Here is a 56,692-nt window from a genome sequence, read left to right on the forward strand (position 1 = left end):
GCTCTCACCGGGCGGCGCGAATCTCCGTCAGCGCACCCAAAAACTGCCTTACTTCATCGGGTGAGTTGTAGTGGCACATCGAGACGCGGAGGCAGTCGTCGATGCCCAGGGCGCCGAGGATGTGGCCGGAGTAACCGTCCGAGACGCGAGCGTGCACACGGATGCCGCGCTGGGCGAATTGCTGTACGAGATCGGGCGAGGTCATGCCGTCGAGGTTGAACGACACGATCCCCTCGCGGCCCTTGAGTGTGAGCGGGCCGATGATCTTGACGTCGCCGAAGGATTTGAGCCCCGGGGTCTTGGCATCGCCGTTGATAAGGAGGTCGATCAAGCCGGCTTCGTGGCGTTCCATCGCACCCGTGCCGGCCCGCATTGCAGCGTTACGGTCGGTGTCGTTGGTGAAGTGGCTGCCGAGCCAACAAAAGTAATCCACCACCTTAGACTGGGCCAAATAGAACGCCGGATCGCGCGACCCAAGCTCCCAGTCAGCGTTGGATTTGCCGAGCATATGCTCGTGCGGCACTTGGTGAATGCGGTCGTTGATCCAGGCAAAGCCGAGCGACAGGCGCGAGAACGCCTTGTAGGGCGAGAACACGTAGGCGTCCGCACCATAGGTCGCGACATCCATGGTGCCGTGGGGCGCGTGTTGAATCCCATCGACCACGATGTAGCAATCGGGCGCGACCGCGCGAATAGCCTTGGACACCGCCGCGAGATCGACGGTGAAGCCGGTCAGCATGCTGGTGTGGATGACGGTCGCGATGCGCGTGTCGGGCGTTACCGCCGCGGCGTAATCCGCGGCGCTGACCGTACCGCTAACGGGATCGAAGGGCACCTCGATCCACTCGCGGCCGGTGTTCTTGGCCCATTGTTGCGCCGAGTCGAGGCTCGCCGGGTGTTCCAACGTGCTGGAAATCACAGGGCCCGGCGGTGCTGCCATGGCGATGGAGCGAATCAGGCGGTACAGGAGGCGCGTTCCAGTCTCGCCGGAGATCACCTGCCCGCGGCCGTCGCCGAGCGCGGCCGACCCGAACATCAGATGCAGATCCTCGCGGCCGGCTTCGAGGATTTCGCTCAGGTACGCCGAGGCCGGGTTCTTGCGGCCCTCCTGATCGGGCAAGGCCTCGATCTCGGCATTGGCGGAAATTGCCTCCTTGAGTTTGAGCGAACCGCCGCCGTTCTCGAAAAACACCCGGGGCGCCTTGACGATTGGGCAGTAGTCCGTGTGGTGGAACTTGCTGCGTATCTCCTGCATCAACTCTGGTGAGAACAGTTCGGGGCGTGCGCCCATGGTCCCTCTCCGTGCGGCGGTTGTGGCCTTCGGGGTCGGATCATATATCATCGCCGCGCGAGCGATACGCGATAACGAGGAAACCGACCCGATGGCCGAACGGTCGTTCAAGAAGGAAGTCGAAGCACTTCGCCTGGGCGCCGGCGACACCTTCCACGGCGAGGGCATCTTGGCGGTGACCAAGGCCCTGCTTGAGGCTGGCGTGTCATACGTCGGCGGCTATCAGGGCGCACCGGTTTCGCACATGATGGATGTGCTGGAGGACGCTCAACCGATCCTCGACGAACTCGGCGTGCACTACGAGGGCAATGCCAGCGAGGCTGCGGCCGCCGCGATGCTGGGCGCGTCGATCAATTATCCAATGCGCGGCGCGGTAACGTGGAAATCGACCGTCGGCACAAACGTTGCTTCGGATGCGCTGTCGAACCTCGCATCGGCGGGAGTCAAGGGCGGCGCGTTGATCATCCTCGGCGAGGACTACGGCGACGGTGCTAGCATCATCCAAGAACGCACCCATGCGTTCGCGATGAAGTCGCAAATGTGGCTGCTCGACCCGCGCCCCAACCTGCCGACCATCACGCGCATGGTCGAAAAGGGATTCGAACTGAGCGAAGCCAGCAGTACGCCGGTGATGTTGGAACTGCGCATCCGCGCGTGCCATGTCCACGGCAGTTTCGAAACCCGAGACAACGTCTCGCCTGCGATCTCGCGCAAACAACTGCTGCAAAGCGCCGACTTCGATTTCGACCGCATCTGCCTGCCCCCGTCGACCTACATCCAGGAACGCCTGAAGATCGACGTGCGAATGCCGGCGGCAATCGACTACATCCGCGATCAACGCCTGAACGAAGTCTTTGAAGGCGATCTCGAAGACCTCGGGATCGTCATGCAGGGCGGAATGTACAATTCGGTTATGCGCTCGCTCGCGCAACTCGGACTTGCCGACGCCTTCGGCGCGTCGCGCATTCCGCTCTACGTCCTCAACGTCACCTACCCCTTGGTGCCGGACGAAGTGTCGCACTTTTGCGCGGGAAAACGGGCCATCCTGGTGGTCGAGGAAGGCCAACCGGACTATCTGGAACAAGCGATTCACGCTGTCCTGCGCCGCGCCGACGTGAACACAAAACTACACGGCAAAGACGTTTTGCCGATGGCAGGCGAATACACCGGCGAGGTGATGCTGCGCGGCATCGCCAAGTTCACCGAAGTGGTCGGCCATGCAACCGCGGCGTTCGACGCCGCCGCGCCAACCATCGACCGACTGGATCAAACAAAGCGCCGCGCCCGCGAAATTCTCGGCCAACCCGTGCCTGCGCGGCCACCCGGTTTCTGTGTCGGTTGTCCAGAGCGGCCGGTGTTCTCGGCGATGAAGCTCGCGAAGAAGGAACTTGGCGAGTTCCACGTCGCCTCGGACATCGGCTGTCATACTTTTTCAACCCTGGCACCGTTCAACATCGGCAACACGGTCTTGGGCTACGGCCTGTCGCTCGCGTCCTCGACTGCGCTCGGCCCCAACTTCGACAAGCGGGTGGTCAGCGTCATGGGCGACGGCGGCCTTTGGCACAACGGCTTGACCTCAGGGGTCGCCGAAGCCGTTTTCAACAAAAGCGACGGCGTGTTGATCGTGATGGACAACGGCTACACCTCGGCCACCGGAGCCCAGCACATTCCGTCAAGCCGGGCGGCCGAACGTGATACCGGCCACGACCGGGTATCGATCGAAGACACGCTCCGCGGCTTCGGCGTCAAATGGGTGCGCACCGTGCGGACCTACGGTGTCGAGAAGATGATGGACACGCTGAAAGAGGCAATCACGACGAAAGAAAAAGGCCTCAAGGTAATCGTCGCGGCGGGCGAGTGCATGTTGGCCGTGCAGCGCCGCCTGCGTCCGGTGAACCGCGACAAGATCGAACGCGGCGACCGAGTCGTACAGCCGCGCTTCGGCGTCGACGACGAGGTCTGCACCGGCGACCACTCCTGCATCCGGCTGTCCGGGTGCCCCTCCCTCACGATCAAACCCAATCCCGATCCGCTGCGCGACGACCCGGTAGCCCATGTCGACAACAACTGCGTCGGCTGCGGGGTCTGCGGCGAGGTCGCCCATGCTGCGGTGCTGTGCCCGTCGTTTTACAAAGCCGAGATCGTCCATAACCCGACCTTCCTCGATCGTACGTTGTTCGCCGTCCGCGGCGCGGTCATCGGGGCATTGCAGCGCATCGGCGCCGAGCGGTCGGCGCCGGCGCCCGCGGAATAGCGCGTGGGCACGCAAGACCTCCGTCCCCTTTGCCTGCTGATCGGCGCCCTTGGCGGCGAAGGCGGCGGCGTGCTGGCCGACTGGCTGACAGAGGCAGCGACCGCCGAAGACTATCCGGTGCAGCGAACATCCGTACCGGGTGTGGCCCAGCGCACAGGCGCGACCACCTACTACCTCGAAATTCTGCCCACGAAGCGCGGCGACCTTGGCGACCGGCAACCGGTATTCGCGCTGTTTCCAAATCCCGGTACCTTGGACCTCGTCGTCGCGACCGAAATTCTGGAGGCCGGACGGGCGATGGAGCGCGGTTTCGTGACGCCCGAGCGCACGACGTTAATCGCCTCGACCCATCGCATATTCGCTATTGCCGAGAAGAGCGTCCCCGCCGACGGGCGCTACGATTCGGACCGCATTGCCGCCGCCGCGAAGGAACTGGCCAAGCAACCGATCCTGTTCGATATCGCCGCGCTGAGCCGCGAAAAGCGGGTGTCGCTCAACGCGGTCCTACTCGGCACGATCGCGGGCGCAGGTGTGTTGCCGTTCGACGATGACGTTTACCGGCACGCGGTGCGCGCAGCCGGCAAGGCTGTCACGGAGAACCTCAAGGGGTTCGATATCGGGCTAGCTGCCGTGCGCAAACCGCCTCCCGCCGCGACACCCTCCCTGAAGCGGGGAACGACCCAGGTCTCCCCGCTGACCGCTCGTGCGCAGGACACGCTGCCCGCGGAACTCCATGAAATCGCGCGCGAGGCATTGCCTCGATTGACCCGGTTTCAAAACAAGGCCTATGCCCTTCGCTGGGTCGACCGTACTCGCGATCTTGCCGCCGCCGAACAACGGGTTGGAATTGCACCGGGCACCGTGTCCTCCGATGCGGCAAAGCAACTCGCGGTGTGGATGAGCTTTGAGGACATCGTTCGGGTAGCCGAGGTCAAGTCGCGCGGCGCACGGCGCGGCCAACTGATGCGGGACATCGGCGCGGCGCCCGGCCAGGTCGTACGTGTCACCGAATTTCTGAAACCGGGGATCCCCGAGTGGGCCGACATGATGCCGCCGGGACTTGGCAAGCGCGTGCGGGGCTGGGCGGCGCGGCGCGGCAGTACAATGAACATCGGATTGCGCATTCGCTCGGACACCGTCCTTGGCTACCTCGCGCTCTTTTTTCTCGCCCGGCTACGCTGGTGGCGACCGCACACGCTACGTTTTGCCGAAGAGAACGCGGACATTGCGACGTGGCTCACCGCGATCGAAAACGCGCTAACAAAGGACGTCGCGCTGGCACGCGAGATCGCCGAGCTGCCGCGCCTGCGCAAGGGCTACGGCGAGACTCGCGAACGCGGTGTCGGCAAGTATCTTCGCGTCATGGAGGAAATCGTAGCGCCCTGGCTTGCCGGGACGCCCCCCAACGGCGCCGCCGCCGTCCTCAAGTCACTTCGTCTACAAGCGATGGCCGATGCCGACGACGGGAAATTCGCGACGTTGTTCCAAAAGACCCTCGACGAGACAAACGACAACCTAAAGGCTGCGGCGGAGTAGTGACGGTCGTTCTATTCGACCTCGGGAATGTGCTGATCGAGGTTGCCGGCTACCGCGTACTCGGCGAGTGGCTTGGCGAGCCCGACCATGAGAAGGTCGTCGAACACTGGCTTGCCTCACCCGCAGTGCAACTATTCGAGCGCGGCGCCTGTACGCCAGAAGCGTTCGCTGCGGCGATCATCGCCGCCTACCGCCTCGACCTGACAGCCGATGCGTTCCTCCACGTCTTCGCCAGTTGGCCGCAGGGACTATCGCCCGGCGCAGCCGACCTCGTCGATGCCGTAAGCCGCCGCGCCACCACGGCCTGCCTTAGCAACTCCAACGTCATTCATTGGAACGGGCAAAGGGATCACGACCGTATCCGTGGCCTGTTCGCCTACGCGTTCTCCTCCCACGAGATCGGCCATGTGAAGCCAGACCGCGCGGCTTTCGCACACGTGATCGACGCGCTGGGCGTGCCGCCCGACGAGGTCGTTTTCCTCGACGATGCGGCCTCGAACGTTGCTGCAGCAAGCTCTATGGGCATGCGCGCCCATCGTGTGGTTGGGGTAGACCAAGCTCGTTCGGTATTGACGGCGCTGGGTTTGGTTTCCCCAACATTATCCCAGTCGGCGCGGCGCTAGGCCGCCAGAGAAAGACGAGCCGACCCTAAGTGCGAAAGGTTCGTGCTGGTCGACCGACATCTAGGCACGAAGCCGTGATATGGTGTCGGCGCAGCATTCATCGAAACTAACCTTTTGGCGATTTGGCCCGAAACGACATGGCCCAGAACAGAGACCTCACTCACCAACGGCTCGCCGATGAGGCTTTTCATACCGACTTCGGTAAAGGAATGGCCTACGGCGACTATCTCGACCTCGGACGTTTGCTTGCAGCACAGAACCTACGCTCGACCGCGCACGACGAAATGCTGTTCATCGTCATGCACCAATGCAGCGAATTGTGGATGAAGTTGATGATCCACGAACTCGGCGCGGCGGTCGCGCACCTACGCAACGATTCGCTGCGACCGGCATTCAAAATGACGGCGCGCGTCAGCCAAATTCAAGAACAGCTTACCCAGTCGTGGGGCATCCTCGCGACGATGACGCCGACCGATTATTTGACCTTCCGCGATACGTTGGGCGCAGCGTCGGGGTTCCAGTCGTTTCAGTACAGGACGCTAGAATTCATGATGGGCAACAAGGATCGCAAATACCTCGCGCCCCATAAGGACCGGCCCGAATGGCACGATGCACTCAAGGCCGTCCTGGAAGCGCCGAGCCTCTACGACGAAACCATCGGCCTCCTGGCCCGCAAGGGCTTTGCGATCGACCCGAGCGAAGTGAACCGCGACTGGAGCGAACCGCGCGACTCAAACGATAGCGTGCGCGCGGCCTGGGTCGAAATCTACAGCAACGCCGAAAAACACTGGGACCTATACGAATGGGCCGAAGAATTGGTCGATCTCGAAGATGCATTCCAGACTTGGCGGTTCCGGCACCGCACCACCGTCGAGCGCATCATCGGCCACAAGCGAGGCACCGGCGGGACCAGCGGCGTGGGATACCTCAAACGCGCGCTCGAGATACGCTTCTTTCCTGAACTGTGGGACGCACGGACCGACCTATGAGTGTGGCAACCCTCGACGACTGCGCCGCGCGCGACGCGGCCGACCCCCTCGCCCGCCACCGCGACGCCTTCGTGTTGCCAGAAGAGGTGATCTATCTCGACGGCAATTCGCTTGGCGCCCTCCCCAAAACCGTTGCTGCCCGTCTCCAAAGTGCCGTTACCGAAGATTGGGGTCAGGGTTTGGTGCGAAGTTGGAACGATGCTGCCTGGATCGACCTGCCGGCAAAACTCGGCGCCAAGATCGCGCCGCTGATCGGTGCGGCGGCCAAGGATGTGATCGTCGCCGACAGCACCTCGGTCAACCTGTTCAAACTGCTGGTCGCCGCGCTGCGGCTGCGACCCGATCGCCGGACGATCCTGATGGAAGCGCGCGACTTTCCGACCGATCTGTACATTGCCCAGGGCGTAGCGGCGCTGATGGGCGACGGCTATAACTGCCGCATCGTACCGACTAAAGAACTCGCAGCGGCGATTGACGGGACGATTGCAGTAGTGGCGCTCACCCACGTCAACTTCAAGACTGGTGCGGTGCACGACATGGCAGGGTTGACCGCTCGCTCCCACCGGGCCGGCGCCCTGACGATCTGGGACCTGTGCCATACCGCCGGCGCACTGCCGGTCGACCTCGCGGGTGCGGACGTCGATTTCGCACTGGGATGTACCTATAAATACCTCAATGGCGGACCCGGTGCGCCGGCCTTCGTCTATGTACCTAAATCCCTTCAAGCCGAGTTCCATCAGCCGCTTACCGGATGGATGGGCCATGCCGATCCGTTTTCATTCGTTGACGACTACGCACCGGCCGACGGTATACGCCGTGCCTTGTCTGGAACGCCGACCATTCTGTCGATGGTCGCGCTCGATGCCGCGCTCGATGTGTGGGCCGATGTCGACATGACGGCGCTCCGCGCCAAGAGCGTCGCGCTGGGCGATCTGTTCATCCAACTGGTCGAAGCACGGTGCGCAGGGCAAGGATTCACACTTGCAAGCCCGCGTGACGGCACCCGCCGCGGCTCGCAGGTATCGTTTCGCCATCCTCACGGATATGCCGTGATGCAAGCGTTGATCGCGCGTGGCGTAATCGGCGATTTTCGTGCACCCGATATCGTGCGCTTCGGCTTTGCCCCGCTCTATATCGGTTACGTCGATGTGTGGCAGGCCGCCGACGCCCTGTTCGACATCATGGAAACGCGCGCCTGGGACACGCCCCGGTTCAAAACCAGGGCAGCGGTGACATAACCTATCGAAATGACGCTCTGCACCGTGAAGACCAAAGACCGCGACCGATGAGCCACTCCGCCAAATTTTGGAACCGCATGGCGGCTGGCTACGCGCGCCGCCCCGTTGCAGACGAAGCGAGCTATCAGAAGAAGCTCGCGATCACGCGCAGCTATCTGAAACCCGGCATGGCGGTTCTGGAGTTTGGCTGCGGGACCGGGTCGACGGCGATTACCCATGCGCCACACGTCGCGCACATCCATGCCATCGACATCTCGACGAACATGATCGAGATCGCGCGCCGCAAGGCCGCCGACGCCGGCGTTCGCAACGTCACATTCGAGTGCGCCACTTTGGACTCCTTTATGGCCCCCGCCGAGGCGTTCGATGTGGTTCTGGGCCTGAGCATCCTGCATTTGTTGCCCGACCGCCGCGGCACTATCGCCAAGGTTTACACAATGCTGAAGCCAGGCGGGATCTTCGTCAGCAGTACCATCTGCTTGGGCGATTCGATGAAATGGCTGCGGCCAATCGTGCCGGCAATCGCGTGGCTCTTCGGTTTAGTTCTGCGCTTTTTCACGTCGACCGAACTTCTGCACGAGATGAAGGATGCAGGTTTCAACATCGACCACGAATGGCGACCGGGCCCCAACAAGGCCGTGTTCATCATCGCGAAAAAGCCGGTTGCCTGAAACGCGTCGCGCCGCTCAGCGCGGCAGAATGGCGGTGGCCTCGATCTCGACTTTCGCGCCGGGTTCAACCAATTCGCTTACCGCGACGACCGCCATGACCGGAAAGATCTTGCCCAGCACCTCGCGGTAGACCGCGCCCACGTCGGCAACGCGAGACCGGTAGTCCGCGATATCGGTGACATACCAGGTTAGCCGCACCAGCGTTTCCGGACCGACGCCGGCGGTCGCCAGCACCGCGCGGATGTTGAGCAGCGCCTGGCGCAATTGATCCACGAAGTCAGGGCCGACCAACCGTTGGTCCGCGTCCCAACCGATTTGTCCTGCCACGACCAAGAACCGACCTTCGGCGACGATACCGTTGCTATAGCCGCGCGGTCGCGCCCACCCGTCGGGTTGTATGATTTCCACGGCGCTCTCGATTGCCAGCCTAGATAAACTATTTTAGGCTTAAAATAGTAACCGAGGAAAGGCGCTTGGCGTGAGCAAACCTTTGAGCGGCCAGCATGCGCTCGTAACCGGCGCCAGTCGTGGGATCGGTGCCGCGGTTGCCGCCGCGCTTGCGGATGCCGGCGCAACTCTATCGCTGACCGCCCGGGACGGCGACGCAGTACGCACGGTCGCGACCGACCTCTCCGCCGCCCATGGTGTCGCGGCGTACGGCTACGGCGCGGACGCGACCGACGAAAAACAAATCGCCGACATGCTCGCCTCGGCGACGGCGGAGCTCGGGGCACCGACGATCCTTGTGAACAACGCCGGCGGCGCCGAAAGCGCCCGCCTGCTCGACGAGAGCCGCGCGCAATGGGATCGGACGATTTTACTGAACCTGACTAGCACGTTCATTGCGATGCAGGCCGTTCTGCCGTCGATGCTCGCGGCAGGATACGGGCGGATCGTCAATATGGCATCGACCGCCGGGCTCAAGGGATACGCCTACGTTCCCTCCTATTGCGCGGCCAAACACGGCGTCATCGGGCTTACCCGTGCGGTCGCCCTCGACACCGCGCGCAAGGGCGTCACGGTCAACGCCGTTTGCCCGGGCTATACCGACACGCCGATGGTAGCAGATGCAATCGATCAAGCGGCGGCGGCATCCGGTCGGACCCGCGAAGAAACCGTCGCTGCGTTCACCGCCGCCAACCCGCAGCGACGCCTGATCGACCCGGCCGAGGTCGCCGCGACCGTTCTGTGGCTTGTGCTGCCCACATCGTCGTCCATTACCGGCCAATCCATCGCGGTTGCCGGCGGCGAGGTGATGTGAATATCGGCTTACCGCCCCAGGACTACGAGGCCGCTGCGGCGCAGGACGACACTCTGGATCTGCGGGTGTGGCTACGATTGCTTTCGTGCGCCAACATGATCGAAGCGGAAATCCGCCGCCGGTTACGGCGCGAATTCGGTGTGACCCTGCCGTGGTTCGACGCCGTGGCGCAGCTCTACCGCGAGGCCGACGGCCTTACGATGTCGGCCCTGTCGCGCCGCTTGATGGTGACCAACGGGAACGCCACAAGTTTGGTCGATCGGCTGGTCGCACAGGGTCACGCTACGCGCAAACCCGACCCCCAGGATCAGCGAGTCCAGCGCGTCCGCCTCACCCGCAAAGGCCGGGCCGCATTCGAGCGGATGCACCCGGCCCACAGACACTGGATTAGCGAGCTGATGGGTGGCACCGGTCAATCCGACCTCGGTCGCTTGCATGGCCTTCTCGCGACTCTCAAAGGGTCGATTGCACAATCGCTCGAGTCCGTTTCTTCCAACGCCGAAAGTCGCCCGACATGAACAGCTTCGATGCCGCTACCTTCCGCCCGCAGCACTTCGACTGGAATCTCGATGGCCAAGTTGCCACGATCACGTTGAACAGGCCCGAACGAAAGAACCCGCTCACCTTCGACAGCTACGCCGAGTTGCGCGATACCTTCCGTGCGCTGTCCGACAGCGAGGGCGTCCGTACCGTGGTCGTTACCGGCGCGGGCGGTAATTTTTCATCCGGCGGCGACGTGCACGAAATCATCGGCCCCCTAACCAAGATGGACATGCCGGCGCTGATGCGCTTCACCCGCATGACCGGCGACTTGGTCAAAGCAATGCGCGCCTGCCCGCAAGTGATCGTAGCCGCTGTCGACGGGATTTGCGCCGGTGCCGGCGCTTGCGTGACGATGGCGGCAGACCTGCGCTACGGCACCGAGCGCAGCAAGGTTGGCTTCCTTTTCGCGCGGGTGGGGTTGGCGGGGTGCGACATGGGCGCCTGCGCCATGCTACCGCGCATAATCGGTCACGGACGGGCGGCCGAACTGTTCTATTCGGGCCGGATGATGGCGGGCCAGCAGGCCCACGATTGGGGCTTCTTCAACGACCTTGTCGCCCCCGATGCCGTGCTTGGCTATGCCCAGGACAAAGCGCGCGAGATTGCCGAGGGTCCGTTCTTCGCCCATTCGATGACCAAGCGGATGATGGACCAGGAATGGTCGATGCCGCTCGGCGAGGCCATCGAACACGAAGCACAAGCCCAGGCCATCTGTATGCAGACGAACGACTTTACCCGCGCCTTCGAAGCCTTCGCCGCGAAACAATCCCCGGTGTTCGAGGGCAATTGATGGCCGACCGTACCTTTCTTACCTGGCCGTTCTTTGAGAACCGGCACCGTGACCTTGCCGATGCGCTCGAGCAGTGGGCTGGAGTGACGCTGACGGCCTTCGAGGAACGGGCTCACGTCGAAGCGACGGTGGCCGATGCTACGCGCGATCTCGTTACGGTGTTGGGCAAAGGCGGCTGGTTACGCTATGCCGTCCCTGCCCCTTACGGTGCGCTGGACGGACTCGACGTGCGCAGTTTGTGCCTCGTCCGCGAAACGCTGGCCCGCCACCTCGGGCTTGCCGACTTCGCGTTTGCCATGCAGGGGCTTGGGGCCGCGCCGGTCTCGTTGTTCGGCACATCGGACCAACAGGGCGACCTGCTGCCGGGGATCGCCGATGGAACCCGCATCGGTGCCTTCGCCCTGTCCGAACCGGAAGCCGGGTCGAACCCGGGCGACATGACCACCCAAGCGCAGCGCGAGGGCGACCATTACGTTCTTAACGGCGAAAAGACCTGGATTTCGAACGGTGGGATCGCGACGCAATATACCGTCTTCGCCCGCACTGGCGCGGCGGGGCCAAAAGGACTCTCCGCCTTCGTGGTGCCGGCCGACGCGCCGGGTCTGCGCCTCGCTGAAACGATTGCGATAATCGCGCCCCACCCGCTCGGCCGCCTCATCTTCGAAGACTGCCGCATCCCGGTCGAAAACCTGATCGGTAGCGAAGGCGACGGCTTCAAGATCGCGATGGCCACGCTGGACACCTTCCGCTCGACCGTGGGTGCCGCGGCGCTCGGGTTCGCACGGCGCGCCTTGGATGAAACCCTGACACGCGTAAAGGCGCGGCACATCGGGAACGTCGCGCTCGCCGACCACCAAATGACCCAGAGTCGGATCGCCGACATGGCCTTGGGTATCGATACCGCAGCGCTGTTGATCTACCGCGCAGCATGGACCAAGGATACGCAAGGTACGCGGATATCGCGCGAAGCCGCGATGGCAAAGCTGCACGCAACCGAAATCGCCCAGCAAGTGATCGACAGCGCGGTGCAGCTTCACGGCGGCCTTGGCGTGGTCAGCGGATCGCCCGTCGAAGTCCTCTACCGCGAAATCCGATCGCTACGGATCTACGAGGGCACCAGCGAGATACAGAAGTTGATTATCGCCCAACAGACGTTGCGCAACCATGAAGGCGCGGCGGCATGAAGATCGCGTGCATTGGCGGCGGCCCGGCCTCGCTTTACTTCTCCATCTTGATGAAGAAGGCGCGGCCTGACGCCGAAATCACCATCTACGAGCAGAACCCCGCCGACGTAACCTGGGGTTTCGGGGTCGTATTTTCGGATTCGACCATGGCCGGCTTCGGCGATGCGGACGATGAAACGCTGCACGACATCACCCAACAGTTTACCCATTGGGACGATATCGACATCCACTTCAAGGGCGAAGTCGTGCGTTCGACCGGACACGGGTTCGCGGGGCTCGCCCGCTTGAAGCTGTTGCAGATTCTCGCACAACGCGCGCGGCGCCTAGGGATAGACATTCGTTTCGACACCCGGGTCGAGTCCCTCGACGACCTCGGACCACTCGATTTGATCGTCGCCGGCGACGGTGTCAACAGCGCCATCCGCACCAAATATGCCGACGACTTTCAACCCGAAATCGCGATGCGGCCCAACAAGTTCATTTGGTTGGGCGCGAACAAACGGTTCGATGCGTTCAACTTTTACTTCAAGCGCAACGACCACGGCCTTTGGCGGGCGCATTGCTATCAATACGACCAGGGCACTTATGCCAACGGCAACGCCACCATCATTGTCGAGACGACGGAAGACACGTGGCGACGGGCCGGCCTTGAACACGTCGGCGAAGAAGAAAGCGTCGCCTTTTGCGAACACCTGTTCGAACGCGAACTCGATGGGGCATCCCTCATCAGCAACCGGTCGGAGTGGCGAACGTTCCCCGAACTGAGCAACAGGCACTGGTCGCGCGGCAATATCGTTCTGCTCGGCGATGCCCTCCATACCGCGCACTTCTCGATCGGTTCAGGCACCAAACTCGCAATGGAGGATGCGATCGCTTTGTCACAGGCGTTGACGCGGGCGGAGTCGGTAGCGTCGGGCTTGGCCGCGTTCGAAACCGGACGCCGTCCCGATGTCATCAGTCTTCAACGCGCAGCACGCGTCAGCATGAAATGGTTCGAGGAAACCGAACGCTATTACGACCGACTCGACCCGCCGCAATTCGCTTTCAGCCTGTTGACCCGATCCTTGCGCATCAACCACGAGAATCTGCGCAAACGCGACGCCAATTTCGTACGCAGTATCGATCACTGGTTCGCCGACCGCGCGGCACAGCAAAGCGGCGTCAATCTCGATACCGCGAAGCACATACCGCCAGCCTTTACCCCGTTCAAACTGCGCGACCTTGTTATTTCCAACCGGATCGCGGTCTCGCCGATGTGCATGTATTCAGCCATCGACGGCACCGTAAACGATTGGCACCTCGTCCATTTAGGCAGCCGCGCGGTAGGTGGCGCCGGATTGGTCATCGCCGAAATGACCGACGTCAGCCCGCAAGGACGCATCTCGCCGGGCTGTGCCGGGATGTACAAGGAAGAGCATGTCGGCGCCTGGCTCAAGGTGACCGACTTTGTCCACAGCCACAGCGCCTCGGCGATCGCGCTCCAACTCGGCCATGCCGGCCGTAAGGGCTCGACCAAATTGATTTGGGAGGGCGACACCGAGCCTTTAGATCGCGGCAACTGGGACCTCTTGTCACCATCGGCAATTCCCTATAGCGGCGCGAACCAGATCCCGCACGAAATGACCCCGGACGACATGACGACAGTCAGGAGCGATTTCGTTCGCGCGACTGAAATGGCCGACGCCGCCGGGTTCGACATGATCGAGCTGCACATGGCGCACGGCTATTTGCTGTCGAGCTTTCTGTCGCCGTTGGTCAACCAGCGCACAGACGCCTATGGCGGCTCGCTCGAAAACCGAATGCGCTATCCGCTGGAGGTCTTCATGGCGATCCGCGCGGTGTGGCCCGCCCACAAACCGATGTCCGTTCGGGTCTCCGGAACCGATTGGGCTCCTGGCGGAGCCACCCCAGACGATGCGGTCGAACTTGCCGCAGCGCTGAAGCGGATGGGCTGCGACATCGTCGACGTTTCCAGCGGCCAGGTCGTTGCCGACCAGCAACCGGAGTACGGCCGCCTCTACCAAACGCCGTTTGCGGACCGCATCCGCCTCGACGTGGACATGCCGACCATGACGGTCGGCAATATCCAGTCTTACGGCGACATCAACGCGATCCTCGCCGGGGGCAGGGCGGACATCTGCGTGCTGGCGCGGGCCCATCTGTTCGACCCCTACTACGCCCGGCACGCGGCGGCGGCGATGGGCTACGCCCTACCCCAGCCGCCGCAATACCGCTCCATCGAAGGCTGGACGCCGCGCCTCGGCGACTGACCCAGAACACCTAAGACGCCACGTGTTCCGCGCTGCGTCGCCGGCGCCACGGCACGAGGTCGACCCCCCGGAACAGCAACCACAAACAGAATGCGCTCTCGGCCACTAGCGGCACGACGTAGACTGGCGCAAAAGCGGGCGACGCGTCGGGCAGGAGAAATCTGATCGTACTGCCAACAAGATAGACGATACCCGCGGCTGCCATCAGGACGCCAAGACGGCGCGGTACGCCGCCTGCTACGAACAGCAGATATCCGACGAGAAGGCTATTGATGCCAAAGAACAAGAGCCCGAGATCGTACCCGTGGCTGTGTACGTTCAACAAATATAATGCCATCGCATTGAGCTGATCCGCTTCGAAGGCAACCAGCGTGTTCCCGCCATCCAAGATCATCAACGCCGCATAATGGTTCAACAGGTTGACGCCCAGTATCGAGGTCTGGATCAATCGGAACACCATCGCCAACAGCGCTAACGGTTGGCTGACAGGCCTGAGCAAAAGGTAGAGAAGCACGGCAAGCGCGACATCGCACAGGGCCATCACCGCATCGGCGGCGAAGCCGAGGCGAAAAAGGCCCGGCGCGGCAAGGATGTTCGCTGCAGTCGTGGCCGCATCGCCCGGCACGACAAGTGCGGCCCGGACAACACCTTCGCTGAAAACCCCGAAGACGATAATCGCCAGGTATAGGGCACCTGCCGTTCTGGTTTGCCCTTTGGGGAAGCGTGCTGGGAGACGGTTGGACATGGGGTCACTCCTCGTGTTGGTGGACGAGGACCTTCATACCCATGCACTCTTGTCAGGGTAATTGACTAAATCTGTACATTTGATATGCGTTTTCGTATGGATTGGCGATCGGTCAAATTCGATTGGAACCGGGCCCGGGCATTTCTCGTCACGGCCGAAGAGGGATCGTTGTCCGCGGCGGCGCGGGCTTTGGGCATGACTCAGCCGACGCTCGGCCGCCAGGTCGATGCCCTCGAACAGGAATTGGGAGTGGTCCTCTTTCAGCGAGCGGGCCGCGGCCTAGTGTTGACGCCTATCGGGCTCGACCTCCTGGAGCATGTCCGGTCGATGGGCGACGCCGCCGGCCGCTTGTCACTCACGGCGTCAGGACAGGCGCAATCCATCGAGGGGAGCGTCTGCATTACCGCCAGCGAAGCGATCGCTGCCTTCTCGCTCCCACCGATCGTCGAACGCCTGAGACGCGACGCGCCGGGAATCGAAATCGAACTGGTGGCCTCTAACACGCCAAGCGACTTGCGGCGCCGGGAGGCTGATATCGCCATTCGCAACTTCCGGCCAACGCAGCCGGACCTCGTCGCAAAAAAAGTGAGGGACGATGCGGTTAGGCTGTATGCGTCGCCCCTCTACATCGAGCGAGTAGGAGAACCGAAAACCGCTGACGACCTCGCCGCCGCGGATTTCATCGGATTCGACAGCACATCGGCGTTGCTCGATGCGCTCAACGCTCTTGGCCTCACCCTCCGACCGCGCAACTTCCCGGTCATCGCCGGCAGTCATTTGGTTCTGTGGGAACTCGTAAAACGGGGTGTGGGGATCGGCGTCATGCCAGAGGATATCGGCGATGCCGAACCTGCGGTGCGGCGGGTGTTGCCGTCACTTGATCCAATCGTTGTACCTATGTGGATTACCGCCCACCGCGAACTGAATACAAGCCGGCGCATTCGTATGGTATTCGATCTCCTGGCAGCCGAACTTGCTCGGCCCGCGATCGACCGCTTTACCCAATGAAATAGAGAGGCCGCATGAGCGATCCCGTGGTTACCTACCGTCGCGACGGCGCTATCGGCGTCATCACCGCCGACAATCCCCCGGTGAACGCGCTCGGTCATACGGTACGCGAAGGGTTGATGGCGGCGTTTGCGGAGGCCGAGGCCGATCCAGGGGCGAAGGCCCTCGTCATCGCCTGTGCCGGGCGGACATTTTTCGCCGGCGCCGATATTTCAGAATTCGGTAAGCCGTCCGTCCGTCCGGTCCTGGGCGAGGTCATCGACCGGCTGGAAAACTGCCCCAAGCCGGTCGTTGCGGCGCTGCACGGCACCGCTTTGGGAGGCGGTTTCGAGATCGCCCTGGGCTGCCACTACCGAGTTGCGGTGCAGAGCGCACAGGTCGGTCTACCTGAGGTCGGTCTCGGTATCATTCCCGGCGCCGGCGGAACCCAGCGCCTACCGCGGTTGATTGGCGTGCCTGCGGCCTTGGAGGTCATCATAGGCGGCAAACGGCTCCGCGCCGAGGCGGCCAGGGAGTTGGGCATCGTCGACGCGGTTGTCGCCGAACCGCTGACGGCGGCTGCGGTCGCCTTTGCAACCGACTTGGTGGCATCGAATAAGGGGCCGCGCCCGACGCGAGATGCGCCGGTAGCTGGCACCTCCGACGACATCGCAGCCGCGCGCAAACAACACACGCGGCGCTACCGCGGCTTCAATGCGCCCTTCCGCGCCATCGATGCGGTGGAAGCGAGCCTATCCCTGCCCTTCGATGAAGGGCTGAAAAAAGAACGCGCACTGTTCGAAGCGTGCAACGCCACGGTCGAAGCAAGAGCCTTGCAGTACGCCTTCTTCGCCGAACGTCAGGCCGCCAAGGTAAAGGACCTGCCAAAGGAAACACCGACGCGCGCAATCGGTCGCGCCGCCGTCGTGGGTGGCGGGACGATGGGCCGCGGCATTGCGATGGTGTTCGCCGACGCAGGTATTCCGGTGTCGCTGCTGGAAGTAACGCCCGACGCGCGCGACGCAGCTCTCGCCGCGATTGCCAAATCCTATGACGGCATGGTGGCACGCCACCGATTGTCGCGCGACGACGCCGACGCCCGGCTGGCGCGCCTGAACGGCACCACGGATTTTACCGACCTCGCCAACGCCGACCTCGTCGTCGAAGCGGTTTTCGAGGAAATGGCCGTCAAGAAGGACGTCCTCGCCAAACTCGATGCCGTTGTCGCGGACGACGCGATCTTAGCAACTAATACCTCCTACCTCGACGTGAACGAGATCGCGGCTGCTTCCAAAAACCCCGATCGGGTGCTGGGGATGCACTTCTTCAGTCCGGCCAACGTGATGAAGTTGCTGGAGGTGGTTCGCGGGGACAAGACTTCGCTTGGGGCGCTGGCCACGGCGATGCCGCTGGCCAAACGGCTTGGCAAGATTCCTGTGGTGTCCGGGGTGTGCCACGGTTTCATCGGCAATCGGATGCTCCAGGTTTATCAACGCGAAGCGAACCGCCTGCTGCAAGAGGGCGCAACAATCAGCCAAATCGACCGGGCGATCTTCGATTTCGGCTTACCGATGGGACCGTTCGCGGTGCGCGACCTGGCGGGGATCGATGTTGGGTGGCGGATGCGCAAGGCCTTTGGCATCGGCCGCGCGCAAGACTCTCGCTACTCCCGGGTGCCGGACCTGCTTTGCGAACATGGCCAGTTCGGACAAAAGACCGGCGTCGGATTCTACGTCTACGGCGACGAGCGCAAGGCCTCGGGCGAAAACCCGCTGGTCGCCGAGTTGGTGGCAGCGGAGGCGGACGAACTTGGCATCGCGCCGCGCGATATTGGCGACGACGAAATCGTCGAACGGTGTATCTTCGCGATGATCAACGAAGGCGCCAACCTGCTCGACGAAGGGATCGCCCAACGCCCCAGCGACATCGATATCGTGTGGCTCAATGGGTATGGCTTCCCTGCCTATCGTGGCGGCCCGATGTTCTATGCCGATACCGTCGGCGTCCCGGCGTTGGTCGAGGCGCTGGTTCGCTTGCAAGGCGCGCACGGCGAAGTATGGACGCCAGCGCCACTCCTCGCGCGCATCGCCGCCGAACGCGGGCGGCTCGCCGACCTCAACCGCTAGACGGCCCGCCGTCGAATCGCCTAGAAACGTGCACCGAAATTCACAATCAGGAGCGACCGATGAAACTTTATTTCACCCAACGCTCGCCGTTCGCGCGCAAGATTCGCATGCTTGCGCGGCTTACCGGACAAATCGGTGATATCTCGGAAATAGAAACGACCGTGCGCGATCCGAACGCGCCCGTTCTGGCCCACAACCCAACCGGCAAGGTGCCAACATTGGTGCTGGATGACGGCGCGGTCCTGTCCGAATCGCTGTTGATCACGACCTACCTGGAAGAACGTGCCGGCCCGCGCGCGCTCAACGGCACCGGTGCTGCGCGGTGGCAGGCATTTGGGTTCGATGGATTCGTCACCGCGACTGCGGATAACATCGCCTGGCTTTTTCGCGAGTTGTCTTTCAAGGAGGCCGGCAAACAATCGCCGACGTTCCTTGCCCTGGAACGCGGACGCGCGCAGCGCAACTTCGATGCCCTGGAGGCCGCGGTCGAAACCGATCTTGCCGCGCCCTTGCAAACCGGACACCTAACGGCCGCCACGATGTTTTCTTTCGTCGACCTGTTTTTGAAAGACGAAGAGGACTGGCGCACAAACCGCCCCAGCCTCAAAGCATGGTACGAACGTATGCAAGACCTTCCCGCATTCCAGGAAACCGCACCAGTCGCGTCCTAACCCCGCAGGATGGTACCCACCTCGCCCGCCAGCAATCCTTCGGCCTGACCGAGCGCGCCGATCGCGGCGAAGCGGCCGCCGCCGCTGACGAATCCGATCGCTGCGCCGACCTTCGGGCCCATCGCGCCGTCAGCCAACGCGAGGGGCGCCATCGCCTCCACTGTGGTTTCGTGTAGGAGCGCCTTGCGGGCCGGCCAATCGGCATAGACCCCAGGGACATCGGTGAGCAAGAGCAGCGCGTCGGCACCGAGTTGCAGCGCGAGCAGCGCCGAGGCGATGTCCTTGTCGATTACGGCGTCGATCCCATGCAATAGCCCCTTCTCGTCACGGACGACGGGAATGCCGCCACCGCCGACGCACACAACGATCGCGCCGGAGCGCACGAGAAAACCGATTTCCTCCGCCTCGATCACCTCGAGCGGGTGGGGCGACGGCACAACCCGACGAAAGCCGCCCCTGTCGGGCACGAACGGCCAGCCATGGGCGTCGCCCAGTGCCTTGGCCTCGTCCGCTCCGACGACCGGGCCTACCGGTTTGGACGGGTGCGCGAACGCCGGATCATCAGCGGCCACGACAACCCGGGTCAACACACCCAGCGTCGTGCGCCCGGGCAAACGATTGGTCAGTCCTTGTTCAATCGCATAGCCGAGCCAACCTTCGCTTTCTGCGCCCAGTACATCGAGCGGTGCCTTCGGCGCGTTCTCCGCGAGATACCCGATCTGGGGACCATTGCCGTGGGTGACAATCAGATCGTGCGTGCCGACGATCGGTGCCAGGGCATCCGCGGCGGCGGCGATCGATGCCGCCATATCGTCGGCGTCGAAGGGTTTGTCGGGGGGCGAGAGCGCATTGCCACCCAGCGCGGCGACAACCAGCGGACGGGCTTCGCTCACCCCAGGGCCCGGTCGCGCAGGAAGGCGTCCACGGCGTCGCCGAGCCCCGGCGAGTCGAGATCAGCGAAATCGTAGTGCGCCCGGACGACCGGTATCGACAGGTTCAAGTCCCGCGCTAGGTCGATCGGCGTTCCCGCGGCCACGACATCGGCTCCACTTCGATTGATTGTTTCCACCAAATCACGCACCTGGCCCGGACCATACCCCATCGCGGGCAGTACGTTTGCCAAATGTGGATTTGCATCGAACACCGCGCGCAACGATGCGGCGGCGTTGGTCCGTGGATCGACAATTTCGGCGGCACCGCCCGCCGTCGCGGCGACATATCCGGCGCCAAAGGGCATCCCGCCGTGGGTCAGTGTCGGACCGTCGTCGACGACCACGACCCGCTTGCCCCGCACGCCCTCTGGGTCCGACAGGCGGACCGGCGAACCGCCCCGGTAAAGCGGAACGCCGGGACGCAGCCGCAGGACGGCTTCCGATATGGCGGTCACGTCCGCAGGTGTCGCGGTATCGGCTTTGGCGAGAATCACCGCATCGGCGAGGTGCAGGTTGACCTCGCCCGGATAGTAGGCGGTCTCGTGGCCGGGGCGCAGCGCGTCGGTCAACACGATATGGAAATCCGGTCGGTAGAACGGGGTGTCGTTGTTGCCGCCGTCCCACAAAATAACGTCGCTCTCCTCTTCGGCGAGGGCAAGGATCGCGGCGTAGTCGACACCGGCGAATACCGTCATGCCACGCTCGACATAGGGTTCGTATTCCTCGCGCTCCTCGAGCGTACAGTCCGCGGAGTCCATGTCGGCGGCGCTGGCAAAGCGTTGAACCGCTTGTTTGGCGAGATCGCCGTAGGGCATGGGATGGCGTATTGCGGCCACTCGAATTCCCCGCGCGGCCAAACGTGCTGCAAGCCAGCGACTAACCTGGGATTTACCGCAACCGGTACGTACGGCGGTCACTGCGATCACCGGAACACGCGCGCGCAGCATCGTCGCCGTCGCGCTCGGCAGGACGAAGTTGGCCCCCATGCTCTGGCTGCGCGCGGCGGCATGCATGACGGTGGCATACGGAACGTCGCTGTAGGCAAAGACGACGTCGGTCACGTCATGCTCGCGGCAAATCGATTCAAGAGCGGATTCGGCTCGAATCGGAATGCCCGTCGGGTAGCGCGGACCTGCCAGCGCCGCCGGGTACACACGCTCCGCGATACCCGGAATCTGTGTCGCGGTGAACGCGATGACGGTGACGGTCGGGTCGGCGCGGAACAGCGTATTGAAGTTGTGAAAGTCGCGCCCGGCGGCGCCCATGATGACGATTCTGCGCTCTTGGCCCACGCCGACCGCTACAGAGTTGTCGCTGCGTTGATCATGACGGCAAGGATCAACGCGGGTGCCACCAAGCGCAACAGCCAGAGCCACACGACGTTGATCCACGCCCCGTCGATTTGCGCTTCGGGGACGACCCGCGGCCACAACCAACGCCACCCCACAAACACCGCGACCGCAACGCCGCCCAGGGGCAATAGGATATTCGACGCCACGAAGTCCATCGAATCGAGGATCCCCCGACCTTGCCAGGATATCTCCTCCCATACGCCGAACCCGAGCGAGGCGGGGACGCCGACGACAAACATCGCCGCGCCGATCGACGGGGCCGCTATTGTGCGCCGAATCCCGAGACGCCGTACAACGAAGGCGACCGGGACTTCGAGGATCGAGACCATCGAGGTGATCGCGCCTGCGACCAGAAGGGCAAAGAAGATCGGCGCCAATACCTTACCGATGGGAATACTGAGGAAAAGCTGAGGCAGGGTGATGAACGCGAGTTCCGGCCCGGCGGCGGGGTCGTGGCCAAAGGCGAAGACCGTCGTGAAAATGGCGACACCGGCAAAGACGGCAATCGCCGTGTCGCCGGCAACCACCGTCGCGGCCCCCCGGCCCAGATTCTCGCGCCGGCCCAGGTAACTGCCGTAGGTAATGAAAATCGACATGCCGATACCGAGCGAGAAGAACGCCTGCCCCATTGCGGCGAGATAGACCTCGGACCGCATCAGCGCGCTCCAGTCCGGGGTAAACAAAAATGCAAGACCAGCGCGGGATCCGGGCTGAAAGACGCCCCAGACCGCGAGCACGATTATCAGGAGCGCCAGAAGGGGCATCAGGATCTTGTTCGCGAGTTCGATGCCGCCGCGCACGCCGCGCATCACGATGACCACCGTCACCGCGACCATAGTGGCTTGCCATGCGATCGGCTCAAAGGTGCCGGCAATAAACTGCGCGAAGAAACCGCCGTAGCCCTGCGCCGCAGCCGTCCACAGGGAACCGTCCACCGATCCGACGAAATATTTGAGGGCCCAGCCCGCGACCACCGCGTAATAGGCGAGGATCAGAAAGGCTGCGACGACGCCGACGACACCAACCAGATGCCAGTGGCCCTTGGGTACGAGGATTGAAAAGGCCCCCACTGCGTCGCGCCGTGCCGCACGGCCGATCGCCAGTTCCGCCATGACGAGTGGCAGGCCGACCAAGATGACGGCTGCAAAATAGACGACCAAGAATGCGCCGCCGCCGTTCTCTCCCGCGACATACGAGAAACGCCAAATATTCCCGATGCCCGCCGCCGATCCGATGGTGGCAAGAATAAAGCCGAGACGGCTCCCCCACTCCTCGTGGGGCACGGAACGTGGCGGTTCGGGAGCTTGAGTCGACATACTGACCTTATTCTAGCAAACCGCGCATACCCGTCCTTGAGCCCGCGCAACGCGCAGACAAACGACGGCTAGCGGTTTTTGTCGCGTCGTAGCGCTAGCCTGGAGCTACCTGCGCCGCGCATAGCGTCGCGATCGCCGCGTCGTATTCCCGGGCGAAGTCCTCCACGATCTCGGCAACGGTCTTGACCGACTCAATCGCGCCCACCCCTTGCCCTGCCGACCAGACGTGCTTCCACGCTTTGTTTTCGGTGCCCTTGTAGGTGTAGTTGGGTGTGCCGCCCTCAGCCAGGTCGTCCGGATCGAAACCAGCGTCGCGCACGCTGGCACGGAGCATGCTGGCGAGCGCCCCGGTCAACGCACTGGTGAGGACCAGATCGTCGATCCCGGCATCGACCACCATTTGCCGATAGGCATCGGGCGCCATGCTTTCGGCGCTGGCGATGAAGCGCGTACCGGCATAGCCGAAGTCCGCGCCCAACGCCCGGGCGGCCGCGACGGCGCGCCCGTCGGTCATCGCCCCGGACACGATAATCATACCGTCGAAAAAACGACGCACGGCAGGGACGAACGCAAACGGCGCGATCCGCCCGGTGTGCCCGCCCGCCCCCGCGCAGACCAATACCAGCCCGTCGACACCCGCGGCGGCGGCCTTGCGTGCATGTTCCAAGCCGTTGACATCGGCAAAGACGATCCCGCCGTAACTGTGCACATCGTCGACAATCGCACGCGGACTGCCCAGCGCTGTGATGACGATGGGCGGCTTATATTTTTTGACCAGTGCCACATCCTCGGCCAGTCGGGGGTTCGTCCGGTGCACGATCAGGTTGGCAGCCCACAAATTGGTGGAACGATCGGCGCCTGTTCCGAAACCGGCGGTCTCATCGACGATACGGGCCATCCAGGCATCGAGATCGCCTACGGTTCGGCAATTGGGGGTGGGAAACGACCCGACGATCCCGGCACGGGCCGCCGCGATCACCAGATCGGGGCCCGAGACAAGAAACATCGGTGCCGCGAACAGCGGAAGGCGCAGTTGCGCCCGAAGGATATCGGGAACGTTCATATCGGGACCTTGGGGATCGTCGTTAGGTTGGCTGGCTGGCCCATGGGGCCGCACCCAGTGTATCGTGCTTTTGCAACGCCGCCAGGGCGCACGACCTGAACAATCCAGTGGGGGCTCGATGTACGACCTTCTTATCAAGGGCGGGACCGTCGTTGACGGGACGGGCACCGATGCGCGGACTGCCGACGTGGCGGTAACCGACGGGAAGATCGCTGAGGTCGGCAAGATTTCGGGCACAGCCAAACGGACCGTCGACGCCGACGGCCTGCTGGTAACCCCGGGGTGGGTCGACATCCATACCCACTACGACGGACAGGTCACGTGGGATCCGCTACTGACCCCGTCGTTTTGGCAAGGGGTCACGACCGCCGTCATGGGAAACTGCGGCGTCGGCTTCGCCCCGGCACGGCCCGACGGCCATGATTGGCTGATCGGCCTGATGGAGGGCGTCGAAGATATCCCCGGTGCCGCGCTGGCCGCTGGGGTGAAATGGGACTGGGAGACGTTTCCGGAATACCTCGACGCCGTCGAGCGCCACCCCCATGCGATCGACGTCGGATGCCAGATCGCCCACGGGCCGCTGCGCGCCTACGTCATGGGCGAACGCGGCGCACGCAACGAACCAGCAACACCGGCCGACATCGAGGAAATGGCACGGGTTGTTACCGACGCCCTTCATGCCGGGGCCCTCGGCTTCACGACCTCCAGGACACTGCTGCATCTTGCCGTCGATGGCGAGCCGGTGCCGGGCACCTGGGCACGCGAGGAGGAGTTGATGGCGATGGGCCATGCGATCGCCGCCGCCGGACACGGCATATTCGAACTAGCCCCCGCAGGTATTTCCGGTGACGACCTGATTGCCCCCGCCAAGGAAATGGCTTGGATGCGCAAAGTAGCGGCGGAAACCGGCGTGCCGGTGACTTTCTTGTTCGGCCAAAACAACAAGGCGCCCGACGCCTGGCGTGAGATGTTGAAGGAGTGCGAAGCGGCTGCCGCCGCCGGGGCCCGGGTTTATCCGCAAGTCTTCGGCCGTCCGACAACGCTGCTGTTCAGCTTCCAAGGGCCCAACCAGTTCATTCGCTTTCCGACCTACGCCGCCCTCAATACCCTGCCGCCTGCCGAGAAACTCGCCCGCCTACGCGATCCCGAAATTCGCGCGAAGATCCTGGGCGAAGCGGATCCGGTCGACGACGCCCTCGCCGACATGATTCAAGATGCCTGGGCCGAGACCTATGTGATGGGCGATGATTTCGATTTCGAACCGCCGACATCGCAAACCGTCTTGGCCATCGCCAAGCGCGAGGGCAGCGATCCGCGCGCGGTCGCCTACGACGAGATGCTGCGCAACGACGGGACCAACTACCTGATGTTTTGCGGCCTAAATTACAGCCAGGGCAGCCTCGACGCGCTGCACGAACAGCTCACCCACCCGTTGTCGATTATTGGCGGTGGCGACGGTGGCGCTCACGTCAGCTACATCTGCGATGCGAACGTCCCGACATTCCTGATGACTCACTGGGCGCGGGACCGTTCTCGGGGTCCGCGCATCCCGCTCGAAACAGTGGTCAAGAAACTGACATCCGAGACAGCAACGCTGTATGGTTTGCATGACCGTGGGGTCCTCGCGACGGGCATGAAGGCCGACATCAATTTGATCGACTTTGACAGGCTCCATGCGTCCAAGCCGTTCATGGTCAACGACCTGCCGACGGGGGCCCAACGCCTGATGGCAACCGCCGAAGGATACGTTAAAACCTTCGTGTCCGGTCGTGTCGTTCAGGAGAACGGTGCAGAAACCGGCGCACGCCCGGGTAAACTCGTTCGCGGCAAAGCCGCGGCCTGATTCCAATGCCCCAACAGAAGGACCCTCGATGAGCGGTACGACACTCTTCGAAAAGATCTGGAACGACCACGCGGTGCTCACCACCGAGGACGGTTACACCCTTCTCTACATTGGCCGTCACCTGGCCCATGACGGGTCGGGACACGCCTTCGGCTTTTTGGAGAAGCGCGGCCTCAAGGTGCGGCGGCCGGAGCTGACCTTCGCGACGCCCGACCACGGGGTGCCGACGACGAGCCATCGGCTTGAAGACATCACCGACCCGGTGCAGCGGCGCGCAGTGGAGACGTTGACCAAGAACGCCGCCAACCACAACGTCACGCTTTTCGATCTCGGCGATTCGCGCCAGGGCATCGTCCACGTCGTCGGACCCGAACAGGGTATCACCTTGCCCGGCCTGGTCATGGTCTGTGGCGATTCGCATACCTCGACCCACGGCGCGCTGGGGGCACTGGCCTTTGGTATCGGTGCGTCCGACGTCTTCCATGTACTGGCCACGCAAACGACGTGGCAGCGCAAACCCGACGCGATGCGTGTCACCGTCGAGGGCAAACGCCCCTTCGGCGTGACGGCCAAGGACATCATTCTGTCTATCATCGCTGAGATCGGAGCCAACGGCGCCGCGCGACATGTCGTGGAATATGCCGGCGAGGCGATCCGCGCACTGACCGTCGAGGAACGCTTGACGGTCTGCAACATGTCGATCGAAGCCGGCGCACGTGCCGGCATCGTTGCGCCCGACGAAACGACGTTCGCCTATTTGGAGGGACGCCCGTTCGCGCCGAAAGGGAAAGACTGGGAGAAGGCGCTGGATCAGTGGCGGGCGCTACCCTCCGACCCCGACGCCACGTTCGGTCGCGAAGTAACGATGGATGCGAGTACGTTCGCACCGATGCTGACCTGGGGCACAAGCCCCGAAGACGCGCTCCCCATAACCGGTACCGTCCCCGACCCTGATGCCGAGTCCAATCCCGAGCGGCGCATGGCGCTGCGCGCGACATTGGACTACATCGGACTGAAACCCGGAACCAAACTCGAAGACGTGCCGGTCGACCGAGTGTTCATCGGATCGTGCACCAATTCGAGGATCGAGGACTTGCGGGCTGCGGCGGCCGTCGCGCGTCAGGGCAAGGCCAAGGTCCCGGCAATGATCTCGCCAGGCTCGACATTGGTGAAGCTGCAAGCGGAGAAAGAAGGACTAGACGACGTCTTCCGCAAAGCCGGTTTCGAATGGCGCGAATCCGGGTGCTCAATGTGCGTCGGGATGAACGGCGACTTGGTCGCGGCGGGGGAACGCTGTGCCTCTACCTCCAACCGCAATTTCCCCGGTCGCCAAGGAAAGGGTGCACGCACCCACTTGATGAGCCCGGCGATGGCGGCGGCGGCGGCGCTGACGGGGCGCTTTACCGACGTGCGTACCTTTGCCGAGAAAGGCTGAGCGATGGAAAAGTTCACCACCTTGACTGCCGTTGCAGCGCCGATGGACCGGCCCAACATAGATACAGACCAACTTCTGCCGGCACGCTTCCTGCGCCGCCCCCGCGCGGAAGGGTTCGGCGACGTCCTCTTCATCGATCAACGTCTGAAAGACGACGGGACTCCTAATCCCGATTTCGTGCTGAACCAACCGGCCTACAAGGACGCACATATCATTGTGGCCGACCGCAATTTCGGCGGCGGGTCGAGCCGCGAAGGCGCGCCGTGGGCCCTGCTGGACTACGGCATCCGCTGCGTCGTCGCGTCGAGCTTCGGCGACATTTTCTACAACAACTCGCTTAAGAACGGGTTGTTGCCGGTGCGCCTGCCCGAAGACGCTGTGAAGGCAATCCGCCGCCAGCTCCATGACCAACCGGGCGCGACCGTCTCGGTGGATCTCGCGAAACAGACGGTGACCGCACCCGACGGCGTCGTGCATTCCTTCGACATCGAACCGTTCCGCAAGCAATCCTTACTCAAAGGGCTGGACGACATCGGGATGACCATGGAACACGAGGCGCAGATCGACGCATTCGAGGCGGGCTTTCGCGATCGTCACCCCTGGCTGTTTCGTCACGCCTAGAAAGGAATCCCCATGAGCGGCATAAGCGAAAAGAGCGCGCGCCTCGCCGGCGCCGTTCGCGGCGGCGAATTCGTCGTGGCGCCCGGCGTCTACGACATGATTTCGGCACGTTTGGCCGACCGGCTTGGCTTTCAGGCGCTATATATGACGGGCTACGGCACCGTCGCGTCGCACCTGGGCTTGGCCGACGCCGGCCTTGCGACCTATACCGACATGGTCGGCCGGGTGCGCCAAATCGCAAGCGGCACGGCAACGCCGTTGATCGCCGACGCCGATACCGGGTACGGCGGCTTGCTGAACGTCGCCCATACCGTGCGCGGCTATGAGGAGGCCGGTGCATCGGGTATCCAAATCGAAGACCAGGTCTCACCCAAGAAATGCGGTCACACGTTGGGCCGCGACGTCATCCCCGTCGAGGAAATGGTCCTCAAGATCCAGGTTGCCCTTGAGGCGCGCCGTAGCCCCGACACGTTGATCGTTGCCCGCACGGACGCCCGCACCCACCTTGGCCTGGACGAGGCGATCCGCCGCGGCGGCGCTTATGCCGACGCGGGCGCGGATCTGATCTTCGTCGAAAGCCCCGAAAGCCACGACGAGATTCGCAAGATCGCCGCCGCCCTATCGAAGAAGACGCGGCTGTTCATGAACGTCGTCCAGGGCGGGCGTACGCCGGAAATGCCAGCGCCGGAACTCGAGGCGCTCGGCTTCGCCGTGGCGATCTATCCCGGTGCCGCGCACAAGGTCGCCGCCGCCGCGATCGATTCGTCCTACCGGCATTTGAAAGCGCACAAATCGATGATCGACAACCCAACCCCGATCTACGCCGACATGCACGGCCTGATGGGATTTCCCGAGGTATGGGATTTTGACAAGCGCTGGGCGCGGACAAAGACCGACGAGGCGGCGGAGTAACTATGTCTGCAACCAAACCCGAAGCGAAAGGCGCTGCGGCCGGACACAAGGAAAAACCCACCGCGAAGAAAGACATGGCCGACGCGCCAACGAAGACCGACAAAGCCGACAAGCCTGCTCCTGACAAAGGCGATAAGCCTGCGACCGAAAAGAGCGACAGGGCCGCCGAAGCAGGCGCCGCAACGACTGACAAAGCCACGGAGGCGGCGGATCCCGCCGTCGGCTTTAGCCGCGGCGAAGGCCAAAAGCCCGTCTCACCGCGCTATCGCAACAACTGGGATCGGGTGTTCGGAAAAAAGAAGAAGAAGGGCTAGCGGCGATCACGCCGCAACTGCTCCGGTCCTTCCCGCCTGACCGTAGCGGCCCTGGGAATATACTTGGGATGAAACTGAGGCAGGGCACGGGACACCCACAAGTCTCATAGGTGTTCGCGTCACACCTAGGTCAACTCGGGTGTGCATCTGTTCGATGCGTGATCTCCGTCACTGGGAACGTGCGGTCGGATCGCCATATCCTCGACAGGACGGATTGGTGTTGGGGGTAGACGTGAAGAACGACACGACGTTGGGGGCGTTTTGGGTTCAGGCCGCAGACTACGGGCAGCGACCGGTTCCGCATTCCCATGTGCGCCGCCGGCGCTGGTTGCCCGGAGTTCGACTCGTTGTCGCGCACCATAGTTGCGACCTTGCCATTCGCCTGCCGACCGCGCGGCCTAGAACGGTGATGATCCCCCTCCTCGCCACCGAGGAACGCGACTAAGCCAACCGGACCGCCACATTCGCCTAGGCAGGCGGATCGCGCGCAAGGAGCGGCGGGGATTATGCGGTCGCGACCGGAACCCTGGCCCTTCTGCGCACGAGGTCGAGGAAGAGGCCGAAGGGACGGCTGAGGATCGTCATGCCCACGACGGCCGTGCCGGCTGCCGCGATCATCTGGGTGGCCGTCGTGCCAACAACGGCGAGCGTGATGAGATACACCGGTATTTGGAATGTAGTGAACGCGACGATGTCGATCAGCGTCCGCGTGGCGCGGCGTTGGGGCCGGAACCGTGCAAAGACCCAGTCCCGCCAGACCCCGTAGGGCCGCCCCGTGGCGATCATCACCGGCACCATGATGAGTCGGGCAACTAGAACCTGCTGCGGGTCCATCCCGGCGACCGCGAGTTCGGCGACTGCCGCAACAACCGTGAAGAAAACAACGGTGGCCACCGTATCGACGAGGAACGCTTTCATACCTTGCGCACTACAGGCATAGCCGGCCATTGTCGAGTCAGGACGGCGGACGCCGCGGGCCGTCGCTCCCTCAAATCAGTCGCTGAGCCAACCCAACGCCTTGAGGTCGGCGGCATAGCTGCGGCTCACCGGCACGCGCATCCCGTTGACGAGGTGGAGTGTGACGCGGCGACCGGTTTTTTCGGCGCGTTCGATTGCCGCGTGGGCCACCCAATAGGACCGGTGCACCCGTAAACCGTCGTATCCGTCCAACTCCTCGACGGCATCGGTCAAACGCATGAGCAACAGGTCGTTGCCCGCCGCCGTGTAAAGTCGCAGATAATGATCCTCGGCCTTGATCGCGAGGAGATCCTTCCCCAGTTTGGCCGGTAGCCGCGCGAAGAACGCAGGCCGCGCCGTGCCCGGCCGAGACGCCTGAGCTGGCGTAACATGTAGCGCCGTGCGCCAGTTCGCCCAGGTCATCCCGGCGGTCACTGGCACCCCGATCGTCGCAACGTAGAGATAGAATTCGAGAATGCCCGGCAGGGCCAGTTCCGGGCGCAGCACGGATTCGATTCCGAACACCGCCAACGCGAGCGGCAGTGCACCAAAGGCACCAACGAGTGCCCCCGCCGCAACCGGTGCGATTCCCCATCCGACCAGCCTGGGCAGGACAATCAGGATCGATGCCACGGTAATCGCCCAGCCAACGCCGAAGGCACCCAACCAATAGACTAACCGCGCGCCCAGCGATAAATCGTAGAACGTACCGAAGGGCCCCGAGACGGCGGCAACCAACGCAATACCCAGCGTCGCCAACGCGTTGACCGCAATGTCTCGCGGGTTGCGGGGCCACCCTAGGCCGGCGTTTTCACGCTTCGCGACCGGGCGATCTACCATTTGCCGAACAATCCTGACCGTTCGCGAAACGCGCCTGGACGAAGGCCACGCCGCGCCCAACGTTGGCGGGGCGCATCCCTGCCCCACGATCTAGGAGAGCGATAGAATGAGCATTCGATACGGTGCTGCATTGGCAGCGGCCTTTATCACGGCGCCCGCAATCGCGGCCGACTTGGAAATAACCGTTCGAGGACTGGAACAGCCGGCAGGCTACGCGATGATCGCGGTCTATGCCAGCCAGGCCGCAATGGACGACGGGGTCGGCAGCGCCAACCTGAAAATCGCGGTGGGCGAAACGGGGACGGTTCGAGCCATCGTCGACCTACCTGCCGGACGATACGCCGTTGCCGTTTTCCATGACGAGAACGCCAACGGGAAACTCGACACGAACATCGTCAAATTTCCGGTCGAGCCGACCGGGTTCGGCAACAACGCCCGCGGATCCTTCGGTCCCGCCACGTTCGATGACGCGGCGGTTGACCTCACCGACGCCGGCGCCCGCGCCGACATCGTGGTGCGATGATGACAATTTCCCGCCGCCGTTTTCTCCTGACCGGGGCCACGCTTGTCGCCGCCAGTCCGTTGGCACGGATCGCCGCGGCCACTGAACCCGACCCCGCCTGGCTGATCGGCTTTCGCAACCCGCCCGCTCCCGAACTGACCGCCGAGGCCGTCGTGGAAGGGCGAATCCCGACCGGTTTGGCCGGCACCCTGTACCGGATCGGTCCGGCGCAGCACGAACGCGGCGGCGTGCGTTACCGGCATTGGTTCGACGGCGACGGCATGGTCCAGGATTGGCGGATTGAGAACGGCCGCGTCCGCCACCGCGCCAAAATGGTGATGACACCGAAGTTTCGCGCCGAGGAAGCCGCCGGCCGGTTCCTCTACCCGGCCTTCGGCACCCACCTCAAAGGGATGCGCCCCGTCGACTCGTCGAACGCGATGAATGCCGCCAACATCAATGTCGTCAATCATGGCGGCAAGCTGCTGGCGTTGTGGGAAGGTGGTGAGCCGACCGCGCTCGACCCCACCGATCTTTCGACGCAAGGATTCCATACCTGGGCCGAAGAAACGGCGGGCGCCCCCTTTAGCGCCCATCCCCGGATCGACGCCGACGGCACCCTGTGGAACTTCGGGGCCGCGCCGTGGATTGGCAAGATGATCCTGTACCGCGTCGACGCGGGCGGACAAGCGGTGAAGACCGGTCTGATCGACATGCCGACGCCCTCTATGGTCCACGACTTCATCGCGACAGCGCGGCACATCGTCGTCGTGTTGCCGCCCTTCGTCCTTACCGGCACAGCCGGGAGTTTCTTGGACCGCCACCGCTACGAACCGGCGCAGCCGATGATCGCGTTGGTCGTCGACAAGGAGAGTTTCGAGGTCGTGCGCCGCTACGATCTGCCGTCTGGATTCGTCTTTCACTACGGCAACGCGTGGGAGGAAGACGATGGCACCATCCGCTTCGACGCCTGTCTGTACCGCGACGCACGACCGATCCTGGGTGCCTTGGGTCAAGTGATGGACGGATTGAATACCGATATCGAGGCGGCCCGCCTGACCTTGTTCGCTTTGCACCCGGACGGCCGCGCGGAACTGCAACATGTGTCGGTCGCCATGGAGTTTCCGCGCATCGATCCGCGGGTCGCAGGGCGGCGCCATGGGACCCTATTCGGTCTCGCGCGTGGGACGGCCGGGCCCAAACACCCGCTATTCGCGGCCATCCAACGCTACGATCTCGATCGCGATCGGCGCATGGTCTACGACTACGGCCCCTCGCGGATAGCCGAGGAGCATCTATTCGTGCCCCGCTCCGGCGCGACCGCCGAAGCCGACGGCTGGCTGGTCGGCACCACCCTCGATACCGATACCAAGCAAACCCAGTTGAACATTTTCGATGCCCGCGATCTGACGGGCGGACCGGTCGCGGTGGCGACGCTTCCCTACCCACTACCGCTCGGTCTGCATGGCAATTTCAAACCGGCCTAGGGGGTTGTCCGGATCGTCTCCAGGCGCTGCAGGGCGGGCCCTAAAGGTCGAAGAGCTTACACGTGGGATCGCGTGCAAAGTTACGCAACCTTAAACCATCACTTTAGAAGTGACCGCATAAGTCATTGAAATTATTGGTGAGCCCGGCAGGAATCGAACCTGCGACCCACTGATTAAAAGTCAGTTGCTCTACCAACTGAGCTACGGGCTCACGTGTCGAGTTTCGTAGGGGCTTCGCGCCTCCAAGTCAACGCCGGTGGAGACAGGAAATGCGGCCCCCGACCGGCGGGCCGCCCCGTTTTCCACGGGTCCAGCCCCTCGCCCCGGCGGGCCGGTCGTGTATAGTATCGCCCGCGTCCAATAACTCTCAGGGAGGAAGCTCGCCAATGGGCTCGTTCAAAAAACTTCTGGTCGGCGCAGCCGCTGCGGGGGCCCTTTTTGGGATGTCCCAGGCCGGTGCCGCCGATATGTCTAACACGCTGATCGTCGGGCACAGCAGCCTGCCGGCCGGCCTCGGCAACCCGTTCCTCGACACGTCGCATTCGGGCGGTTTCGTCTTCCGCACCGCCTACGACCTCTACACCACCAGCGACAAGGACGGGCCGATTCCCGAAATCTTGGTGTCGTGGCAGGTAAACGCCGCCGACAAAACCAAGTGGACCTTCAAGGTCCGCGAAGGCGTCAAGTTCCACAACGGCAACGACCACACCGCCGAGGACGTGGCGCAGATCATCAACTGGCTAACTTCAGACGAAGGCTTGGCCAAGGCCGCGAACATCACCCGCAATACGCGCAACATCGTCGGCGCCAGGGTGATCGACGATTACACCGTCGAGATCACCACGAAGGCGCCCGATCCGCTGCTGCCCTCGACGCTCGGCGTCATCAAGGTCTTGGATTGGCAGCACATGCAAGACGTGACCTTCGAAGGCATTGGTAAGGACCCGAATGGCACCGGACCCTACAAGACCGTAAGCTGGACTAACGACGGCGTCGCGCTCGAGCGCTTCGACCAAGGCTGGCAAGTCGGCAAGATGGACCGCATCGAATTCCGCTTCCTGCCCGAATTGCCGGCGCGCGTTCAGGCCTTCGAGTCCGATCAAATCGACGTCGCCTTCCAACTCGTCGCCGACAACAAGGAGAAGGTCGAGTCCTCGAACGGCACGTTGCAGGTCAGTGCGGGCACGGCGACGACCGTTATGCACTTCTTCTCGAACACCGACGGTCCGATTTCCGACGCTCGGGTGCGCCAAGCGTTGAACTACGGCATCAACATGCAGCAGTTCGTCGACGTCATCATGCAGGGTACGACCAAAACCACCGGTCAGCCTGGCACCCCGTCCATCAACGGCTATTTCGACGATATCAAACCCTATCCGTACGATCCGGCGAAAGCCCGTTCGCTGTTGGCCGAGGCCGGCTACGGCAACGGTCTGAAGATCATCGGTGAATCGGTTACGGCGCAGGGCGACTGGAAGGACATCGTCCAGTTCGTCGGCGACGAATTGAAGAAGATCGGCGTCGACTTCGAAGTGCGCGCGATCACCCTACCCGACCTGATTGCCCGGGTTCGCGACACCTCCAAGTTCGGAGATGCGCGGGTCTTCAGCTTCAACTACGGCTCGGAACCGACCATGGACATCATGCGCTCCATCAACGGTCTGCATTCGTGCAATTCACCGATGAAGTGGACGTGTTTCCCGGACATCGAGCCTACGATCAAAGCCGCCAACGAGGAGTTCGACCCGGTCAAACGGCGCGCTCTTCTGAAGCAGATCGCGCAGTACTACCATGACCAAGCTGCGTCGATGTTCTTGCTCGACTCGGTCGATCTGGATGCGGTCAAGAGCTACGTCAAGGACTACAAGCCGGTCAATCGCTTGATCAACTGGCACGAAGTTCGTCTCGACGGCAAGCGCGGCTAGCACGCGCCAACAGCTACTAAAGGAAAGCCCGCACGGTTTGCGCCGTGCGGGCTTTTTTTGTTCGACCGCCGGTGGCGCTTTACCCGTCGTCGCGCCGACCCCGGCGGCGGGCGAACCCGCGGACGATAAATATTCCTGCGGCAAACCCGAGGACCGCGCCAATGGCAAGCGACTCGCCCATCGCATCGTTCCCCGCCCCCACCGCACCGCCGATTCCAAGGCCCAGGACGGCCCAGCCGATCACCGGATGGGCCCGGCCGCCGGCGAGCAACTGTTGATTGAAGGTCTTGGGCCGTAACGGATCGTCGTCGCTCATAGCGCATGCCTCTGTTTTCGGCCCCCACCATAGCCCAAATATCGGCGGTTGCCTGCCGCGCCGGAACGCTCACGCGAACGCGCTTGGACGTACGCTCCAGGCCGCGATAATGGGGCAAGAGCGAACCCAGGAGAGCGACGATGACCTGCCACCGTCCCCGCACATTCGTACGAGTTATGGTCACGGTTATGGCCATGGCGCTCGGCTTTATTGCCCCCGCCTCTGCCCGGGCACAAAGCCAAAGCGTCGATCTAGAGTTGGTTCTGGCGGCGGATGGATCAGGGTCGATCGACGACGCCGAACTGCGCTTGCAACGCGAAGGCTATGGCCTCGCGCTGACGGATCCGCGCGTGCTGGAGGCGATACAGTTCGGCCCCAGCGGGCGCATTGCGGTGACCTATGTCGAATGGGGTGCGGCGGAGTCCCAACACACCATCGTCGACTGGACGATCGTTTCCGATCTTGAATCGGCGAAACGGTTCGCGGACGCCCTAATCGCCGCACCGCGGATGGCCTTCGGTCACAACTCTATTTCCAATGCGTTGATTTATTCGGCCGATCTTATCCACGACAACGACATCGCTTCGCACCGGAAAATCATCGACGTATCCGCCGACGCCGGCAACTTCGGCGGCGTGCCGATCGATCTTGCCCGCGACACGGTGGTGCAAAGCGGCGTAACCATCAATGGACTGGCAATCGCCCGCCCAGGCTCCGGCCGGCCGGGCGGAGCCAATCGCGGCTTCGGGACGCTGGAGAACTACTTCGCCGAGGTCGTGATCGGCGGCGCCGGAGCCTTCGTCGTTGTCGCCGGCGAGGAACTCAGTTTCGCCGAGGCCGTGCAGCGCAAATTGATCCTGGAGATCGCCGCGGACACGCCGACCGGCGCCCGGCGTGACGTCGCAGCCGCCGACTAGCCGTCGCTATTTCTCAGCCACGAAGACGTAATGAGTGCCGGTCTCTTTCTTGCTGAGCGTCGCGTTGCCGTTTTCCTGCCGGCTGGGGACGCGACGGTCGAAAGTCTTGGCCCGCTCAAAACCGGCCCCGACCGCCATGTCGGTCCAATCCAGCCGCTGGAGCGTGCCCAGGAACGGTTCGTTGTTGTAGTGAGTCAACCACTCCGAGAAGTAACCGTCGAAGGGATCGTCTTTGAACCCGACGCCGTCTTGGTGGACCATCAACCCGCCCGGACGCAGCAGCCGGTGGCACTCCTTGAACACGCGCGCCATCGCCGCCGTCGAAGTTTCATGGAGCAGCAGGTGGGACACCACTAGGTCGAACGACCCATCGGCAAAGGACGTCGCCTCGGCGTTCTGTTGGCCAAAATGCACCGCTCGTCCCATCGCCTCGGCCCGCGCATGGCCGTAGCGCAGCACCGGCGCCGCAACGTCGATCGCGTGGACCTCGGCACCGGGGAACACATCGCAATAGGGCAGCGTCGAATGGCCGATGGTGCAACCCATATCGAGAATGCGCCGCGGCGCAAAGGCTGGGTAGGTCTGCCGGACCCAATGGGCGACCGACGCCCCCATGTCTTCGTTAAATGGCCCAAGCGTGCCGAAGAAATAGACGTTGATCGAGCGGTCGTATTCGGCGCCCGCGAACAGATCGTCGGCGACGTTCTCGCTGTGGTAACCGCCCGGCTTGCAATGGATGTCAGCCGCCGCATTGTAGCGCGGAACAACTACAGATGGGTCGAGCGTCAGCGAGCCCACCTGTTTTTGCCGTGCGGCCCGATCGATCAGGTCGGGCAATTGCCGCGCGATCGACGGCCCAACGGTGTCGTAGAGCATTTCTTGGGTGGTACGGTTCAATGCCGAAAAGGTCTTGCCGTAGTCGTCGCCCTGCATCGCGGTGAACGCTTCGCGCGCGTTTTTTGGACGGCGTTTTTGGCTTCGCTCAAAGGCCGGCCGGGCGCGCGCTTCGTAGACCTTTTGCGCCCCGCCCAAGACGGTCCCGAGAACGTGGCCGCGCAAATTGCGAATGAAGTTCTGGCGCGACTGTTCGTCGTGCGCCGCCTCCGGGTACATATCGTGGAGCCCGATTTCCGGCATGGCCAACCTCGCTAGGGACTAAGCCCCAGCACTTTAGCGGATTAGGCGGCCTAACGCACCGCCACAAGGTGGTTGGCGTATTGCTCGGGCTCGGTCATAACCTCGGGCAGGCGCTCGTAGGTCGGGGTGCCGCCGTCGGCGTTGATGTCGAAGAACATGAACTCTCGGAATCCGGCCTCCCGAAGTATCCAAACAAAGTGGGATTCCGACAGGTATTGTTGGTACATCGGGTTCTTGACCACGACCTTGCCCAGGACCGCATCGTCCTCGACTCGAACGACGCGGGCATCCTTGATTTGTTCGATCGAAAGGCCTGTCGAGCGCTCGTAGCTTTCTTCCGACTTATAGCGGATGACAGCGTCCTCAACCGGACGCAACCCAAAGCGTTCGCGCAGGGCGCTGTAGATCGGGATCGCAATCTCGGTCTCGTCCTCGTTCTCCTCGTCCTCACGAAACGAGAGCGATTCGCCACGTGCAGGAAACGACAAGATGAAGCCGCCGTCCTTTTTCAGGTTACGATGGGCGTTTTGCGCCATGCCAAGGAGCGCCGTAGGCGACGGCTTGCCGTCGGTGCCAAGAATACTGCTGGCACTATAGAACATGGCCAAGACGGCATCGGCCTTCCAGTCGGGGAACGTCGTTTCCACCGGGCCAACCAAGAGTTCGGTTTTGGCGTTGGGCGGCCGGATCGCATCGATGCCAACATATTTGCCGATCTTGAAGCGCGCTTCGGCGCGGATGAATTGCTCGTACTCGCCGGCACCGGCCAAAAACTCGACGATGTCGAGCGGGCGTTTGCGCAAACTGGGCGCGTGGGTCATCAAGTGCTCGATCATGAACACCGCCCCTTCGGCCTCCAGAAACTTGAACGAGCGCGCCCGCGAATAGAGGCATTGGTAAAACGCATAATCCGCGTAGGGCGAGTCGATTATGATCGTGGTCTTCGATTTGTTCTTGGGCATGGAGCTTTCCTGAAGGGCGGCCAGACATACAGGCGACCACGCGACCGTGCAAGCGCGGGGGGCGGCGCCCTGGCGGGGTTGCTTAGTAATCGCGCAACAGAGTTCCGAACCCGGCGATCCGGTCGTCGATGCCGAGCGTGCGCAGTGTGTGCCAATAGTCCACGACGTTGACCGACAGCACCGGCTTCTTGAGCCAAAACTCCGCTTCGTCGGAGATCCGCGCGGTCGGCAGATTGGTGCCGACCTGGAGGATCGCATCGATACCGGGGTCGTTGAGTTCGCCGATCGCGGCGCGGATCGTCTCCGCTGGGGTTTGGGCGATGGCATGGCCGGTGTCGTATTGCAGCGCCTTCATTTTGACCACGGTGCAGCCGAGGCTTTCGAAGAAGCCCCGGACCAGCCCGTCGTCGGCCGTGAGGTAGGGCGTCAGGATGGAGACCCGCGTCAAGTTCATGGCCTTGACTGCCGCCGCATAGGCAAGCGAGGGGACCAACACCGTCATCCCCGCGTAGTCGCAAAGTCTCTTCTGAAAGGCCGTGCCGCCGGCCACGCCCCCCTCGAAGGAATCATGCGAATGACCCAACAGGATGATGTCCGGGAGTGCCAGCTTGACCGCGTCGATCGCGCCCTCCATGTCGAGCGCATATTGCCCGATCTTGAAGTCGGCACCTGCCCCTGCCGGCACCCCGACATTGGTCATCCGGGCGACGTGATTCGTAACGCCGGCCGGGCGCATGTCGTCGGATTCCGGTTGAACGGTCGTGTTCCGTCCCGGCACGAGAATACCAACGGTGGCGCGGTGGCCAAGGGTGTTTTTCATGGGCTGATCTCCGGGTCGACGACTGGAATAGGCGGCGTGATACTGCAAGCGGCTGCATTCTAACCGTTGATCGGCCCACGCACACCCACCGGGCGGAGCGGATAAGGCCACTCGCCTTATCCGGCATTGGTTGGCTATAAAGGAGAACGTCACACCACGCCGGGAGGAACGATCAATGGCCGACAATCCGTACAGCTTCCAGAACCGTTACTCTTTTTCGGCGATCCCGACGCGGCCACAATATACTTGGCCCAACGGTGCCAAGGTCGCCGTCTACTTTGCGCTCAACGTCGAGGCTTTTGAGTTCGGGCTCAACCCCGGCGCCGACTTCACCTCGATGCCCAAGGCGCCCTACCACCGGGGCTTTGCCTACCGCGACTACGGTAACCGGCTCGGCATTTGGCGGTTGTTGAACCTGTTCAACGACTACGAACTACCCTGCGCCATTCTGCTCAACGCCAGCGTCTACGACGCCTGCCCGGAAATCCTCGAGCCGTGGCGCAAGCGCGGCGACGAGATCGTCGGCCACGGCCGCACCAACTCCGAACGCCAGGCCGAAATGACCGGCAATCAAGAACGCGAAATGTTCGAGATGGCCAACGCGCGCTACCTCAAAGAAGAAGGCAAGACGCCCAAGGGGTGGCTCGGCCCGTTCATTTCACAAAGCCCGCAGACGCCGGAACTGCTTAAGGAATTCGGCTACACCTACATGATGGACTGGTGGTTCGACGATCAACCGCAGTGGTTCCGGACCGACAAGGGCCCGATCCTTGCGGTCCCCTACCCCTCGATGGAACTCAACGACATTCCCGCCTTCATCAACCGCGGCATCGACGACGACGCCTTTACCCGTATGATGATCGATACCTTCGATGAAATGGTCGATGAAAGTGCCAAGCACGGCTGGCCGCAGATCAACTGCTATTCGCTGCACACGTTCCTAATGGGACAGCCCCACAGAATCCGGCAATTGCGCCGGGTTTTCGAGCACATGGCCAAACGCCGCGACGACGTGTGGTTCTGCCACCCCGGACAGATTTCCGATCACGTATACGGCCTGCCCGAGGGCACCGTGGCCATGGCAAGGTAGGCGCCGTTCACGCCGCCCAACGGTCCGTCTGGTCGTATAGAAAGACCGCGACAACGCCGCCCCAGGCACGGGCGCCTTCGGCGTTGTCTGCCGCGTTGCAACGGTTGAGTTCGCGCACGGCGATTTCCATTGCGCCGTCCTCGCCAAATCTCGCGCTCAAACAATTGGCGGTCAACTGGTCGACCCAATTGGTCGTCATGCCATCCTCCGGCTCCGTTGATTCTCCAACACGGCACAGCGTGGCACCGGTTCGCGACGCTTTGATGACAAGACGCTAGGTTCGCGCGTAGGCCCCATAACCGTTCCGCCCCCTGCGCGCAGAGGGAGGACTATTGAGGCGTTACACCGCGAGCTTGGCGACGAGTTCCTTGAGGTGGCCCGACGCTGCAGCGGCCGAGACCGGCGGAAACGGCGGCTGCGGGACATACTCGGCACTGAGTTGAACCGCCTGGGCAACATCGCGGCCCTGCATTTGTTCGACCAAATAGAGCGCCATGTCGATCCCGGCCGATACACCCGCCGCGGTCACGTATTTGCCGTCCCGCACATAGCGTTCGGCAACGTAGGTCGCGCCGTATTTCGCCAAACCGTGCCCGGCGCGCCAGTGGGTCGTCGCACGACGCCCCATCAATAGGCCGGCGGTGCCCAGGAACAGCGCGCCGCTACACACCGACGTCGTCCATTGCGTCGTCGCATCGAGCGCGACGATCCAATCTTTGTAGGCGGGATCGTGGATCGCTTCGGCGATGCCCTTGGAGCCGCCCGGTACCAGCAGCACATCGGTAGCGGTAACCTCGCTCAGGGCGTAGTCCGCCACCAAGCCAAGAGCGCCGTTGCCGGTGCGAACAGGGCCGCGCTCCTTGGCAACGAACTGCACCTCGGTACCGGGGACGCGGTTGAGAATATCGTACGGACCGACCGCATCGAGCGCGGTGATCCCGTCGTAAATCAGAAAGACGATCTTCATGGCATTCTCCTAAGCCTGAAACACAAACGCCCGGGCGCATCGGTGACGACGTGCCCAGGCGATCGGCTGAGGATTACTTCTACGCTCCCCGGTGGTCGGTCCACCTGATATCGCCAGTTACGCAGAAGGGGTGACGCTTTGGGGTCTGTGTTTGGACACCCTCGCTATTGAGGAAGGAGATCCTAGCAGAAAAGGCTCAACCGCGGCACCACCGGCGTTCAGGCCGCGAGCAGGGCGGCGGCCTTGGTCTCGGCCAGTTTTGCTCCCTCGGCTTCGCCGCAGGCGTTCAGGGCAACGGCATACTGTTTCCACGCCCAGGGGCTACCCGGTAGGTTGGCGACGCGTTCGGCCAACAGGCTGCGGGCCTGATTGTAATCCTTGGCGCGCAACGCGCAGTCGATCACGGTTTGGGCGAAGACATCGCGCTGGGCGTTGCTGCCACCTAGATTCCCGATGCCGTAGCGCACCGGCAGGAGACGCGCGAGTGCGCCGGCATAGTCGCCCCGCGCCAAGTGCGCATAGCCCTCCTCCATCGGTAAAAGGACGTCGCGTTCGAGGCCAGCGACGGTACCATTACCGCGCGCTAGCGCCCGTGAGCCCGCGATCATTGCATCGAGATCCTCGCCGCGACCGTCGTAACCGAGGACCATGGCGAAATGTACCTGGGAGAACGGCAACAGATGGTCGTCCTTCTTGACCGCACACTTGTCGGCAAGTTCCTGCCACCGATCGCCCACATCGACGCCGCGGCTGGTGAGCCGCCACAGCAACGCGGCTGCATTCGCGATATCCATGTAATCCATCGTCTCTTCGGGCCGTACGCCGCGGGCGTATAGCTCGAACACCGTCTCGAACTCTTCCAGTTCGACGTGATAGAGCGAGCGGTGCCACCACATATGATGGGCAAAAGGCCCGAGAGTCGGCCACCGGCCGTCGAGATCGGCCAACCAGGCCACGCCCTCGCGCAGCCGCGATTGGGTTTCCAGCACATGGGCGACGGCATGGACGCCCCATACGCCGTCCGGGTTTGCCGCACTCGCCTTGCGCCCCCAGCTTTCGGCGGGCTCGAACGCACCGGTTTCCTCAAGGGCGAAGCCGTACATCGCCTGGACATAGGGCGACCCCGCCTGCCCGTCCGGCCAAAAAGGTAGCGCGCGCGCCGCAGAGTCGCGCAACGGCGCCATGCGGCCCAGGAAAAACTGTACGAGATGCGAGACCCATTGCGCCAAAAGATCGCGGGGATTCTCCAAGAGAGCCCGTTCCCAGTGGGAGATCGCACCCGGCCAGTCGTCGTCGTACCAACAGTTGAGCGCGGCGGCATGGAGGCGTTCGCGCGCACCCACGTCGCCCTGGGCCACGATCTCAGTAGCACGCGCGCGCGCAGCCTCCCCGCCCGGCAACAGCGCCGGGTCGTTCGCCAGCCGCATGAAATAGCCCATCAAACAATGGCCGAGCACCAGGTCCGCATCGGCCGTCAGGGCTGCACCGAGGTGCTCGCCGCCGTCGTTGGCGAACCGCAAGAACGAATCGACGGCATCGTCGAGGTGGGCAACCGCTGCTGCGCTCGCCGCAGAGACATCGACCCCGTATCGGTCGGCATAAACGCCCATAGAGCCTCCCAGGTGTGTCGCGCTCAGTCGTCGTCCTCGTCGCCCAGCAGATGGCGGCGGCGCGAGATGTACTCGTCTTCGGTGATCTCACCGCGTTCCAGCATTTCGTCGAGCTCGGCGAGGCGCGAGGGTATCGTCGCATCCTCTGCCTCGTCATGATCGCTCAACGGCGGTAACCGAGCGCCGGGATTCACGTTCTTTTTGTCGCGGCGGCGCAGCAACACCCATAGACCGACCAGCCCCAACAGGGCCAGCCCGATGATAACGATCAGGCGCACCATCGGCGTTGCCTACGTGACGTTAGATCTTGCGCGCACCGAACACAGGATAGGCCGGCGTCCGCGAAACGGCGCGGTGCTTGGGCGATTGTTCGAGAAAAACGCTGGGCGCGAACTTGTGCTGGAACAGTGTCTCCTTGGGGAAACCGGCCTCGTGCATAAGCTGGCGCAGATTCTGGTCGTGCAGCGTGCCCCAGAACGGTTCGGCGTTGTAGTGCGTCGACCAGTCGCCCAGCGTGTGATCGTAGGGGTCGGGCATGTCTTCGTATTGCGGCGCCTCGAAATGCACCATCACGCCGCCCTTTGACAACAACCGGTGGCACTCGGCCAGAATGTTCCGCAGCGCCTTGTTCGAGGTTTCGTGGAACAGAATATGGGACACGATCAAGTCGAAATGACCGTCGGGGAAGTTGGTGTGTTCACCATTCTGTTGCGACCAATGGACCGCGTAGCCGAGCGATTCGGCGCGCGCATGGGCGTAGCGTAGGCAGGGCGCGGCGACATCGATGGCATAGACCTCCGCATCGGGATAAAGGTCCGCGTAGGGCAACGTCGAATGCCCCACCGTACACCCGATCTCAAGGATGCGGCGTGGCTTCAAATCGGTGAACGTCTGCTTGGCGTAACGCGCGACCGAGCGACCCATGTCGTCGTTGAGTGGCCCCGAGGCCCCCATCGCGAACAAGTTGTATGACCGATCGTATTCGGCACCGGCAAAGAGATCATCCGCCGGCAGCAACTCGCTGTGATAGCCGCCAGGTTTACAGTGGATGTCGACTGCGGTGTGGTAGCGGGGGATTTCTAAATTCGGATCGAGGACAAGCGTGCCCTGGCGGCGGCTATTGGTTGGTTTTGTAACTTTTTGCGCGCGGTCCATCAGGTTACCGCTCAAGCGTTCCACCGATTCGCCGATCGAATCGAACATCAATTCTTGGGTCGTCCGGCGCAGTGCACCCCAGACCTGATTGAATTCCTCTTGCTCCATCGCGCGACGCACTTCGTGGCGGTTGACCGGCGCGCGGCCCTGGGCCTTTTCGAATTTCGGCTTGACCACATGGTCGTACAGCTTGCGTTTCCCAGGTGTCAGATCGCGCGACACATGAACCATCATCTCTAGAACGAAGTCCTCGCGCGCCGCCTCGTCGTGGTCGGGGGTCGCATACATCGAATGGGGTGACGCTTGGGCCATGGTGTCTCTCCTGTGGACGGCACGGAAATTTCGGCAAGTCTAGTCGATTTTGCCGGCCAGGGCGACGCTCACGGCGCCGTCCCATCCTCGTTTCGGTAGCGGGCAAGGAAATCGGCAGCAAACGCGTCGAGGGACCCGGCGGCAATGGCGGACCGGAGGTCTGCCATTAGGCGCTGATAAAAACCGACGTTGTGCCAGGTCAACAGCGTCGCGCCAAGGATCTCCTTGGATTTGACGAGGTGGTGCAGGTAGGCTCGGCTATAGTCGCGGCTTGCCGCACAGTCCGAGGTCTCGTCCAGCGGTGTGGGGTCGTCGGCAAAACGGGCATTGCGAATGTTCAGCGGTCCATCGCGGGTGAACGCTTGGCCCGTCCGGCCGGAGCGGGTCGGCAGAACGCAATCGAACATGTCGATGCCCCGGCGCACGGCCTCGACGATGTCGTCGGGTTTACCGACGCCCATGAGATAGCGCGGCCGGTCCGCCGGCAAATGCGGCACCGTCACGTCCAGCACGCCGAGCATTTGGTCCTGCCCCTCGCCGACCGCGAGCCCGCCGATGGCATAGCCCTCGAACCCGATGTCGATCAGGCGGGCCGCCGATTCGGCCCGCAGCTCGGGATAGACGCCGCCTTGGACAATACCGAACAGCGCCCGGCCCGCCGATGGCCGATACGCCGCGCGGCACCGCACCGCCCAATCCATCGACAGCCGCATCGATTTTGCCGCGGTGTCGCGATCAGCTGGGTACGGCGTGCACTCGTCCAATACCATCGCGATATCGACACCGAAGAGACGCTGCAACTCCACCGCTCGTTCCGGGGACAGCCGGTGCGCGGTCCCGTCGATATGCGACTGAAACGTCACCCCGTCGTCGTCGATCTTGCGTAGCTTCGCCAGCGACATCACTTGGAACCCGCCCGAGTCGGTCAGAATCGGTCCGTCCCAATTCATGAACCGGTGCAAGCCGCCTAAGGCCGCGATGCGCTCCGCGCCTGGTCGGAGCATCAAATGGTAGGTATTGCACAGAACGATATCGGCACCGGTGGCGCGGACCTGATCCATGGTGAGGGCCTTGACGGTTGCCGCCGTTCCCACCGGCATGAAGGCCGGTGTGCGGATCGCGCCATGGGTGGTGGCGATCTCACCGGCGCGCGCCGCGCCGTCGGTTGCATCGATCTGGAAGGGAAGATCGCTCACGCCCCCCGCTCCAGCAGACAGGCATCGCCGTAGGAATAGAACCGGTAGCCGGTTGCCTTGGCGGTCTCGTAAGCGGCAAGGATGCGCTCCCGCCCCACTAGCGCCGAGACCAACATCAACAACGTCGACTTGGGCAAATGAAAGTTCGTCAAAAGGGCGTCGACAGCCCTGAAACGATAACCGGGAGTAATGAAAATATCGGTGTCGCCCTCGAACGCCTGCACCGTGCCGCCTTGATCAGTGGCGCTTTCGAGCAGGCGCAGGCTGGTGGTGCCGACAGCGACGATCCGGCCATCCCGCGATTTCGCGGCATTCAATGCCGCCGCAGTTTCGGAGGTGACCCGCCCCCACTCCGCGTGCATCGTGTGCGCCGCGATATCCTCGGTCTTGACCGGCAGGAAGGTACCCGCGCCGACGTGTAGGGTTACCGTCGCGGTGGCAATCCCGCGCGCGGCGATCGCCGTCAGGAGCCGCTCGGTGAAGTGCAGACCGGCGGTCGGCGCCGCGACCGCGCCAGGTTCGCGGGCAAACATGGTTTGGTAGGTGTCGCGGTCGCTGTTGTCAGGCGCTCGTTGCGACGCGATGTAGGGCGGCAGGGGCATCGACCCGAATCGCTCTAACGCCGCCCACAACCCTTCACCTGAGGCATCGAACCGCAGAACGACCTCGCCCGCTTCCCGCTTTTCTTCAACCGATGCCGAAAATGCTTCGGCGAAATCGATGCGATCTCCCGGACGGAGGCGGCGCGCAGGCTTGGCGAACGCCGCCCAGGTGTCTTTGTTCATCCGTTTATGCAGGGTCAGCTCGACCTTGGAGTCCCTCCGGTGGCCCTGTAGGCGGGCCGGGATCACCCGGGTATCGTTGAACACCAGGATGTCGTCCGGGCGGAGCAATCCCGGCAGGTCGGCGACCGCCTTGTGTTGCAGATCGCCGCTGCGCGGCAAGTACAGGAGTTTGGCGGTATCGCGCGGCTCGACCGGCCGCAGCGCGATCAGTTCACGCGGCAGCTCGAAGTCGTAGTCTGCGAGGCGTTGTCCGGCAGTGCCGCTATTCAGCGTCGGCGGCAACCTGCATCCGCACGATTTTATCGGGGTCGCTGACGGTTCCATTTTGACCGGCCCCGCGCTTGATCCCGTCGACGTGTTCCATCCCGTCGGTGACCTCGCCCCACACGGTGTACTGGCCGTCGAGGAAATTGGCATCGGCAAAACAGATGAAGAATTGCGAGTTCGCGCTGTCCGGGTGAGCCGAGCGCGCCATCGAGACGGCGCCGCGCGCGTGGGGCGCGTCGGAAAATTCCGCCGGCAAGTCTGGCTTGTCGGAGCCGCCCGACCCTGTCCCGGTCGGATCGCCCATCTGCGCCATGAACCCTTCGATGACCCGGTGGATCGGGGTTTCGTCGTAATAGCCCTCGCGGACCAGTTCCTTGATTCGCGCGACGTGCTGCGGCGCGAGGTCCGGGCGTGTTTTGATCGTCACGCGTCCGTCTTTGAGGTCGAGATAGATCGTGTCTTCCATGGGAACCGCCTTTCAATGACGCGTTGGGTTTACCGGTAACGCCGTCATTCGACGTCGGCGGCGACTTTGAGACTGACGATGCGATCGGGTTGACGGACGACGCCGCTTTGGCCGCTACCGCGTTTGATCCGATCGACGAATTCCATGCCCTCGGTCACGCGTCCCCAAATCGAATATTGGCGATCAAGCCCAGGTGCGGCCGCGAACATAATGAAGAACTGCGAATTCGCGCTATTGGGATCGCTGGTCCGCGCCATTGACACCGCCCCGCGCACATGCCGTTCGTTGCTGAACTCTGCGCGCAAGTCGGGCAAGTCCGAACCGCCCGATCCGGTGCCGGACGGGTCGCCCATTTGCGCCATGAATCCTTCGATCACTCGGTGAATCGGCGTATTGTCGTAGAACCCTTGGCGCGCGAGCGTCTTGATCCGCGCGACATGATTGGGCGCAAGATCGGGCCGCAACTCGATCACGACGCGGCCGTCCTTAAGGTCGAGATAGAGAGTGTTCTCCGGGTCGGCCGCAACGCTCTGCCCGGTCAACAAAACAAGGGCGACCATCGCCGCACTTAAACAACGCCATAGCTTCATCGTTCTTTACTCGCTTGGTGATCCGGTAAGGTTACTCACTTGCGCCATCAACCGGGTATGGACGCGCGGCGGCACAAAACTCGTGACGTCGCCGCCGAGCAACGCAATTTCCTTGACGAAGCGCGACGAAATGAAGGTGTGATGCTCGGACGCCATCAGGAATACCGTCTCGATTTCCGGGTTCACGCGCGCGTTCATCCCGACCATCTGGAATTCATAGTCGAAATCGGTGACCGCGCGCAGACCGCGAATAATCATCACGGCACCGCATTCGGCCGCGAAATGCATCAGCAGGTTTGAAAACGAAACGACCTCGATTTCGGTGCCGTTCTCGCGGGCGATCTCGCCGACCTCGGTGCGCACCATATCGAGTCGGTCGTCCAGGCCGAAAATCGGGCCTTTGCCCGGATTTGCCGCGACGCCGACAACAAGGTGATCCACCAGTCGCGTCGCGCGTCGGATAATGTCGACATGACCGTTGGTGATCGGGTCGAATGTCCCGGGATACACCGCCGTCCGCTTCGCCACGTTTCTACTCCTGCTCCGATGGTTCATCCGGCGGGATCGCTTCGCCCGCGTCTTGGATACCGGCGCTTGCGTCTTCGCCGTCCGACGCCACTTCGACTGGTGCGCCGTCCGTGCCTTCCGCAGCGTCCGGTTCAGCGTCGTCATCCTCGCCCAGGCGCGCGGCAGAGACAACCTTCTCACCCTCACCGGTCTTGAAGACGATAACGCCCTGCGTGTTGCGTCCGGCGATCCTAATGTCGCCCACGGAAATGCGAATGAGCTTGCCGCCGTCAGTGACCAGCATGATGTCGTCGCTGTCGGCCACAGGGAAGGACGCAACCACGGGTCCGTTTCGCTCGGAGGTCTCGATATTGATGATCCCCGAGCCGCCTCGATTGGTCATACGGTATTCGTAAGCTGAGGAGCGTTTGCCGAAGCCGTTTTCGGTCAAGGAAAGAATGAACTGCTCGGCGTCCATCATCGCGGCAAACGCCGGTTCATCGAGGCGAGCCGCCATTTCGGCGTCGCGCGCTTTTTCAGCGTCCTTGCCATCATAGTCCGAGACCGCCAAGCGGCGTCGCGCGCCGATGGCCTGGAGGTAGGCTTGGCGCTCGTCCGCATCGGCGGCGGTGTGACGCAGGACCGACATGGAAATGACCTCGTCGCTTCCTTTGAGGGCCATGCCACGGACGCCGGCGGTCGCCCGGCCGCCCATGAGGCGCACACCCTTCATGGCGAAACGAATGCACTTGCCGCCGCGCGCGACCAAGAGGATGTCGTCGTCGTCGGCAGCCAGCGAAACGCCGACGAGCCGGTCCCCCTCCTTCAACTTGATGGCGATGATCCCGGTGGTCAGGATGTTGTCGAACTTGTTGAGCGAGATCGGGCGGACCAGCCCTTCGGCGGTGGCGAAAACCGCCACCAGATCGCCCCACGTCGTCTCGTCCTCGGGAACCGGCAGGATCGTCGCGATCGTTTCGCCCTCGGCCAGCGGCAGCAGATGGACCATGGGGCGTCCCCGCGCCTGCGGCGTTCCCAGCGGAAGACGATAGGTCTTGAGTTTGTAAACTTTGCCGCGCGACGAAAAGAACAGTAGTGGCGTGTGGGTGTTAACGACGCTGACCTGCGCCACGAAATCTTCGTCGCGCGTCGACATCCCCGAACGCCCCTTGCCGCCGCGCCGTTGCGTGCGGTAGGTCGAGAGCGGCACCCGTTTGATATAACCGCCGTGACTGACGGTCACGACCATGTCCTCGCGTTGGATCAGGTCTTCTTCGTCATACTCGACGAAGCTTTCCTCTATCACTGTTTTGCGCGGGGTTGCGAATTTCTCCTTCATCTCGACAAGTTCGGCCCGGAGAATGCCCATAAGGCGCTCGCGGCTGCGTAGGATATCGAGATAGTCGAGGATTCTTTCGGCCAACTGCTTGAGTTCGTCGCCGATCTCGTCGCGACCGAGCGCGGTCAGGCGTTGCAGACGCAGATCGAGGATCGCACGCGCCTGTTCTTCGGATAGGCGGTAGACCCCGTCTTCCACCCGCCGGCCCGGTTCGTCGATCAAGGCGATCAGCTCGGCCACGTCTTCGGCGGGCCAATCGCGCCCGGTCAGCGCTTCGCGGGCGGATGCAGGATCCTTAGCACCGCGAATCATCGCGATGACCTCGTCAATATTCGCCACCGCGATCGCCAAGCCGACCAAGACGTGGGCGCGGTCGCGCGCCTTGCCGAGTTCGAACTTGGTCCGCCGCGCGATCACCTCTTCGCGGAAATTGACGAAGGCTTCGACCAGATCGCGCAGGTTCATGACCCCAGGACGGCCGCCTTGGAGCGCCAGCATATTCACGCCGAACGACGTTTGAAGCCGGGTAAAGCGGTAGAGCTGGTTCAACACGACGTCGGGATTCACGGTCCGCGAGACTTCGACAACCACGCGGACACCGTCGCGATCGGACTCGTCGCGCAGATCGACGATGCCCTCGACCCGTTTTTCGCGCGCGACGTCGGCGATTTGTTCGACCAAGTGCGATTTGTTCACTTGGTAGGGTATTTCAGTAATGACGATGGCGGTGCGTTCGCGCTGCGCATCCTCGAAATGCACTTTGCTGCGAATCACGACCGAGCCGCGACCCGTGCGCAGGCCCTCGCGCAGGCCATTACGGCCCAGGATGATCCCGCCGGTTGGGAAGTCGGGCCCGGCCACGTATCCCAACATCGCTTCGACGGTGATGTCCGGGTCGTCGACGTAGGCGCAACACGCGTCGATCACTTCGCCCAGATTGTGCGGCGGAATGTTGGTCGCCATGCCGACCGCGATGCCGCCGGCGCCGTTGACAAGTAGGTTCGGAAAGCGCGCGGGTAGAACGATCGGCTCGCGCGCCGAACCGTCGTAGTTGTCCTGGAAATCGACCGTATTCTTGTCGATATCCATGAGCAGGGCATGGGCGGATTCGGCCATGCGGATTTCGGTATAGCGCATCGCAGCCGCCGGATCGCCATCCATCGACCCGAAGTTGCCCTGCCCGTCGAGCAGTGGCAGACGCATCGAAAAGTTCTGCGCCATCCGCACCATGGCGTCGTAAATCGCCTGGTCACCGTGGGGGTGATATTTACCCATGACGTCGCCGACGACGCGGGCGGATTTGCGGTAGGGCTTGTTGAAGTCAAAGCCGCTCTCGTTCATCGAATGCAGGATGCGGCGATGAACCGGTTTGAGACCGTCGCGGGCATCCGGCAGGGCGCGGCTGACGATGACGCTCATGGCATAGTCGAGGTAGGAGCGTTTCATCTCCTCTTCGATCGTGACCGGCGATACCCCGCTAGGGCCTTGGGGCGGCGCGGGCGGCGTCGGTGCCGATGGTGGCGTGTCGTCGTCGATGGTCAAATGATCAATCTCATGCGGCGGTAGCGTCGGTATTTGCCCCTCGTCGACCGACACCGACCGCCTACCAGATGTAGTATTTGCGGACGCAAAATGACCGCAACGATCGCGGCCATCCGGGGGCCCTAATATAGCCGATCCGGCACCCGTTTGGACAGCACTATCTCCGGAAAATTTTGTTGTTTATCAGTCCCTTGCAGCCACCGATCAGGGGTTGCCGCTGATCATGTTGCAGTGCCAAAAATCGCCGCTTCCGCCATCTGCCCGGTCGGTCAGTCCAAGGTTTGCCGATACCGCCTCAGGGCCACCATCAGAACCACCGCGAGAAACGCCAAAAGCGGCCAAACCTCGGGCGCGATATCGCGCCATTCGGCGCCCTTGAGCAAGATTCCGCGAGTGATCCGCAGAAAATGGGTCAACGGCAGGACTTCGCCCAGCAGCTGCGCCCACGCCGGCATCCCGCGGTAGGGGAACATAAAGCCGGACAACAGAATCGACGGGAGGAAAAAGAAGATCGCCATTTGCATCGCCTGCAACTGATTGCGTGCGACCGTCGAAAACATCAGCCCGAGTGCGAGGTTAGTTACAACGAAAACAATGACGATTGCGCCGAAGAGCCAGAGATTGCCGACGAATGGCACGTCGAAGATCAGGCGCGCCGCAATCATCACGATCGCCACCTGAATGGCGCCAACGAACGAATAGGGAAGAATTTTTCCGAGCAACACTTCGGCGGGGCGCACCGGCATCGACAACAGGTTTTCCATCGTCCCGCGTTCGATTTCGCGGGTCACCGCAAGCGCCGTCATAATGATCATGGTCATCGTCAAAATCACGCCGATCAACGCCGGTACGATGTTGTACTGGGTGATGCCTTCCGGGTTGTAGGCGCGGTGGATCACGATCTCGAACGGTGGCGGGCCAGCGCGCAGCGCAACCAGCGGCCCAGATAGATCATGGCGTAGCGCCAAGGATTGAAGCTCGCGTAGCGCCCCGATCGCATTGCTCGTCGCTGCCGGATCGGTCGCATCGGCCTCGACCAAGACGCTCGGCCGCATCCCCCGTTGCACGTCGCGCGAAAAATCGGTGGGAATGGTCACCGCGAACTGGACTTCGCCCGTCCGTAACATCCGGCGGACGGCGGACTCGTTCTGCACCACGGCGACGATGCGAAAGTAGCCGGTATTCTCCATGGCCCGCACCAAGCTGCGGCTGAACGCACTGTTGTCGTTGCTCAGAAGTGCCGTGGGCAACGACTTGGGATCACTGTTGATAGCGAAGCCGAACAGCACCAGCTGCACGATGGGGATCCCCACCATCATCGCGAAGGTCAACCGGTCGCGCCGCATCTGGACGAATTCCTTGACGACGACGGCGGCAAAGCGGCGAAACGAAAACATCAGGCGTTCCCACCGTTCTGATCGCCCATTAGGCGGATGAACACATCTTCCAACGAGGGGACGGTCTCCTGCGCGCTCAGGCCCCGTTGCTGAAGGCCCGCCATCGTTTGGGCCAATCGCTCACCGTCGCGGCCGCTGATGTGCAGGCGTCGGCCGAACGCCGCGACCGAATCGACGCCCGGACTACGGCGCATTTCGGCAGCGAGCCCACTTGGTGCGCCATCGACGATCCAGGTGCTGAGGCCTGACTCGGCCACAACCTCGGCGACGGTACCGCGCGCCAGCAAATGGCCATAGGCGAGGTACGCAATTCGATGACAGCGCTCGGCTTCGTCCATGTAGTGTGTGCTGACCAGGACCGTTATTCCCGATTCAGCCAATTCGTGAATGTTGTCCCAAAACTCCCGTCGAGCGCTGGGATCGACGCCGGCCGTCGGCTCGTCGAGGAGCAAAAGGTCTGGCCTGTGCATGACCGACGCAGCAAGCGCCAGACGTTGCTTCCACCCGCCCGACAGGTGGCCAGCGAGTTGCCGCTGCCGCGTGGTCAAACCGAGTCGATCGAGCGTCTCGCGCACCACCTGGCGCGGTTGCTTGACCCCGTAAATCCGCGCGACGAAATCGAGGTTCTCGCGGATCGAAAGATCCTCATAGAGACTAAAGCGCTGAGTCATGTAGCCAACGCGGCGCTTGATCGCTGCTGTCTCTCGGATCACGTCGTGGCCGAGGCAGGTCCCGCTACCCGCGTCGGGCCGCAGCAACCCGCACAGCATGCGGATGGTCGTGGTCTTGCCACTGCCGTTGGGCCCGAGAAAGCCGTAGATCGCACCGCGTTCGACGTCGATGCCGAAATCCTGCACGACGGTTTTACCGCCGAAACTCTTGCTTAGTCCGCGGACCGAAATGGCGAGGCCGTCCTCGGGTGCGTCGTTCATGGTGATGGCTCAGCCACCGGCGCGGGCTCGGCCAAGGTCACGTCGAGCGGCTGACCCGGGTGCAGCCCCTCAACGCTTAGGGGGCGCGCCTCGACCAGGAAAACGAGTTTGCTGCGGGCGCTTTCGCTGTAAATGACCGGCGGCGTGTATTCCGCCTGCGGTGCAATGTAGGTGACCGTGGCCGCCCTTGTGTGCGCTGGGATACCCCATCGCAGCCAGACCGGTTGGGCCACCGCGAGCGACACCAGGGTTGCCTCGGGCACGAAGAACCGGACCACAAGGTTCTCCGGCGGCAATATTTCGACTATCGGCTGGCCGGACTGCACTTGCTCGCCTACCCGGTACAGAGTGTCGGTCACAAGGCCGCTGGCGGTGCTGAGCCCGGACCGCTTAGATAGCAGCCACTCCGCCTGAACCATCGCTTCGCTGGCCGCGTTCACTCGGGCGCGCGCCGCAGCAATCTCATCGTCACGCGCGGCCATGCGCCCGCTTTGAATGCGCGCCCGCAGCTCGCCGACGCGCGCCGCATTGCGCGTAACCGAGGCCTCGGCGGCATCTAGCCGTTGCGCCGCCGCGGCATTGGTTTGGATGAGTTGGCGAACGCGACGCAACTCCGACTCCGACAGGACCAAATCGGCTTCGGCCTGGGCGCGTTGCGCCTCCAATACAGCAATCTCGGGGTCGCGCAATCCGGTACGCAGGTTGTCATATGCAAAACGCGCTTCGGCCAGACGGGCAGCGGCTTCGCGCATCGCGGCGCTTTCACGTTCGTGCTCCAGAATGAAGACGACCTCACCCGGCTGGACGGTATCGCCGCGGCGAACGTTGAGGGTATCGATCGTCCCGCCGGTCGCCGCACCTACCCGGACGTACTCGCCCTCAACATAGCCCTGATAGGCGATCGGTCCCTCGTCGGCCGTACCGAAAAGGGCGCCGACGGCCATGACCGCGGCGGCGGCAGTCTCTCGTATCCAATCGAAGACGTTGCTCATGGGCCGCTCCTAGGTTGAACGCGCAGGCCGTCGAGGAAGATGTCGATATGGGTCTTCGCGACGACGGCTGGGTCGATGGGTTCTTCGTCATGGGGTGCAAAGGCGCCCCGCCACATCGCGGTGAAAGCAAAGGGGGCAATAAGCAAGCGGGCAGTTACCAGCGGGTCGACAGGGCGAAACTCCCCCTGCTCGACCCCCTTGCCAATGATGCCGGCCAGCAGCCGCAGGCCGCGGGCGGCAACTTCGCGGTGGTAGAACCGGGTCAGGTCCGGAAAGGTTCGCGCTTCGGCCAGGAGCAATCGTGGCATCGCCACGAGATCGTCGTTGCGCACGACTTCCGCGGCGAACTCGGCGATGCGGCGAAGAAGATCTGCCACCGGCCCCTGCCAGGCTGCCGCCTGCGTTTCCAGATTGGCCAGGTTCGGGACAATGGCCGTTCGCACCAGCGATTGGAACAGGTCTTCCTTGCTGCGGAAGTAGAGGTACAGCGTGCCCTTGGCGACGCCCGCTTCGGTGGCAATGTCGTCAAGCCGGGTGGCGGCATAGCCGCGGGTCAGGAATTGGGTCCGCGCCGCCCGCAGGATGTCGGTTTCTTTGTCCGCGCGCCGGGTCTCGGGGGCGCTGGATGGGGTTGTCGTGCATGTGTCGGGCATCGCCAAACCAATATGACTGACCAGTCAGTCATATTGGACGTGGGGGCGCAGACGTCAAGGGCCTACGTCGCGCCCAGCTTCATCGTCTTAAGGTTAGACCGACAAGTTTATTATTAATTGCAGTAGGTTAGGAATTTTATTTGACGTTATATGCTAAATAGAATCCCGGTACCCCTGCACCATCTGGAACGCAACCAGATTTCAGAGAGACGCCAGACTAGAACGGGATTTCGTCGTCCAGGTCAGAGGGAGGCATCGAGCGACCACCCTCGTCCGGCAACGAATCGTATCCGCCGCCGCCATCAATCTGACCACCGCCGCCGCCTTGGCTACGCCCATCGAGGATCTGAAGATCGCCGCGAAAGCGCTGCAACACGACCTCGGTGGAGTAGCGGTCCTGGCCGGATTGGTCCTGCCACTTGCGGGTTTGCAACTGGCCCTCGATGTACACTTTTCGGCCCTTCTGCAGGTATTCCTTAGCGACCTTCACCAGGTTCTCGTTGAAGATGACAACGCGGTGCCACTCGGTCCGCTCGCGCCGCTCGCCGGTGCCCTTGTCGCGCCACGTTTCTGAAGTCGCGACCGACAAATTGCACAATTCGCCGCCCTGTTGGGTCGTGCGCACCTCGGGATCGCGCCCCAAATTGCCCACCAGAATGACCTTATTCACGCTGCCTGCCATCGATTCACCCGTTTTCCATCACTGTCATGTCCGGCGGTACCCCACCTTTCGGTTCGCGGGCAGCCTACACGGCTGGTCCCGCGCCAGCCACGCCGCAGCGGCCCCGGCCGGCGGGTTATCCACAAGTTTTGTTATGCCCGGATCAGGCGCGAATTTCTGCTTACACGTTGCCGGCAGATCGCCCGCGCTATTCGTTAATCGGCGGCGCGCCGGTCGGCAGGCGCCCTTCGTGGACGTGGACGAGCCGCCAGCCGTTCGCAAAGCGGCGCAACACAACCGAGGTACGCCCCTCGCCGGTGTGGGGATTGGGCGGCGCATAGGACGCAAAAGAGTTGAACCGAACCAGCGCCAGGTCGCCCCACACGTCGGTGACGAAATTGCTTTGCCGAAAGGTCAGGGCACCCCGCTGGGCCTTCTGATCGTAGTCGGAATCGACATAGGCGCGCATCGTCTCCTTGGTGACTAGCGCAGGCTCAAACACGTCCCACACGGTGCAGCTTTCGTCGAGAAGGGCCAGCATCCCCTCTTTGTCGTGCGCAAGGAAACGCTCCCACACCGCGCGCACGACGGCTTCGACGGCTGCAATGTCCTCGCGCGATCCGGCCATACCCCATTGTAGCCAAGACGGGAGAGTGCGGATACTTGACCGGGCGCAATGCGCGCATACCACCCTCCCCGCTACAAAGGAAAACGATGTCACACGACGGCCCTACCCCTGAGAACAACGGCAACCACGGGGGGCGAATCCGCGGTCGGCGTAAGCTGCTGACCCTCCTGCGCGAACGCCTGTGGCTCCAGGTATTGGTCGGGATGGCGCTGGGGATCGCCTTTGGTCTGGCGATCGGTCCGACGGGCGGCCTGCTGTCGCCCGCCCATGCCTCACTCGTGGGCAATTGGGTCGCGTTGCCCGGCAAACTGTTTTTGCTCGCGATCCAGTTCGTCGTCATCCCCTTGGTCGTCGCGTCGGTCATTCGCGGCATCGCCGGCGGCAATACCGGACAGCTCGGCGCGATCGGCGGGTGGACCATAGGGTTTTTCCTGGTCTTCACCATCCTGGCCGCGATCATCGGCATTGCCCTCGCGCTAATCGTCCAACCGGGCCTTCTGATCGACAGCGGGATCACGGCCGCGGCTACCGTGGCCCCCGAGGTTCAGCCGGCAACCCTGCCCGGACTTGCCGAGTTTCCCGACGTGATTGCCTCGATCTTTCCCAAAGACCCACTGGCCACCTTCGTTTCCGGCAACATGCTCCAAATCGTCATCGCCGCCGTCATCATCGGCGTCGCGATGATTTCGATATCCAGCGAGCAACGGCGGCCCCTACTGGAACTGTTGGCCTCGGTGCAAGCCGTGGCCATGGCGGTCGTGACTGTCGTCTTG

56 protein-coding genes, 1 tRNA gene and 1 riboswitch (1 of these 58 running past the window's edge) are annotated in these 56,692 nt (G+C 62.9%); of the genes, 26 read left to right on the forward strand and 31 right to left on the reverse strand.

Annotated features, from left to right (window positions below):
* Positions 1 to 4 precede the first annotated feature (4 nt).
* Positions 5 to 1,291, reverse strand: a complete 1,287-nt coding sequence (locus RID42_13775) for an aminotransferase class V-fold PLP-dependent enzyme (protein ID MEQ8248740.1) — start codon at positions 1,289 to 1,291, stop codon at positions 5 to 7.
* A 91-nt stretch (positions 1,292 to 1,382) separates the two neighbouring features.
* Between RID42_13775 and RID42_13780 the strand changes: the two genes are divergently transcribed.
* The 6 genes from RID42_13780 (at position 1,383) to RID42_13805 (ending at position 8,602) form a co-directional block, all read left to right on the forward strand.
* On the forward strand, positions 1,383 to 3,545 hold the full coding sequence (locus tag RID42_13780; GenBank protein ID MEQ8248741.1) for an indolepyruvate ferredoxin oxidoreductase subunit alpha: 2,163 nt from the start codon (positions 1,383 to 1,385) through the stop codon (positions 3,543 to 3,545).
* 3 nt (positions 3,546 to 3,548) lie between these two features.
* Positions 3,549 to 5,081, forward strand: coding sequence for an indolepyruvate oxidoreductase subunit beta family protein (locus tag RID42_13785; GenBank protein MEQ8248742.1), 1,533 nt, complete (start codon positions 3,549 to 3,551; stop codon positions 5,079 to 5,081).
* The gene (locus RID42_13790) at positions 5,081 to 5,704 is read left to right on the forward strand and encodes an HAD-IA family hydrolase (protein MEQ8248743.1); all 624 of its coding nucleotides are present in this window, start codon (positions 5,081 to 5,083) and stop codon (positions 5,702 to 5,704) included. The genes RID42_13785 and RID42_13790 overlap by 1 nt, the downstream gene beginning before the upstream one ends.
* Positions 5,705 to 5,841: 137 nt before the next feature.
* The gene (gene kynA / locus RID42_13795; protein MEQ8248744.1) at positions 5,842 to 6,693 is read left to right on the forward strand and encodes a tryptophan 2,3-dioxygenase; all 852 of its coding nucleotides are present in this window, start codon (positions 5,842 to 5,844) and stop codon (positions 6,691 to 6,693) included.
* Entirely contained in the window at positions 6,690 to 7,931 is a 1,242-nt protein-coding gene (gene kynU / locus RID42_13800) for a kynureninase (protein MEQ8248745.1), read from the forward strand. The genes kynA and kynU overlap by 4 nt, the downstream gene beginning before the upstream one ends.
* Positions 7,932 to 7,978: 47 nt before the next feature.
* Positions 7,979 to 8,602 (forward strand): class I SAM-dependent methyltransferase, encoded by a 624-nt coding sequence (locus tag RID42_13805; protein MEQ8248746.1) that lies wholly within the window; start codon positions 7,979 to 7,981, stop codon positions 8,600 to 8,602.
* A gap of 15 nt (positions 8,603 to 8,617) precedes the next feature.
* On the opposite strand, the gene RID42_13810 is transcribed toward RID42_13805, so the two are convergent.
* On the reverse strand, positions 8,618 to 9,010 hold the full coding sequence (locus RID42_13810; GenBank protein ID MEQ8248747.1) for a RidA family protein: 393 nt from the start codon (positions 9,008 to 9,010) through the stop codon (positions 8,618 to 8,620).
* Positions 9,011 to 9,080: 70 nt separating this feature from the next.
* Here RID42_13810 and RID42_13815 point away from each other — a divergent pair, with 70 nt between their 5' ends.
* Genes RID42_13815 through RID42_13835 form a run of 5 tightly spaced genes read left to right on the forward strand, consistent with a single transcriptional unit; the run spans position 9,081 to position 14,650 of the window.
* Positions 9,081 to 9,863: an SDR family NAD(P)-dependent oxidoreductase gene (locus tag RID42_13815; protein MEQ8248748.1), complete on the forward strand. Its 783-nt coding sequence runs from the start codon at positions 9,081 to 9,083 to the stop codon at positions 9,861 to 9,863.
* The gene (locus RID42_13820) at positions 9,860 to 10,381 is read left to right on the forward strand and encodes a MarR family transcriptional regulator (protein ID MEQ8248749.1); all 522 of its coding nucleotides are present in this window, start codon (positions 9,860 to 9,862) and stop codon (positions 10,379 to 10,381) included. The genes RID42_13815 and RID42_13820 overlap by 4 nt, the downstream gene beginning before the upstream one ends.
* Positions 10,378 to 11,196 (forward strand): enoyl-CoA hydratase family protein, encoded by an 819-nt coding sequence (locus tag RID42_13825; GenBank protein ID MEQ8248750.1) that lies wholly within the window; start codon positions 10,378 to 10,380, stop codon positions 11,194 to 11,196. The genes RID42_13820 and RID42_13825 overlap by 4 nt, the downstream gene beginning before the upstream one ends.
* Entirely contained in the window at positions 11,196 to 12,380 is a 1,185-nt protein-coding gene (locus tag RID42_13830; GenBank protein ID MEQ8248751.1) for an acyl-CoA dehydrogenase family protein, read from the forward strand. Before RID42_13825 ends, RID42_13830 begins: the two co-directional genes overlap by 1 nt.
* Positions 12,377 to 14,650 (forward strand): bifunctional salicylyl-CoA 5-hydroxylase/oxidoreductase, encoded by a 2,274-nt coding sequence (locus tag RID42_13835; GenBank protein ID MEQ8248752.1) that lies wholly within the window; start codon positions 12,377 to 12,379, stop codon positions 14,648 to 14,650. Before RID42_13830 ends, RID42_13835 begins: the two co-directional genes overlap by 4 nt.
* Positions 14,651 to 14,660: 10 nt before the next feature.
* On the opposite strand, the gene RID42_13840 is transcribed toward RID42_13835, so the two are convergent.
* On the reverse strand, positions 14,661 to 15,395 hold the full coding sequence (locus RID42_13840) for a DUF4386 domain-containing protein (GenBank protein MEQ8248753.1): 735 nt from the start codon (positions 15,393 to 15,395) through the stop codon (positions 14,661 to 14,663).
* A gap of 96 nt (positions 15,396 to 15,491) precedes the next feature.
* Between RID42_13840 and RID42_13845 the strand changes: the two genes are divergently transcribed.
* The 3 genes from RID42_13845 to RID42_13855 are packed head-to-tail and all read left to right on the forward strand — an operon-like array spanning position 15,492 to position 19,179.
* The gene (locus RID42_13845; GenBank protein MEQ8248754.1) at positions 15,492 to 16,403 is read left to right on the forward strand and encodes a LysR family transcriptional regulator; all 912 of its coding nucleotides are present in this window, start codon (positions 15,492 to 15,494) and stop codon (positions 16,401 to 16,403) included.
* Between the two features lie 14 nt (positions 16,404 to 16,417).
* Positions 16,418 to 18,508: a 3-hydroxyacyl-CoA dehydrogenase NAD-binding domain-containing protein gene (locus tag RID42_13850; protein ID MEQ8248755.1), complete on the forward strand. Its 2,091-nt coding sequence runs from the start codon at positions 16,418 to 16,420 to the stop codon at positions 18,506 to 18,508.
* A 59-nt stretch (positions 18,509 to 18,567) separates the two neighbouring features.
* Positions 18,568 to 19,179 (forward strand): glutathione S-transferase family protein, encoded by a 612-nt coding sequence (locus RID42_13855; GenBank protein MEQ8248756.1) that lies wholly within the window; start codon positions 18,568 to 18,570, stop codon positions 19,177 to 19,179.
* Here RID42_13855 and RID42_13860 read toward each other — a convergent pair.
* From RID42_13860 to RID42_13875, 4 genes are all read right to left on the reverse strand, one after another.
* Complete coding sequence (locus RID42_13860) at positions 19,176 to 20,072, reverse strand: carbamate kinase (protein ID MEQ8248757.1); 897 nt, start codon at positions 20,070 to 20,072, stop codon at positions 19,176 to 19,178. The genes RID42_13855 and RID42_13860 overlap by 4 nt on opposite strands.
* Positions 20,069 to 21,376 carry a cyclic 2,3-diphosphoglycerate synthase gene (locus RID42_13865; GenBank protein MEQ8248758.1) on the reverse strand — a complete coding sequence of 436 codons (1,308 nt, stop codon included), beginning with the start codon at positions 21,374 to 21,376 and terminating at the stop codon, positions 20,069 to 20,071. Before RID42_13865 ends, RID42_13860 begins: the two co-directional genes overlap by 4 nt.
* A 35-nt stretch (positions 21,377 to 21,411) precedes the next feature.
* A complete protein-coding gene (locus tag RID42_13870) occupies positions 21,412 to 22,779 on the reverse strand; it encodes a sodium-dependent transporter (protein ID MEQ8248759.1) in 1,368 nt (455 codons plus the stop codon).
* A gap of 94 nt (positions 22,780 to 22,873) precedes the next feature.
* Positions 22,874 to 23,842: a nitronate monooxygenase gene (locus RID42_13875; GenBank protein ID MEQ8248760.1), complete on the reverse strand. Its 969-nt coding sequence runs from the start codon at positions 23,840 to 23,842 to the stop codon at positions 22,874 to 22,876.
* Positions 23,843 to 23,960: 118 nt separating this feature from the next.
* On the opposite strand from RID42_13875, the gene RID42_13880 reads away from it, so the two are divergent.
* From RID42_13880 to RID42_13905, 6 genes are all read left to right on the forward strand, one after another.
* Complete coding sequence (locus RID42_13880; protein MEQ8248761.1) at positions 23,961 to 25,685, forward strand: amidohydrolase family protein; 1,725 nt, start codon at positions 23,961 to 23,963, stop codon at positions 25,683 to 25,685.
* A gap of 28 nt (positions 25,686 to 25,713) precedes the next feature.
* Positions 25,714 to 27,120, forward strand: a complete 1,407-nt coding sequence (gene leuC, locus RID42_13885) for a 3-isopropylmalate dehydratase large subunit (protein MEQ8248762.1) — start codon at positions 25,714 to 25,716, stop codon at positions 27,118 to 27,120.
* A 3-nt stretch (positions 27,121 to 27,123) separates the two neighbouring features.
* Entirely contained in the window at positions 27,124 to 27,741 is a 618-nt protein-coding gene (leuD, locus tag RID42_13890; protein ID MEQ8248763.1) for a 3-isopropylmalate dehydratase small subunit, read from the forward strand.
* Between the two features lie 12 nt (positions 27,742 to 27,753).
* On the forward strand, positions 27,754 to 28,653 hold the full coding sequence (locus RID42_13895) for an isocitrate lyase/PEP mutase family protein (protein ID MEQ8248764.1): 900 nt from the start codon (positions 27,754 to 27,756) through the stop codon (positions 28,651 to 28,653).
* 2 nt (positions 28,654 to 28,655) lie between these two features.
* Positions 28,656 to 28,967 carry a hypothetical protein gene (locus RID42_13900; protein ID MEQ8248765.1) on the forward strand — a complete coding sequence of 104 codons (312 nt, stop codon included), beginning with the start codon at positions 28,656 to 28,658 and terminating at the stop codon, positions 28,965 to 28,967.
* Positions 28,968 to 29,184: 217 nt separating this feature from the next.
* Entirely contained in the window at positions 29,185 to 29,412 is a 228-nt protein-coding gene (locus tag RID42_13905) for a hypothetical protein (protein MEQ8248766.1), read from the forward strand.
* A gap of 59 nt (positions 29,413 to 29,471) precedes the next feature.
* On the opposite strand, the gene alaE is transcribed toward RID42_13905, so the two are convergent.
* A complete protein-coding gene (gene alaE, locus RID42_13910; protein MEQ8248767.1) occupies positions 29,472 to 29,885 on the reverse strand; it encodes an L-alanine exporter AlaE in 414 nt (137 codons plus the stop codon).
* A gap of 75 nt (positions 29,886 to 29,960) precedes the next feature.
* Positions 29,961 to 30,764, reverse strand: coding sequence for a LytTR family DNA-binding domain-containing protein (locus RID42_13915; protein MEQ8248768.1), 804 nt, complete (start codon positions 30,762 to 30,764; stop codon positions 29,961 to 29,963).
* 106 nt (positions 30,765 to 30,870) lie between these two features.
* Between RID42_13915 and RID42_13920 the strand changes: the two genes are divergently transcribed.
* Both RID42_13920 and RID42_13925 read left to right on the forward strand, forming a co-directional pair.
* On the forward strand, positions 30,871 to 31,287 hold the full coding sequence (locus RID42_13920) for a DUF2141 domain-containing protein (protein MEQ8248769.1): 417 nt from the start codon (positions 30,871 to 30,873) through the stop codon (positions 31,285 to 31,287).
* Positions 31,284 to 32,753 (forward strand): carotenoid oxygenase family protein, encoded by a 1,470-nt coding sequence (locus tag RID42_13925; GenBank protein ID MEQ8248770.1) that lies wholly within the window; start codon positions 31,284 to 31,286, stop codon positions 32,751 to 32,753. Before RID42_13920 ends, RID42_13925 begins: the two co-directional genes overlap by 4 nt.
* Before the next feature lie 135 nt (positions 32,754 to 32,888).
* Here RID42_13925 and RID42_13930 read toward each other — a convergent pair.
* Positions 32,889 to 32,964: transfer RNA gene (locus RID42_13930), tRNA-Lys, on the reverse strand.
* Between the two features lie 175 nt (positions 32,965 to 33,139).
* On the opposite strand from RID42_13930, the gene RID42_13935 reads away from it, so the two are divergent.
* Entirely contained in the window at positions 33,140 to 34,678 is a 1,539-nt protein-coding gene (locus RID42_13935; GenBank protein MEQ8248771.1) for an ABC transporter substrate-binding protein, read from the forward strand.
* Positions 34,679 to 34,757: 79 nt separating this feature from the next.
* On the opposite strand, the gene RID42_13940 is transcribed toward RID42_13935, so the two are convergent.
* Entirely contained in the window at positions 34,758 to 34,994 is a 237-nt protein-coding gene (locus tag RID42_13940) for a hypothetical protein (GenBank protein ID MEQ8248772.1), read from the reverse strand.
* Positions 34,995 to 35,134: 140 nt separating this feature from the next.
* Between RID42_13940 and RID42_13945 the strand changes: the two genes are divergently transcribed.
* Entirely contained in the window at positions 35,135 to 35,911 is a 777-nt protein-coding gene (locus tag RID42_13945) for a DUF1194 domain-containing protein (GenBank protein MEQ8248773.1), read from the forward strand.
* A gap of 6 nt (positions 35,912 to 35,917) precedes the next feature.
* Here RID42_13945 and RID42_13950 read toward each other — a convergent pair whose 3' ends face one another.
* The 3 genes from RID42_13950 to RID42_13960 all read right to left on the reverse strand — a co-directional run bounded on the left by RID42_13950 (position 35,918) and on the right by RID42_13960 (position 38,830).
* Positions 35,918 to 37,048: a class I SAM-dependent methyltransferase gene (locus RID42_13950; GenBank protein ID MEQ8248774.1), complete on the reverse strand. Its 1,131-nt coding sequence runs from the start codon at positions 37,046 to 37,048 to the stop codon at positions 35,918 to 35,920.
* 50 nt (positions 37,049 to 37,098) lie between these two features.
* A complete protein-coding gene (locus RID42_13955; protein ID MEQ8248775.1) occupies positions 37,099 to 38,010 on the reverse strand; it encodes a hypothetical protein in 912 nt (303 codons plus the stop codon).
* Between the two features lie 82 nt (positions 38,011 to 38,092).
* A complete protein-coding gene (locus RID42_13960) occupies positions 38,093 to 38,830 on the reverse strand; it encodes an arylmalonate decarboxylase (protein MEQ8248776.1) in 738 nt (245 codons plus the stop codon).
* A 175-nt stretch (positions 38,831 to 39,005) separates the two neighbouring features.
* On the opposite strand from RID42_13960, the gene RID42_13965 reads away from it, so the two are divergent.
* Positions 39,006 to 39,920: a polysaccharide deacetylase family protein gene (locus tag RID42_13965; GenBank protein ID MEQ8248777.1), complete on the forward strand. Its 915-nt coding sequence runs from the start codon at positions 39,006 to 39,008 to the stop codon at positions 39,918 to 39,920.
* Between the two features lie 7 nt (positions 39,921 to 39,927).
* On the opposite strand, the gene RID42_13970 is transcribed toward RID42_13965, so the two are convergent.
* The 17 genes from RID42_13970 to RID42_14050 form a co-directional block, all read right to left on the reverse strand.
* Entirely contained in the window at positions 39,928 to 40,119 is a 192-nt protein-coding gene (locus RID42_13970; GenBank protein MEQ8248778.1) for a hypothetical protein, read from the reverse strand.
* A gap of 141 nt (positions 40,120 to 40,260) precedes the next feature.
* Positions 40,261 to 40,887 carry a DJ-1/PfpI family protein gene (locus RID42_13975; GenBank protein MEQ8248779.1) on the reverse strand — a complete coding sequence of 209 codons (627 nt, stop codon included), beginning with the start codon at positions 40,885 to 40,887 and terminating at the stop codon, positions 40,261 to 40,263.
* Positions 40,888 to 40,932: 45 nt separating this feature from the next.
* Positions 40,933 to 41,018: riboswitch (ZMP/ZTP riboswitch) on the reverse strand.
* 87 nt (positions 41,019 to 41,105) lie between these two features.
* A complete protein-coding gene (locus RID42_13980) occupies positions 41,106 to 42,497 on the reverse strand; it encodes a tetratricopeptide repeat protein (GenBank protein ID MEQ8248780.1) in 1,392 nt (463 codons plus the stop codon).
* A 23-nt stretch (positions 42,498 to 42,520) separates the two neighbouring features.
* Positions 42,521 to 42,778 carry an SHOCT domain-containing protein gene (locus RID42_13985; GenBank protein MEQ8248781.1) on the reverse strand — a complete coding sequence of 86 codons (258 nt, stop codon included), beginning with the start codon at positions 42,776 to 42,778 and terminating at the stop codon, positions 42,521 to 42,523.
* Between the two features lie 19 nt (positions 42,779 to 42,797).
* Positions 42,798 to 43,964 carry a class I SAM-dependent methyltransferase gene (locus RID42_13990; GenBank protein MEQ8248782.1) on the reverse strand — a complete coding sequence of 389 codons (1,167 nt, stop codon included), beginning with the start codon at positions 43,962 to 43,964 and terminating at the stop codon, positions 42,798 to 42,800.
* Between the two features lie 68 nt (positions 43,965 to 44,032).
* The gene (gene tgt, locus RID42_13995; protein ID MEQ8248783.1) at positions 44,033 to 45,160 is read right to left on the reverse strand and encodes a tRNA guanosine(34) transglycosylase Tgt; all 1,128 of its coding nucleotides are present in this window, start codon (positions 45,158 to 45,160) and stop codon (positions 44,033 to 44,035) included.
* Entirely contained in the window at positions 45,157 to 46,227 is a 1,071-nt protein-coding gene (queA, locus tag RID42_14000) for a tRNA preQ1(34) S-adenosylmethionine ribosyltransferase-isomerase QueA (protein MEQ8248784.1), read from the reverse strand. Before queA ends, tgt begins: the two co-directional genes overlap by 4 nt.
* A complete protein-coding gene (locus RID42_14005; protein ID MEQ8248785.1) occupies positions 46,208 to 46,678 on the reverse strand; it encodes a peptidylprolyl isomerase in 471 nt (156 codons plus the stop codon). The genes queA and RID42_14005 overlap by 20 nt, the downstream gene beginning before the upstream one ends.
* Before the next feature lie 44 nt (positions 46,679 to 46,722).
* Positions 46,723 to 47,238 (reverse strand): peptidylprolyl isomerase, encoded by a 516-nt coding sequence (locus tag RID42_14010; protein MEQ8248786.1) that lies wholly within the window; start codon positions 47,236 to 47,238, stop codon positions 46,723 to 46,725.
* Positions 47,239 to 47,274: 36 nt separating this feature from the next.
* Positions 47,275 to 47,796: a pantetheine-phosphate adenylyltransferase gene (coaD, locus tag RID42_14015; GenBank protein ID MEQ8248787.1), complete on the reverse strand. Its 522-nt coding sequence runs from the start codon at positions 47,794 to 47,796 to the stop codon at positions 47,275 to 47,277.
* Between the two features lie 4 nt (positions 47,797 to 47,800).
* Positions 47,801 to 50,710 carry a DNA gyrase subunit A gene (gene gyrA, locus RID42_14020; protein MEQ8248788.1) on the reverse strand — a complete coding sequence of 970 codons (2,910 nt, stop codon included), beginning with the start codon at positions 50,708 to 50,710 and terminating at the stop codon, positions 47,801 to 47,803.
* 215 nt (positions 50,711 to 50,925) lie between these two features.
* Positions 50,926 to 52,053: an ABC transporter permease gene (locus tag RID42_14025; protein MEQ8248789.1), complete on the reverse strand. Its 1,128-nt coding sequence runs from the start codon at positions 52,051 to 52,053 to the stop codon at positions 50,926 to 50,928.
* Positions 52,053 to 52,985 carry an ABC transporter ATP-binding protein gene (locus RID42_14030; GenBank protein ID MEQ8248790.1) on the reverse strand — a complete coding sequence of 311 codons (933 nt, stop codon included), beginning with the start codon at positions 52,983 to 52,985 and terminating at the stop codon, positions 52,053 to 52,055. The genes RID42_14025 and RID42_14030 overlap by 1 nt, the downstream gene beginning before the upstream one ends.
* The gene (locus tag RID42_14035; protein ID MEQ8248791.1) at positions 52,982 to 53,977 is read right to left on the reverse strand and encodes an HlyD family efflux transporter periplasmic adaptor subunit; all 996 of its coding nucleotides are present in this window, start codon (positions 53,975 to 53,977) and stop codon (positions 52,982 to 52,984) included. The genes RID42_14030 and RID42_14035 overlap by 4 nt, the downstream gene beginning before the upstream one ends.
* On the reverse strand, positions 53,974 to 54,630 hold the full coding sequence (locus RID42_14040; GenBank protein ID MEQ8248792.1) for a TetR/AcrR family transcriptional regulator: 657 nt from the start codon (positions 54,628 to 54,630) through the stop codon (positions 53,974 to 53,976). Before RID42_14040 ends, RID42_14035 begins: the two co-directional genes overlap by 4 nt.
* 217 nt (positions 54,631 to 54,847) lie before the next feature.
* Positions 54,848 to 55,312, reverse strand: coding sequence for a single-stranded DNA-binding protein (gene ssb / locus RID42_14045; protein MEQ8248793.1), 465 nt, complete (start codon positions 55,310 to 55,312; stop codon positions 54,848 to 54,850).
* Positions 55,313 to 55,499: 187 nt separating this feature from the next.
* On the reverse strand, positions 55,500 to 55,919 hold the full coding sequence (locus tag RID42_14050) for a nuclear transport factor 2 family protein (GenBank protein ID MEQ8248794.1): 420 nt from the start codon (positions 55,917 to 55,919) through the stop codon (positions 55,500 to 55,502).
* Positions 55,920 to 56,005: 86 nt separating this feature from the next.
* Here RID42_14050 and RID42_14055 point away from each other — a divergent pair, with 86 nt between their 5' ends.
* Positions 56,006 to 56,692: the 5' portion of a dicarboxylate/amino acid:cation symporter gene (locus RID42_14055; GenBank protein ID MEQ8248795.1), read on the forward strand. Its footprint extends 684 nt past the window's final position; 687 of the gene's 1,371 nt are visible here — the first part of the coding sequence; its start codon is at positions 56,006 to 56,008; its stop codon lies beyond the right edge, outside the window.

The organism is Alphaproteobacteria bacterium (assembly GCA_040216735.1).
In the GTDB taxonomy this organism is placed as follows: Bacteria; Pseudomonadota; Alphaproteobacteria; order SHVP01; family SHVP01; genus CALJDF01.

Excerpts from the sequence above, each read along its gene's own strand:
- alaE (MEQ8248767.1), bottom strand. The coding sequence starts at position 29,885 with ATGAAAGCGTTCCTCGTCGATACGGTGGCCACCGTTGTTTTCTTCACG.
- RID42_13840 (MEQ8248753.1), bottom strand. The coding sequence starts at position 15,395 with ATGTCCAACCGTCTCCCAGCACGCTTCCCCAAAGGGCAAACCAGAACG.
- RID42_13870 (MEQ8248759.1), bottom strand. The coding sequence starts at position 22,779 with ATGTCGACTCAAGCTCCCGAACCGCCACGTTCCGTGCCCCACGAGGAG.
- RID42_13945 (MEQ8248773.1), top strand. The coding sequence starts at position 35,135 with ATGACCTGCCACCGTCCCCGCACATTCGTACGAGTTATGGTCACGGTT.
- RID42_14010 (MEQ8248786.1), bottom strand. The coding sequence starts at position 47,238 with ATGGTCGCCCTTGTTTTGTTGACCGGGCAGAGCGTTGCGGCCGACCCG.
- RID42_13775 (MEQ8248740.1), bottom strand. The coding sequence starts at position 1,291 with ATGGGCGCACGCCCCGAACTGTTCTCACCAGAGTTGATGCAGGAGATA.
- RID42_13865 (MEQ8248758.1), bottom strand. The coding sequence starts at position 21,376 with ATGGGCGCCGCCGGGCGCGACTTTCACAACTTCAATACGCTGTTCCGC.
- RID42_13880 (MEQ8248761.1), top strand. The coding sequence starts at position 23,961 with ATGTACGACCTTCTTATCAAGGGCGGGACCGTCGTTGACGGGACGGGC.
- kynA (MEQ8248744.1), top strand. The coding sequence starts at position 5,842 with ATGGCCCAGAACAGAGACCTCACTCACCAACGGCTCGCCGATGAGGCT.
- RID42_13830 (MEQ8248751.1), top strand. The coding sequence starts at position 11,196 with ATGGCCGACCGTACCTTTCTTACCTGGCCGTTCTTTGAGAACCGGCAC.
- RID42_13935 (MEQ8248771.1), top strand. The coding sequence starts at position 33,140 with ATGGGCTCGTTCAAAAAACTTCTGGTCGGCGCAGCCGCTGCGGGGGCC.
- RID42_13960 (MEQ8248776.1), bottom strand. The coding sequence starts at position 38,830 with ATGAAAAACACCCTTGGCCACCGCGCCACCGTTGGTATTCTCGTGCCG.
- ssb (MEQ8248793.1), bottom strand. The coding sequence starts at position 55,312 with ATGGCAGGCAGCGTGAATAAGGTCATTCTGGTGGGCAATTTGGGGCGC.
- RID42_13980 (MEQ8248780.1), bottom strand. The coding sequence starts at position 42,497 with ATGGGCGTTTATGCCGACCGATACGGGGTCGATGTCTCTGCGGCGAGC.
- RID42_13825 (MEQ8248750.1), top strand. The coding sequence starts at position 10,378 with ATGAACAGCTTCGATGCCGCTACCTTCCGCCCGCAGCACTTCGACTGG.
- RID42_13920 (MEQ8248769.1), top strand. The coding sequence starts at position 30,871 with ATGAGCATTCGATACGGTGCTGCATTGGCAGCGGCCTTTATCACGGCG.
- RID42_14050 (MEQ8248794.1), bottom strand. The coding sequence starts at position 55,919 with ATGGCCGGATCGCGCGAGGACATTGCAGCCGTCGAAGCCGTCGTGCGC.
- RID42_13990 (MEQ8248782.1), bottom strand. The coding sequence starts at position 43,964 with ATGGCCCAAGCGTCACCCCATTCGATGTATGCGACCCCCGACCACGAC.
- RID42_13965 (MEQ8248777.1), top strand. The coding sequence starts at position 39,006 with ATGGCCGACAATCCGTACAGCTTCCAGAACCGTTACTCTTTTTCGGCG.
- RID42_14030 (MEQ8248790.1), bottom strand. The coding sequence starts at position 52,985 with ATGAACGACGCACCCGAGGACGGCCTCGCCATTTCGGTCCGCGGACTA.
- RID42_13835 (MEQ8248752.1), top strand. The coding sequence starts at position 12,377 with ATGAAGATCGCGTGCATTGGCGGCGGCCCGGCCTCGCTTTACTTCTCC.
- RID42_13850 (MEQ8248755.1), top strand. The coding sequence starts at position 16,418 with ATGAGCGATCCCGTGGTTACCTACCGTCGCGACGGCGCTATCGGCGTC.
- RID42_14040 (MEQ8248792.1), bottom strand. The coding sequence starts at position 54,630 with ATGCCCGACACATGCACGACAACCCCATCCAGCGCCCCCGAGACCCGG.
- RID42_13855 (MEQ8248756.1), top strand. The coding sequence starts at position 18,568 with ATGAAACTTTATTTCACCCAACGCTCGCCGTTCGCGCGCAAGATTCGC.
- leuC (MEQ8248762.1), top strand. The coding sequence starts at position 25,714 with ATGAGCGGTACGACACTCTTCGAAAAGATCTGGAACGACCACGCGGTG.
- RID42_13900 (MEQ8248765.1), top strand. The coding sequence starts at position 28,656 with ATGTCTGCAACCAAACCCGAAGCGAAAGGCGCTGCGGCCGGACACAAG.
- RID42_13975 (MEQ8248779.1), bottom strand. The coding sequence starts at position 40,887 with ATGAAGATCGTCTTTCTGATTTACGACGGGATCACCGCGCTCGATGCG.
- RID42_13950 (MEQ8248774.1), bottom strand. The coding sequence starts at position 37,048 with ATGCCGGAAATCGGGCTCCACGATATGTACCCGGAGGCGGCGCACGAC.
- RID42_13895 (MEQ8248764.1), top strand. The coding sequence starts at position 27,754 with ATGAGCGGCATAAGCGAAAAGAGCGCGCGCCTCGCCGGCGCCGTTCGC.
- RID42_13845 (MEQ8248754.1), top strand. The coding sequence starts at position 15,492 with ATGGATTGGCGATCGGTCAAATTCGATTGGAACCGGGCCCGGGCATTT.
- leuD (MEQ8248763.1), top strand. The coding sequence starts at position 27,124 with ATGGAAAAGTTCACCACCTTGACTGCCGTTGCAGCGCCGATGGACCGG.
- RID42_14025 (MEQ8248789.1), bottom strand. The coding sequence starts at position 52,053 with ATGTTTTCGTTTCGCCGCTTTGCCGCCGTCGTCGTCAAGGAATTCGTC.
- RID42_13925 (MEQ8248770.1), top strand. The coding sequence starts at position 31,284 with ATGATGACAATTTCCCGCCGCCGTTTTCTCCTGACCGGGGCCACGCTT.
- RID42_13780 (MEQ8248741.1), top strand. The coding sequence starts at position 1,383 with ATGGCCGAACGGTCGTTCAAGAAGGAAGTCGAAGCACTTCGCCTGGGC.
- RID42_13915 (MEQ8248768.1), bottom strand. The coding sequence starts at position 30,764 with ATGGTAGATCGCCCGGTCGCGAAGCGTGAAAACGCCGGCCTAGGGTGG.
- kynU (MEQ8248745.1), top strand. The coding sequence starts at position 6,690 with ATGAGTGTGGCAACCCTCGACGACTGCGCCGCGCGCGACGCGGCCGAC.
- RID42_13940 (MEQ8248772.1), bottom strand. The coding sequence starts at position 34,994 with ATGAGCGACGACGATCCGTTACGGCCCAAGACCTTCAATCAACAGTTG.
- RID42_14005 (MEQ8248785.1), bottom strand. The coding sequence starts at position 46,678 with ATGGAAGACACGATCTATCTCGACCTCAAAGACGGACGCGTGACGATC.
- RID42_13955 (MEQ8248775.1), bottom strand. The coding sequence starts at position 38,010 with ATGCCCAAGAACAAATCGAAGACCACGATCATAATCGACTCGCCCTAC.
- RID42_13970 (MEQ8248778.1), bottom strand. The coding sequence starts at position 40,119 with ATGACGACCAATTGGGTCGACCAGTTGACCGCCAATTGTTTGAGCGCG.
- RID42_13985 (MEQ8248781.1), bottom strand. The coding sequence starts at position 42,778 with ATGGTGCGCCTGATCGTTATCATCGGGCTGGCCCTGTTGGGGCTGGTC.
- RID42_13875 (MEQ8248760.1), bottom strand. The coding sequence starts at position 23,842 with ATGAACGTTCCCGATATCCTTCGGGCGCAACTGCGCCTTCCGCTGTTC.
- RID42_13805 (MEQ8248746.1), top strand. The coding sequence starts at position 7,979 with ATGAGCCACTCCGCCAAATTTTGGAACCGCATGGCGGCTGGCTACGCG.
- RID42_14035 (MEQ8248791.1), bottom strand. The coding sequence starts at position 53,977 with ATGAGCAACGTCTTCGATTGGATACGAGAGACTGCCGCCGCCGCGGTC.